This window comes from Rhizobium sp. BK176, assembly GCF_024808055.1.
In genome coordinates this window covers 1,107,810-1,165,480 of record NZ_JANUBV010000001.1, presented here as the reverse complement: position 1 = coordinate 1,165,480, position 57,671 = coordinate 1,107,810, and the positions used below count along the sequence as shown (strand labels likewise).

51 protein-coding genes and 5 tRNA genes (1 of these 56 only partly in view) are annotated in these 57,671 nt (G+C 59.9%); 21 read left to right on the top strand and 35 right to left on the bottom strand.

Annotated elements, in window-relative coordinates:
* The 8 genes from FHT76_RS06430 to FHT76_RS06395 all read right to left on the bottom strand — a co-directional run.
* Window positions 1-1,173, bottom strand: the 5' portion of a protein-coding gene (locus FHT76_RS06430) for an SbcC/MukB-like Walker B domain-containing protein (RefSeq protein WP_259184953.1). It extends 2,316 nt beyond the left edge of the window; 1,173 of the gene's 3,489 nt are visible here — the first part of the coding sequence; it begins with the start codon at window positions 1,171-1,173; its stop codon lies beyond the left edge, outside the window.
* Window position 1,174: 1 nt separating this feature from the next.
* Window positions 1,175-1,855, bottom strand: coding sequence for a DUF4194 domain-containing protein (locus FHT76_RS06425; RefSeq protein ID WP_259184952.1), 681 nt, complete (start codon window positions 1,853-1,855; stop codon window positions 1,175-1,177).
* Window positions 1,845-3,338 carry a Wadjet anti-phage system protein JetA family protein gene (locus FHT76_RS06420; RefSeq protein WP_259184951.1) on the bottom strand — a complete coding sequence of 498 codons (1,494 nt, stop codon included), beginning with the start codon at window positions 3,336-3,338 and terminating at the stop codon, window positions 1,845-1,847. Before FHT76_RS06420 ends, FHT76_RS06425 begins: the two co-directional genes overlap by 11 nt.
* Before the next feature lie 157 nt (window positions 3,339-3,495).
* Complete coding sequence (locus tag FHT76_RS06415) at window positions 3,496-4,170, bottom strand: hypothetical protein (protein WP_259184950.1); 675 nt, start codon at window positions 4,168-4,170, stop codon at window positions 3,496-3,498.
* A 64-nt stretch (window positions 4,171-4,234) separates the two neighbouring features.
* Window positions 4,235-5,227, bottom strand: coding sequence for a hypothetical protein (locus tag FHT76_RS06410; RefSeq protein WP_259184948.1), 993 nt, complete (start codon window positions 5,225-5,227; stop codon window positions 4,235-4,237).
* 93 nt (window positions 5,228-5,320) lie between these two features.
* A complete protein-coding gene (locus FHT76_RS06405) occupies window positions 5,321-6,553 on the bottom strand; it encodes a glyoxalase superfamily protein (protein ID WP_259184946.1) in 1,233 nt (410 codons plus the stop codon).
* 193 nt (window positions 6,554-6,746) lie between these two features.
* Window positions 6,747-7,040, bottom strand: coding sequence for a hypothetical protein (locus tag FHT76_RS06400; RefSeq protein ID WP_259184944.1), 294 nt, complete (start codon window positions 7,038-7,040; stop codon window positions 6,747-6,749).
* A gap of 126 nt (window positions 7,041-7,166) precedes the next feature.
* On the bottom strand, window positions 7,167-8,381 hold the full coding sequence (locus FHT76_RS06395; protein WP_259184943.1) for a transposase: 1,215 nt from the start codon (window positions 8,379-8,381) through the stop codon (window positions 7,167-7,169).
* Between the two features lie 925 nt (window positions 8,382-9,306).
* Here FHT76_RS06395 and FHT76_RS06390 point away from each other — a divergent pair.
* Window positions 9,307-9,738 (top strand): hypothetical protein, encoded by a 432-nt coding sequence (locus FHT76_RS06390; RefSeq protein ID WP_259184942.1) that lies wholly within the window; start codon window positions 9,307-9,309, stop codon window positions 9,736-9,738.
* Between the two features lie 192 nt (window positions 9,739-9,930).
* Window positions 9,931-10,428: a hypothetical protein gene (locus FHT76_RS06385; RefSeq protein ID WP_259184941.1), complete on the top strand. Its 498-nt coding sequence runs from the start codon at window positions 9,931-9,933 to the stop codon at window positions 10,426-10,428.
* Between the two features lie 10 nt (window positions 10,429-10,438).
* On the opposite strand, the gene FHT76_RS06380 is transcribed toward FHT76_RS06385, so the two are convergent.
* The 4 genes from FHT76_RS06380 to FHT76_RS06365 all read right to left on the bottom strand — a co-directional run bounded on the left by FHT76_RS06380 (window position 10,439) and on the right by FHT76_RS06365 (window position 14,585).
* On the bottom strand, window positions 10,439-11,971 hold the full coding sequence (locus FHT76_RS06380; RefSeq protein WP_259184940.1) for a PcfJ domain-containing protein: 1,533 nt from the start codon (window positions 11,969-11,971) through the stop codon (window positions 10,439-10,441).
* A 62-nt stretch (window positions 11,972-12,033) separates the two neighbouring features.
* Window positions 12,034-13,545: a PcfJ domain-containing protein gene (locus FHT76_RS06375; RefSeq protein WP_259184939.1), complete on the bottom strand. Its 1,512-nt coding sequence runs from the start codon at window positions 13,543-13,545 to the stop codon at window positions 12,034-12,036.
* 27 nt (window positions 13,546-13,572) lie between these two features.
* Window positions 13,573-14,166 (bottom strand): DUF4166 domain-containing protein, encoded by a 594-nt coding sequence (locus tag FHT76_RS06370; protein WP_259184938.1) that lies wholly within the window; start codon window positions 14,164-14,166, stop codon window positions 13,573-13,575.
* Between the two features lie 149 nt (window positions 14,167-14,315).
* Entirely contained in the window at window positions 14,316-14,585 is a 270-nt protein-coding gene (locus tag FHT76_RS06365) for a transcriptional regulator (protein WP_259184937.1), read from the bottom strand.
* A 131-nt stretch (window positions 14,586-14,716) separates the two neighbouring features.
* Here FHT76_RS06365 and FHT76_RS06360 point away from each other — a divergent pair, with 131 nt between their 5' ends.
* The gene (locus FHT76_RS06360) at window positions 14,717-15,673 is read left to right on the top strand and encodes a hypothetical protein (RefSeq protein ID WP_259184936.1); all 957 of its coding nucleotides are present in this window, start codon (window positions 14,717-14,719) and stop codon (window positions 15,671-15,673) included.
* Window positions 15,670-15,930, top strand: coding sequence for a hypothetical protein (locus FHT76_RS06355; RefSeq protein WP_259184934.1), 261 nt, complete (start codon window positions 15,670-15,672; stop codon window positions 15,928-15,930). The genes FHT76_RS06360 and FHT76_RS06355 overlap by 4 nt, the downstream gene beginning before the upstream one ends.
* Here FHT76_RS06355 and FHT76_RS06350 read toward each other — a convergent pair.
* The gene (locus FHT76_RS06350; RefSeq protein ID WP_259184933.1) at window positions 15,927-16,334 is read right to left on the bottom strand and encodes a hypothetical protein; all 408 of its coding nucleotides are present in this window, start codon (window positions 16,332-16,334) and stop codon (window positions 15,927-15,929) included. The two genes, FHT76_RS06355 and FHT76_RS06350, sit on opposite strands and share 4 nt — an antisense overlap.
* A 115-nt stretch (window positions 16,335-16,449) precedes the next feature.
* On the opposite strand from FHT76_RS06350, the gene FHT76_RS06345 reads away from it, so the two are divergent.
* Window positions 16,450-18,039: a PcfJ domain-containing protein gene (locus FHT76_RS06345; protein ID WP_259184932.1), complete on the top strand. Its 1,590-nt coding sequence runs from the start codon at window positions 16,450-16,452 to the stop codon at window positions 18,037-18,039.
* On the opposite strand, the gene FHT76_RS06340 is transcribed toward FHT76_RS06345, so the two are convergent.
* Both FHT76_RS06340 and FHT76_RS06335 read right to left on the bottom strand, forming a co-directional pair.
* Complete coding sequence (locus FHT76_RS06340; protein WP_259184931.1) at window positions 18,022-19,311, bottom strand: hypothetical protein; 1,290 nt, start codon at window positions 19,309-19,311, stop codon at window positions 18,022-18,024. The genes FHT76_RS06345 and FHT76_RS06340 overlap by 18 nt on opposite strands.
* A 2-nt stretch (window positions 19,312-19,313) precedes the next feature.
* On the bottom strand, window positions 19,314-20,621 hold the full coding sequence (locus tag FHT76_RS06335; protein WP_259184930.1) for a hypothetical protein: 1,308 nt from the start codon (window positions 20,619-20,621) through the stop codon (window positions 19,314-19,316).
* A gap of 122 nt (window positions 20,622-20,743) precedes the next feature.
* Here FHT76_RS06335 and FHT76_RS06330 point away from each other — a divergent pair, with 122 nt between their 5' ends.
* The gene (locus FHT76_RS06330; RefSeq protein ID WP_259184929.1) at window positions 20,744-22,879 is read left to right on the top strand and encodes a PcfJ domain-containing protein; all 2,136 of its coding nucleotides are present in this window, start codon (window positions 20,744-20,746) and stop codon (window positions 22,877-22,879) included.
* Window positions 22,880-22,895: 16 nt separating this feature from the next.
* Here the strand turns inward: FHT76_RS06330 and FHT76_RS06325 are convergent, their stop codons facing one another.
* On the bottom strand, window positions 22,896-24,017 hold the full coding sequence (locus tag FHT76_RS06325) for a hypothetical protein (protein ID WP_259184928.1): 1,122 nt from the start codon (window positions 24,015-24,017) through the stop codon (window positions 22,896-22,898).
* Between the two features lie 296 nt (window positions 24,018-24,313).
* Here FHT76_RS06325 and FHT76_RS06320 point away from each other — a divergent pair, with 296 nt between their 5' ends.
* From FHT76_RS06320 to FHT76_RS06305, 4 genes are all read left to right on the top strand, one after another.
* Window positions 24,314-24,853 (top strand): TadE/TadG family type IV pilus assembly protein, encoded by a 540-nt coding sequence (locus FHT76_RS06320; RefSeq protein WP_259184927.1) that lies wholly within the window; start codon window positions 24,314-24,316, stop codon window positions 24,851-24,853.
* Window position 24,854: 1 nt separating this feature from the next.
* On the top strand, window positions 24,855-25,445 hold the full coding sequence (locus tag FHT76_RS06315) for a TadE/TadG family type IV pilus assembly protein (protein WP_259184926.1): 591 nt from the start codon (window positions 24,855-24,857) through the stop codon (window positions 25,443-25,445).
* 21 nt (window positions 25,446-25,466) lie between these two features.
* A complete protein-coding gene (locus FHT76_RS06310; RefSeq protein WP_259184925.1) occupies window positions 25,467-26,846 on the top strand; it encodes a pilus assembly protein in 1,380 nt (459 codons plus the stop codon).
* A gap of 169 nt (window positions 26,847-27,015) precedes the next feature.
* Window positions 27,016-27,294, top strand: a complete 279-nt coding sequence (locus FHT76_RS06305; RefSeq protein WP_259184924.1) for a hypothetical protein — start codon at window positions 27,016-27,018, stop codon at window positions 27,292-27,294.
* A 329-nt stretch (window positions 27,295-27,623) separates the two neighbouring features.
* On the opposite strand, the gene FHT76_RS06300 is transcribed toward FHT76_RS06305, so the two are convergent.
* The 3 genes from FHT76_RS06300 to FHT76_RS06290 all read right to left on the bottom strand — a co-directional run bounded on the left by FHT76_RS06300 (window position 27,624) and on the right by FHT76_RS06290 (window position 30,416).
* Entirely contained in the window at window positions 27,624-28,538 is a 915-nt protein-coding gene (locus FHT76_RS06300) for an RNA polymerase sigma factor RpoD/SigA (protein ID WP_259184921.1), read from the bottom strand.
* A 37-nt stretch (window positions 28,539-28,575) separates the two neighbouring features.
* The gene (locus FHT76_RS06295) at window positions 28,576-29,532 is read right to left on the bottom strand and encodes a hypothetical protein (protein WP_259184919.1); all 957 of its coding nucleotides are present in this window, start codon (window positions 29,530-29,532) and stop codon (window positions 28,576-28,578) included.
* Window positions 29,533-29,660: 128 nt separating this feature from the next.
* Complete coding sequence (locus tag FHT76_RS06290; RefSeq protein ID WP_259184918.1) at window positions 29,661-30,416, bottom strand: SprT-like domain-containing protein; 756 nt, start codon at window positions 30,414-30,416, stop codon at window positions 29,661-29,663.
* Window positions 30,417-30,612: 196 nt separating this feature from the next.
* Here FHT76_RS06290 and FHT76_RS06285 point away from each other — a divergent pair, with 196 nt between their 5' ends.
* Window positions 30,613-31,590 (top strand): lytic transglycosylase domain-containing protein, encoded by a 978-nt coding sequence (locus FHT76_RS06285; protein WP_259184917.1) that lies wholly within the window; start codon window positions 30,613-30,615, stop codon window positions 31,588-31,590.
* A gap of 134 nt (window positions 31,591-31,724) precedes the next feature.
* Here the strand turns inward: FHT76_RS06285 and FHT76_RS06280 are convergent, their stop codons facing one another.
* Both FHT76_RS06280 and FHT76_RS06275 read right to left on the bottom strand, forming a co-directional pair.
* Window positions 31,725-32,750, bottom strand: coding sequence for a hypothetical protein (locus FHT76_RS06280; protein ID WP_259184916.1), 1,026 nt, complete (start codon window positions 32,748-32,750; stop codon window positions 31,725-31,727).
* Window positions 32,751-32,804: 54 nt separating this feature from the next.
* The gene (locus tag FHT76_RS06275) at window positions 32,805-33,434 is read right to left on the bottom strand and encodes a hypothetical protein (protein WP_259184914.1); all 630 of its coding nucleotides are present in this window, start codon (window positions 33,432-33,434) and stop codon (window positions 32,805-32,807) included.
* Between the two features lie 194 nt (window positions 33,435-33,628).
* Here FHT76_RS06275 and FHT76_RS06270 point away from each other — a divergent pair, with 194 nt between their 5' ends.
* The 3 genes from FHT76_RS06270 to FHT76_RS06260 are packed head-to-tail and all read left to right on the top strand — an operon-like array spanning window position 33,629 to window position 36,147.
* On the top strand, window positions 33,629-34,039 hold the full coding sequence (locus tag FHT76_RS06270) for a hypothetical protein (protein WP_259184913.1): 411 nt from the start codon (window positions 33,629-33,631) through the stop codon (window positions 34,037-34,039).
* Window positions 34,040-34,045: 6 nt separating this feature from the next.
* Window positions 34,046-35,557: an extensin family protein gene (locus FHT76_RS06265; RefSeq protein WP_259184912.1), complete on the top strand. Its 1,512-nt coding sequence runs from the start codon at window positions 34,046-34,048 to the stop codon at window positions 35,555-35,557.
* Complete coding sequence (locus FHT76_RS06260) at window positions 35,554-36,147, top strand: hypothetical protein (protein ID WP_259184911.1); 594 nt, start codon at window positions 35,554-35,556, stop codon at window positions 36,145-36,147. The genes FHT76_RS06265 and FHT76_RS06260 overlap by 4 nt, the downstream gene beginning before the upstream one ends.
* Before the next feature lie 61 nt (window positions 36,148-36,208).
* Here FHT76_RS06260 and FHT76_RS06255 read toward each other — a convergent pair whose 3' ends face one another.
* The 6 genes from FHT76_RS06255 to FHT76_RS06230 form a co-directional block, all read right to left on the bottom strand.
* On the bottom strand, window positions 36,209-37,279 hold the full coding sequence (locus FHT76_RS06255; protein WP_259184910.1) for a hypothetical protein: 1,071 nt from the start codon (window positions 37,277-37,279) through the stop codon (window positions 36,209-36,211).
* A gap of 143 nt (window positions 37,280-37,422) precedes the next feature.
* Window positions 37,423-39,003, bottom strand: coding sequence for a hypothetical protein (locus FHT76_RS06250; protein WP_259184908.1), 1,581 nt, complete (start codon window positions 39,001-39,003; stop codon window positions 37,423-37,425).
* Window positions 39,000-41,900 (bottom strand): DNA gyrase subunit A, encoded by a 2,901-nt coding sequence (gene gyrA / locus FHT76_RS06245; RefSeq protein ID WP_259184907.1) that lies wholly within the window; start codon window positions 41,898-41,900, stop codon window positions 39,000-39,002. Before gyrA ends, FHT76_RS06250 begins: the two co-directional genes overlap by 4 nt.
* A gap of 24 nt (window positions 41,901-41,924) precedes the next feature.
* On the bottom strand, window positions 41,925-42,584 hold the full coding sequence (locus FHT76_RS06240; protein WP_259184906.1) for a polymer-forming cytoskeletal protein: 660 nt from the start codon (window positions 42,582-42,584) through the stop codon (window positions 41,925-41,927).
* A gap of 79 nt (window positions 42,585-42,663) precedes the next feature.
* Entirely contained in the window at window positions 42,664-43,893 is a 1,230-nt protein-coding gene (locus tag FHT76_RS06235) for a DNA cytosine methyltransferase (protein WP_259185556.1), read from the bottom strand.
* On the bottom strand, window positions 43,893-44,198 hold the full coding sequence (locus tag FHT76_RS06230) for a hypothetical protein (protein WP_259184905.1): 306 nt from the start codon (window positions 44,196-44,198) through the stop codon (window positions 43,893-43,895). The genes FHT76_RS06235 and FHT76_RS06230 overlap by 1 nt, the downstream gene beginning before the upstream one ends.
* Window positions 44,199-44,440: 242 nt before the next feature.
* Between FHT76_RS06230 and FHT76_RS06225 the strand changes: the two genes are divergently transcribed.
* The gene (locus tag FHT76_RS06225) at window positions 44,441-44,869 is read left to right on the top strand and encodes a MucR family transcriptional regulator (RefSeq protein WP_310503282.1); all 429 of its coding nucleotides are present in this window, start codon (window positions 44,441-44,443) and stop codon (window positions 44,867-44,869) included.
* 78 nt (window positions 44,870-44,947) lie between these two features.
* Here the strand turns inward: FHT76_RS06225 and FHT76_RS06220 are convergent, their stop codons facing one another.
* Window positions 44,948-45,568, bottom strand: coding sequence for a hypothetical protein (locus tag FHT76_RS06220; RefSeq protein ID WP_259184904.1), 621 nt, complete (start codon window positions 45,566-45,568; stop codon window positions 44,948-44,950).
* On the bottom strand, window positions 45,565-48,018 hold the full coding sequence (gyrB, locus tag FHT76_RS06215) for a DNA topoisomerase (ATP-hydrolyzing) subunit B (RefSeq protein ID WP_259184903.1): 2,454 nt from the start codon (window positions 48,016-48,018) through the stop codon (window positions 45,565-45,567). Before gyrB ends, FHT76_RS06220 begins: the two co-directional genes overlap by 4 nt.
* Before the next feature lie 575 nt (window positions 48,019-48,593).
* On the opposite strand from gyrB, the gene FHT76_RS06210 reads away from it, so the two are divergent.
* The 6 genes from FHT76_RS06210 to FHT76_RS06185 all read left to right on the top strand — a co-directional run bounded on the left by FHT76_RS06210 (window position 48,594) and on the right by FHT76_RS06185 (window position 50,007).
* Window positions 48,594-48,669: transfer RNA gene (locus FHT76_RS06210), tRNA-Trp, on the top strand.
* 117 nt (window positions 48,670-48,786) lie between these two features.
* Window positions 48,787-48,862: transfer RNA gene (locus tag FHT76_RS06205), tRNA-Thr, on the top strand.
* A 24-nt stretch (window positions 48,863-48,886) separates the two neighbouring features.
* A tRNA-Thr gene (locus FHT76_RS06200) sits at window positions 48,887-48,962 on the top strand.
* Window positions 48,963-49,047: 85 nt separating this feature from the next.
* Window positions 49,048-49,121 (top strand) — tRNA-Cys (locus FHT76_RS06195).
* Window positions 49,122-49,146: 25 nt separating this feature from the next.
* A tRNA-Arg gene (locus FHT76_RS06190) sits at window positions 49,147-49,223 on the top strand.
* A gap of 250 nt (window positions 49,224-49,473) precedes the next feature.
* Window positions 49,474-50,007 (top strand): hypothetical protein, encoded by a 534-nt coding sequence (locus FHT76_RS06185; protein WP_259184902.1) that lies wholly within the window; start codon window positions 49,474-49,476, stop codon window positions 50,005-50,007.
* 232 nt (window positions 50,008-50,239) lie between these two features.
* Here FHT76_RS06185 and FHT76_RS06180 read toward each other — a convergent pair whose 3' ends face one another.
* The 6 genes from FHT76_RS06180 to FHT76_RS06155 form a co-directional block, all read right to left on the bottom strand.
* Window positions 50,240-51,259: a hypothetical protein gene (locus tag FHT76_RS06180; RefSeq protein ID WP_259184901.1), complete on the bottom strand. Its 1,020-nt coding sequence runs from the start codon at window positions 51,257-51,259 to the stop codon at window positions 50,240-50,242.
* Between the two features lie 86 nt (window positions 51,260-51,345).
* Window positions 51,346-52,755 (bottom strand): TniQ family protein, encoded by a 1,410-nt coding sequence (locus FHT76_RS06175; RefSeq protein WP_259184900.1) that lies wholly within the window; start codon window positions 52,753-52,755, stop codon window positions 51,346-51,348.
* A gap of 4 nt (window positions 52,756-52,759) precedes the next feature.
* On the bottom strand, window positions 52,760-53,692 hold the full coding sequence (locus FHT76_RS06170; RefSeq protein ID WP_259184899.1) for a TniB family NTP-binding protein: 933 nt from the start codon (window positions 53,690-53,692) through the stop codon (window positions 52,760-52,762).
* 2 nt (window positions 53,693-53,694) lie between these two features.
* Entirely contained in the window at window positions 53,695-55,980 is a 2,286-nt protein-coding gene (locus tag FHT76_RS06165; RefSeq protein ID WP_259184898.1) for a hypothetical protein, read from the bottom strand.
* A complete protein-coding gene (locus FHT76_RS06160; RefSeq protein WP_259184896.1) occupies window positions 55,977-56,735 on the bottom strand; it encodes a hypothetical protein in 759 nt (252 codons plus the stop codon). The genes FHT76_RS06165 and FHT76_RS06160 overlap by 4 nt, the downstream gene beginning before the upstream one ends.
* A complete protein-coding gene (locus FHT76_RS06155; RefSeq protein ID WP_259184895.1) occupies window positions 56,728-56,919 on the bottom strand; it encodes a hypothetical protein in 192 nt (63 codons plus the stop codon). Before FHT76_RS06155 ends, FHT76_RS06160 begins: the two co-directional genes overlap by 8 nt.
* Between the last annotated feature and the right edge of the window lie 752 nt (window positions 56,920-57,671).

Below are 57,671 nucleotides of genomic sequence, written 5' to 3'. Positions count from 1 at the left end.
ATCGAGCTTGTAGCGTGCGGTATGAGCCATGCGGCCGAGGCCGTTGGGGCCAATGACCTCCGCAAGACGCTGGTCGTGCTGCTTCTGGAGGGAAACGAGCAGGTCCTTCTTCATCTTGAGTTCTCGGACGTTGCCGATGGCGGCCCGCCGTTCAAGGAGAACTGCCTTTTTTGATTCCAGGCGCTTGATTTCGGCTTCGACCGAGGCGCTTTCGGCCGACTTCTTGTCGAAGTCGCGGGCGAGAACCCGGTGATCACGCACAAGACCGCGCCGCGTCCGGCGAGCGCCATGGGCAGACGCGAAGGCGGCGACGGCTTTCTCGCGGTCGGCCTCGATCTCCTGATCGCGACGTCGCTCAAGCGTGGTCGCTAGGGCGTTCAGCGTGTCGATCTGCTTCTCGACCTCGGTGACGCGCTCCAGCAGCGTGTTGAACAGGGCTGCCGACGACCGAAGGGACTGGATGTCGATCGGGTCTTCCGGCAGGACGTATTTCTGCACGAACTCGGTGGCAGAATCGACGTTCGTGAACGCGATGCTGTTTTCCATGTTCTTGAGGTATTGCTTGCGCACCGAGAACTGGCCACGGTACATCAGCGCGAGCATGTAGTCTTCCTGGAATTCCTTGGCCGTCGACGGATAGAGCGTCATTGAGCCGCCAGCAGTCGTGATCTTGACGTCGAGACGCTTCTTCGTGTCGTCCCAGTCCTCGATCACGATCTGGCCATCGAAAGTGCGGTTGACGATGTCGGCCGTCTTGACGATCGCACCCTTGATGATCGCGCGGGCCTCGAGATGGGCCTTGGTGTTCTCGCTGGTCGCGGAGAAGCATAGGAGCAGCGAGACGGGAGCCTTCACGCCAGCCGGGTCCTCGAAGGCGAGGGCGACATAGGTGTAGCACTCGGTTCGCAGCGTCGTCTTGGGGTCGAGGCGGCCGAGGCAATAGCTGTGGATGCTGCGTTTTTCCTCGGGGGCGTCCTTGGCGGCGGCACCGGCCGCACGCTTGTTCAGCTTCACGCCTTCGATACCGCCCGTCAGAACGACTTGGCAGGCGTCGAGGACGGTACTCTTTCCATGGCCGTTGTCACCGATCAGGCCGATGATCTGGCCTTCGATTGCGATATCGGTGATTCCGTAGGTGTGCCAATTGACCACGGCGACGTTCGTAAGCCACATATCAGTTCTCCAGAGGCAGGCCGATTTCCTCGGCGTCTTCGTTGGTTTCTGCGGTTGCCGGTGCGATGGTCTCTGCACCGGCTTCAGAGTTCTTGCGGTTGATGAAGTTCTCGAGGCGGACAGAGACGTCGGTGGTCAGGATGCGGCCGATGAACGGCCTGATCTTCATCGGGATGTCGCCGGACGCCTCGACCTTCTGGCCGAGGTCGACGAGGCTCATGAATTCGAGGTCCCGCAGCGAGTTCCTGATCTGGGCAGGCGCGATGCTCATCTCGGCCGGAACGGCGAACGACTGAACCGTGTCACAGAAGTCGTTGAACGACGTCTCGACGTTGCCGCGACCGTCCACCCATCCGTCCGCGAACCCGACATTGTAAGCCCGGGCCGCGACGAGAAGGATCAATGTGTCGACCATCGTCATGGAACGGCTGACGGCGATGTCTTCGCCGGGAAGGACGCCGAACCAGCCCTGCACTTCGTCGTAGATGAAGTGGTAGCCGAGCAGCGAGAAAGACTGGTCGATGAACCGCCGCGATTTTCCGCTCGTCAGGGCGCGGCGGATCGCCGTGTTGCCGGGCGTTTCGGCGTGGAAGAACTGGTTGCGGTTGAGGTAGGCGATCGCCTTCTTGATGCCCGTCTGTTCGTCGGCGCTGAAGGTGTCGTTCATTTCGTCAAGCAGCATTGCGGGCAAGTCCTGTGCGGTAGACGGTGAAGCCTGGGCATTTCATGTAACGGGTGTTTACGAGGCTGGTCGGATGGGCCTCGAACGAGAACCGCTTGTCGACGGCAGGCGGGACCTCTCCGGAGATCACGATGCGCAGGAGCGCCGAGGCGACCACGAAGTCGTCGATATCGGCCAGCGCGTCTTCATCGAAGCTGACCTCACCGACATGCCCGACGAGACGGTCGAGAAACGCGATAAGCCGCTCGTCGTCGGGGTTGATGCGTCGGGCGTAGGCGTCGTTCAGTTCGATGCGGAAATCCATCACCGGATCGGGAATCTCACGGGCCTGAACCTTGCGCTCGGGCTTGCGCCTCGGCATCGGCGGGTCAAATAGCGCGTTCTCGTGCAGGACGACGCGACGGTCCAGCACGATCTGCGGCAGCCCGATGTCCTTGTCGTCGATCTCCGCCGGACGGGCAGCCATTGCACCGACTAGCCCCTCGATCATCGTTTCGACCTTGGCGTTGTCGGTTCCGCGCTGCGTCAGACGGATGGTGCCGTAGACGTCGAGCTGTGCCTCGATCTTCTGTTTGACCTGCATGATCGAGCGCGAGGTTTCCTCGATCATCTCCAAGGACTCTCTGATGTCGTCGAAACGCCGGAAGGCGAGGTTCAATCCTTCGCGCTGCGCGTTGAGAACGGCTTCGTCGTCGGTGCCGTCCATGGCATCGGGAAAGGCGTCGCGGGCGAAGTCGTTGCCGATGACCTGCATACGGCCGCGGTCGGCCATCAGCGTGTTGATGACACCGAGGATCGAGCGCTTGAAGCGATAGGGATGGCTCTCGGACATGAGCTTGCTGATGTCGTACTGAAGGACCTGCGCGACATAGGTGTCCATGAGGATACGGAAGCGTTCCTCGTGATTGCGCCCCTTGAAGACCTCCTGACGGATGCCGTTCATCTTCGTGCGGGTCGCCCGCATCGAAATGTGGACGTCCCTGAGATAGCGGATGCAGTCCGTCAGCGCCGCCGTGTAGCGTTCCTGACCGTTCAGCATTTTTTCGAAGACGGCCTGGAGAAGCTGCATGACGCCTTCGAGTCCCTTGGACGTCGCGTATTCGATTTCCGCCAGCGCCTTGATCAGAGGCAAGGCGACGGGAGAGAACTCCATGTGGACGGCGTACCCGGACTTGCTGACTTCCAGCCAGCCGCAGTCCTCGAGATACTTCGCAGCGCGGCGCGCACGGCTCCAGCCTACCGACTTGCCGGCATCACCTTTTCCGATCGCTTCGTTCTTGGGCGTGAACTCGTCTTCGACCACAAGGATATGATCGCCGATGATCTCCTCGATCACAGCGATGACTTCCTCGCGCGACGGCGCGTTGCGGTTGACTTCGTAGAACCTGGCGTAGATCGCAAGCAGGACCTGCTCGAACAAGTGCTTGTTCGGGCCTGCGAGAGGCGCGAAAATGCGATCATGGAGGACTTTGAAAAGCGACACGCCAGAACCCGTTAATTGAAGACCTCAAATGATCGCGTCAACTGGGTGGCGTGTCAACTAATTATAGAACTGGATTTCGCTTTGGTGGGTGTATTCGAAGACGTCGCAGACCACCAACGCCAAAAATGTGACTTCGGTGGGAGGGGCCGCGCCAGAACTATCTGAACGGCTTCGGTGATTGCGCGGTCGGCTGAACCTCGCGATCCAGTTCGTCGTCACGTCTGATTTCGATGTGGATGAAGTCCCTGGCTTCCCGGAGACGCCTCGCGACTGTTTCGTATCCATCCCGATGCTTGGGCTGCTGGTGCTTGGCATGGGCCTCCAGCCTGTCGATCAGGTAGGCGATGTCGACGAGGGCCTCGCCGATGGTCGGCGAGGCCGGATCGAGCTTGATCAGGTTCAGGCGTTCGCGCATGTCCCTCGAAATCGGATCGCCGTGCGAACGGACGAGGGACATCGCGTTTTCTGCCCATATCTGCGAAGTCACTCTCTGGTACTTCGCGAACTGCGCTTCATGGAGTTCCTCGATCTCGGATTGGAATTCCTTGAACGCGACCTCTGGAATCGAGCGGCGGATCGCGCTCGCTAGCGTTCCACGGGGTGCAGGTTGATCGGCAAGCCCCGGAAACTGGTAGAAATAGTCACCAATCTTGCTGACATCGAAGGTGAAGGCATTGCCCATGGCTTCGATAGCCTTGCGTCGGATGTCTTCCCAGAGCGCACGGTCGGCAGTTATGCCCTCATCGACTGAACGCTTGCGGCTTGTCGCCTCCTGGATTTCCAGTGTTGCCGCGGCGAGCGCGACTTCCCGCATTCTTTCCATGTCGATCATCGGTTATCCTCTCGTGGCGGCTGCTTAGCTTCTAAACTGCGATCAGCCCCCGCATCAATCAACCTTACGGGCGAATTTGTCGCCGTCCGAACGCGACATCAACGACATCGTGGTCCGCCCAGACCTGAAGCATCGCCGAGAGAGACTTGCGCTGCGGGCCGTTCCTGACCAAGGGTATCAGCGCCTCGACGACGGGAACGACGTCATGCTCCCATCCTGACGAGTTCTTTTCAGCCATCAGCCGCCGCAAAAGTTGCCACTCTTCGATGCGGTTGTCGGGGACATGGCGAATGTTGGCGCAGAGAGCCTCGAAGAGTTCCGAGGCGGCCCACTCCAGGGAATACCTGCCGATTTCGAACGTGAACGCGGCGGGGATCGCGATATCCAGACTGGTCGGATCGAAGTGGACTTCCAACGGCGCGTTTCCATACCGGGCCTGCGCGAACCGTATGGCGTCGGCCGCTTGGGTGATATGGAACGGAGGAGATGACAGCGGATGGCCGCGCAAGTTTTTCTTTCCGATATCGAAGGAGGCCACGGACACCTGTGTCGATTGGCCGGGGGTGACGCGAATGGTCGGCTCGCTGGTCTCGAAGACCAGAACGCCATCAAGGGAAACCATCCCGTCGAAAAAGGACTTGGCTGTGTCCAGCGCCTCTTCCCGATCGGAACGTATCCAGTCGGTAACCTTCGAAGGGTCCCGTCCGGCTCGTCCGTCTTTGTACCATGCGGCGATCACGTTGAGCTGTTTGCTGCTGTAGTCGTACAGGTGTTGCTGGACAAGGTTGAATTTGTTCATCCCCGGGTGCGGGTGCAGTTGGTCGACGGAGATCGTCGCGTGACTACGCCCGCTCGTGAGGAACTGATCGTTCAGCAGATACACAGGATTCCCGGGGTTTCCGCCTCGCCAGCGATAGGTCATGGCGACCGGGATGTCTCCAGATCGATATTCCGGGACGTCGATCTCGAGGGTTTCGACGAACACCTCGTCCTTGGGCGCGTCGGATCGCGGGAACATCACCTGGGCCGTATAAGCGAAGGGAATGGTGGCTTTCATCAAAAATTCCTCTTTTCCCGATTTTATAGGCGATGTCGGCAATGAACCAAGCGCAGAAATTTGACAGGTACGTCACCCAGGCTCGGGGTGTGATCAATCGTCGACAGGAAGCGGATGGCCGGCAAGTACCGCATCCCAGGCCCGCACTCGCACGTCTCCATGGAAACGCTGTTCGTCCTGATCCCATTTCTTGACGGCGACAAGGTCAGCCATACCGGCTCCCGCAATCTGGCCGACGGCCCATTGCGCGTCGACTTCGTTTCGGAACAAGAGGAATGCGGGTGCTGGTTTGTGGTAATTGACAACCGCGGGAACGTAGGAACTCCAAGCCTGCTTCAGTCCGGCGAACACGCCAGAAAGCACAAGGTTTTCGACGAACCTGCTTTGCGCCTCCCACTCCAACTTGGGCAGGGACACCGCATGGCGGTAGCCATGGCCGAGTATGTCCGCTGTGCAGTGGCGTCCATTCCACCGGAGGTCATCGAATGCCTCGGGATTCACGTAGCGCGCCTCGTTCGGCGTTAGTACGCGGGCATGATCGCCGCCGAAATACGCATCGATCTCGTCTACGACAAGACTGCGCATGTTGTACATCCCACTCACCAGGGCCAGTCCCAGCATGCAGTCGAGCAGGAGGTCCGCAAGCTCCACCTCATGAGGCGTCGAAAACTTCGCTACTGCGATCCGTGCAACGTGGTATTTGTCTACGAGGCCAAGGACGCGGTTCACGCTGATGTTTCGCTGTGCCACAGCCGCTGCGAAGCCTTTGACAGTGGTGCGGTCGCCGTGGATTTTTTCGAGAAACTCGGGATTCGACAGGATCAACTCTATGGCGCGCCCGGATAAGCGCGGCCATGCCATCTCGAAGATGACCTGATTCAAGATGCGCTTTAGGTGTTGGCCCGCCGCTCGGTGCATGGTGTCGCCGACATTGCTGACCCAACCTCCTCCGGATGTCTGGGCTTTGGGATACATCAGGAAATAGCGCGCCGGGTTGTCGAGGCTGCCAACGGCCTTCGTTGCGAGAATATCGCGAAGGCCTAGAGCGGTTGTGAAAAAATCCCTGTCGGACAGAGGCGTCAATGTTTCGATCAGGTCTGCCTTTACCGAGGAAAGGAGATCAAGCTTTGCTTTCGGTTCCGCCCTCGGTGCCTGCTTGTCAATTGCCGCGCGGAACGTCGCCCAGTCGGAAAACCGGAAGGCAGCGGCCGTCGCCTCGAGCGCGTGGCTGTGGCTTACTTCGTACCCGAGTGCCTTCATGCGGGCGCGGAACTGTTTCGCGCCGGCCTTTGCCTCGGCGAGCGTTGGAATAGTCTGGTGGTTCATTCGTCACCCCTTGGGGCAATTGACACTTCGCTGCTTCCCCGTTGCCGCCCGTCGATTGCCCATGTGATTGGAGATCGGAATCGATGTGGGACGTCGTATGCATTCGAGATGCCATTTCACCGCGCCTCGAAGAGGCCGGGGATGGTCGGCATGGCGGGCCGTAGCTAAAGCGTGGTCCGGAACAGGGAGGCCGTCAACGCGGCCCGCCCAGGAATTTCCGCTTGAAGGCCCAAGACCACTTGGCGATCAGGCGGCCGATCAACGTGGAGGCGCTCTGCGGTAGATCGCTGGGTTCCCACCCACTGACCCATCCGCCCCTGAGATCGAAGACATTCTTCGCGACCAGTCGCGCATCCCAGATCATCTCCTCGGTGATTTTGGTACGGGTGAAGTTGGCGCTGCGACCGATCACGATGTCCTCGCCAAGGCTTTCCAGCTTCGAACCACCAGCACGCAGGTCGTCCGCGATCCGCAAACCGGCCGGCAAATGGCGTATCGACGTGTTTTCGATCCAGAGGCTTCCCTGGATGGTCAGACCGTCTGGCAGTGCTTCAACCTGACTTCCGTTAAGGTGACTTCTCTCGGCCCTGAAGGACCGAGCTTCAGGTCTTGATCAGGCCGCTTGCGCGATCTGACTGCTACCTTCTTCTTCCTGCTTCCGACCGGCACCCCGGTTCGATCCACAGGCCAGCACCGGAAGTCCTCCGGCTCGAGCCTTGCGGCCCAGATAGAGAATGTTCTGCGACGCGTTGTCGTCGGCGCAGGCGGCGTGGCCGCAGGAAAGGCACAGGAACGTGTCTCTGTCAGGACGGTTGTCCGCCTCGGTGTGACCGCATACCGAACACCTCTGCGAGGTGTAGGCCGGGTTCACGTAGTAAACGCCGCCGCCCGAGCGGCGCATCTTGTATTCAATCTGCATGCGGGTCTCGCCTGGCGAGACGTCCAGCATGTTGCGGTTCGAACCAGCCTTCTGCGCGACGTTCACGCCTGGATCATCGACGGTTCCGCGCGCTGACGCCGTCAGGTTCGCGACCTTGAGGTCTTCGAGGTAAATCACGTCGCAACGTCGCGAGACATCCGTCGTCATCTTGTGCTTGGCGTCCTTGCGACGACGAACGATCTTCGCCTTGAAGGCCCGCAACGCACGTAAGGCCCTTGCACGATTGCGCGACCCCTTCTTGCGACGGGAAATGATCCGCTGAAGGTTTTCCTCCTTGCGCTTTTCCTTCTCGGTCATGCGGGGAAGGTCGTAGACCGTGCCGTCCGACAGGACGAGGCCATGGACGACGCCAAGATCGCCGCCGACGTCGATCGTGTCTCTAACCGCCGGCTCGTCGATCTCCCGTTCAACCTGGATGGAGGCGTACCAGTGATTGCCGCTGAGGGAGACGGTCACGTTCTTCACCATCCCGACGATCTCGCGATGGGCGACGATTTTCACCCACCGCGCCTTCGGCAGGAAAATTTCACCGTCGCGGATCATGATGTGTTTGGGGTCTGGATATCGGAAACTTTCGTTCTGATATTTGCGCCGTGGCTTTGGAAAGGCGGCACGACCTTCGAAGAAATTGGTGAACGCCTTGTGGAGGTCGATGACAGCCTGCTGGAGGCAATGGTGAGGTGCCTCCTTCATCCAAGGAAGTGCTTCCTTGAGGTCGCCGAGCTGCTTGTTCTGATCTACAGCCGTGAGGCGACGAGGTTCGGAGCGGTGACGCTCTAGTCTCTTCTGCTCGAGGCAGGTATTATAGACGACGCGGCAACATCCGATCGTACGACGGAACAGTCGGGCTTGCGCCTCGTCCGGGTAGATGCGGAATTTATATGCCATGCGTTCTTTCATCGTGGATGACCGTACCGGGTTCCCGTTATGTTCGCAAGAGGTCGCCTATCCTGGACCTGAAGGACCGGGTTTGCGGCGACAAGGGATGATCAATGATCCCTGAGACTCCCGAAAGATCGTGTATGCGCCGAAGGCTGGAACCGACGACGCTGAGCCACTTTCTCACCGTCAAGTTTTGAGGCAATTCATCGATCTTCGCGCCATCGAGCTGGAGTTCGGAACATGACAGTGTCTCAGGCAGGCCAGCCAATGTGGCCCCCTGGAGGTAGAGACCAGCCTGTAGAACGAGTTGTCTCGGGAACGCGGTGATGGATGTTCCATTGGCGTGGATTTCGTTTCCTCCGACGATCCGCCGGCCCAACCGAAGGTAAAGAAATCAGGACCCGAATTCAGGTCGTCGAAGCTGCTTGAATTGAGGCAGCTCAAACCGTTGACAAATAGCCGTCGGGACTGGCCTTCATATGAAACGATGAACCAAACACCTCTTAACTACAAAACCAAGGCATGCCGAATGACCCGCCATGTCCCGTCTGGAGGCTCGCTACACCCCGGTGACGCGCAGAAAAACGCCCTCCAGGCCTCGATTCCGCGAATTGTCCCTCGGACCCCTCTGGGTTCCGATAAGGAAGCTTATCGGCAGTCAGGATTGGGGGTACTGCGGTGCGTCAAAGGGTCGGTAACGACGAATGCCATGCCGCAGGTTTCACAAGACAATTGAAGTCATCAGTGTCTTATGAACCTACGAGGTCATAAGTTCAACAACTAGCTGTCGAGGTCATCAATTATGATGACAAAACGCCTATGGCAGGGAGTATTAACGATTTGTAGACGCCGTTGCTGCTGCTGGGAGCATCTGGCTTGAAATCGGGCTGTGACCGGGATAGGTATCCAGAAGGCAGATTTGGAGACATCAGTGACGGCAGCCTCGAAAAACCCCGACGACACCAGGATGACGTTCCTGAAGGTCCTGTTTGCAGCCCAAAGAAAATTTTACGAGGGCATGGAAGAAGGATGGAACCCGTTCAGCGTCATGCAGGCCATGGCCTTCGAGACGGTCAATGAGTTGAGTGACGCGGACCTGACGGCGGTTCTTCTACATCGGCCCCAGGCGTTCGCACTGTTGATCGACGCCGAAACCTTGGATAGCGGGCCAGGCTCGAAGTTCAAGATGCGGGATGCCGTGGTCGATGCCCTCGTGACGGAGGTTGTCGGCAATTTCGATATCAGCGGTCTCGACCGTGATACGGTCTCGAAGTGGGCTGACAGCACGCCGGATTTCCTCCGGCATAAGGTGGACCGCTTCCTCGCCGGGCCGCGCCTCACCGTTGTCGGCGGAAACTTTTGATGTTTCATCGGCCACGGGTGACCATTGTCGGTGGCTCCAAGCGGAAACGGATTTTTCGGTTGTTCGGGACATAGGCGGACAGCTGGATTATCGTCTAACCTTGGGTTCCGATAAGTCGTTTCAGCCGAAGAACACCACCGACGGCCGTAGTTCGGCCCAGTCAATCAAATTTGCAGTAGGGGAAGGCGATACATGGGGCGGTGGATTGATTGGCGGATAACCGAAGATTTGACCTCGGCCGAAATCGGGGCGCTCTCGCAGGCGGTCGATGGGCCGCTTCGCCAAGCGTTGCCGTCGGTGGTCAAGCAGATTACCGACAGTCGGCCGGCGGCACCGAACTTGGCAGCTCGTCTCGCATTCCACTACAAGGACAAGGGAACTGCGGAGTATGCCGCCGATCCCAGGACGGTCAGCGTATCCGCCACCGAGATCAGGGTAGAGGGATCGGATGACCCGCGCGGTCTCGACTTCTCTTATGGAGAGGGCGAGCATTCAGGTCACACGGTAGGCTTTCAGGATTACGTGTCATTCGGTGTTCTCGCCGCAGCTTCGCAGGTCTCGGGAAAGGTGGAGTTGACGCGCGGGGACGATATGGACGCCGATTACGTGAAGCACATTCTTCGCAGGTTCGAAGACGCAGGCAAGCCAATCCGGCCGCAGCCGAATTTCATCGCTAATCTTGCGGTGTAGTGATTACCGCCTAATAGGCGAACGTCTTCGGCACCCACGTCGGTCTTTCGATCGACGTTGCGTCATTGCTGACCGTGACGTTATTTTCCAGCGTGTCGTGGTCCACGATCATCTTTTCAGGCCACCTATCGATTATGCAGTCGTCCACAGTCAGGTTCCACCTGACATGTAATTGGGACGGCATATGCCTGACAGATGTCGCTTCCAATTCGAGGCTTTGGTGGGAGAGAAACCAATCCCCGAAAGAAATAATCGAATTGTAGACGGACAAGCCACTTGCCGAAAACCCAGACCTGAACTCCACCGGTTTTTCAGGTTGATCCATGATGGGCCTGCATCCCGTCACGGTCAACATGCGGGCTATCCCCGTTGAGCGGTGGAAAACAACTCCAGGACATGAACGCAGGTAGAAATCACCGGACACCGACGCTTTGGCCAAGGCCTGCTCATCGAAATGGGAATTCGAAAACTCTGCATCCAAACAATCGAGGCGGGAAATAGATCGGATCGTCGAGTTTCTGACCGTAATCTTCCTCGCCTTGGCCGCAAAGCTTTCAAGCGTCACATGGTCCATTTTAAGGATGCCGTCGATGGTAACGCCGGCTCGAACGGAGACGGACGGATACTGCATCGACCTATATGAGTCTAAACGGGCAATCAGTTCGCCCGCTTTCAGTCCCATGATTGCAACATCGCCCTTTACTGTAACGCCGGGCTGCAAGGGAATAACGTAGTTGTCCTGGCCCTTGACGAGCTCGACCACGATGTTGCCTTCAAATACCTCACCGGAATTCAGAGATGCCAACTCTATGATTCCTCGTGTTCTGTCGACAGCGAAACCGGGCGGCAGTTCTGTGTCTTGCACGGAGAGGTCCTTGAGATCGGGCCATCCCAGCAGTCGCCGCATATATTCGGCCTTTGGCGGCTTGTTCTGTTTGCCCTTGATCTGCCGGAGCTCGGCCATCGAGTGCTTGATCTCGAGCGTGACATGGCTTTTGCCATACGGGTCGCGCAGCGAGTAGATTCCAACGGTGTTTTTCGAAAGACCGTAGTCGTAGGCCCCTTGGCCGACGCAGTGGCCCATCTCGTGGCCTTCGATGTCTAGTGCCTCGGGCGTCAGAAGACGCACGATCGACCACCCGTCACCAGCGTCGTAGACGGATTCCGTTCCTCCGGCGTGGCTCTTCCGGGTCGCTCCGTCGCCACGCCGTTTCGCCATGGCTTTGTTTGCTTCGTCTACGATCTGTTCGACCGTCCCGAATTTCGCGAGCTTGAAGGGGATGCCGTTCTCATTGAGGCGCGAGAGCCATGGTTCGTTTCGTTGATGGGCCACAGTGAGCCAATCGCAGATATGGCGAATCTGGGTTTCCGTGACGCTGCCAATAGCAATGATGCTACTGCCCTCACGCAAAGCGACACCGAGGAGAACGCGCCCGAGGCTGAGTTCAAGGGTTTGTCCGAGGAAAACGCCCGTACGGCGCTGGCTGTCGTTGGCTCTCGCAACCACCCAGTCGGAAATCGATTTTCTGATTTTCTCGTCCATGCCTTGGTCGCTTGCTTCGATGAACAAGCGTAGGCGGTGTCACCGCATCGATCAATCGTGCATCAGGCCGACATCGGGGAAGGATTTGCCGAGAGCTGGCGACCTACATGAATGACGCGGGCAGAATGTTCCACGGTCAGTCCTCGGACGTTCATAGTCTCCGGCCAATGATCGATCTCGGATTGCTCGATCAAGAGGTTCCCGTACACGTCGAGGCGGTAAGGCATGCGGACGGCAGAATCGCCGCAGACCGTGAAATCCCCCTCGACCGCCAGCGAATGGCCGAAGCCGACAAATGAACCGTCGACGTGGAGCGCTCCCCTGCCTTTTGCGCGGAAGCCATCCTCGAACCAGACTACCGGCGAGGGAGAAAGACCGGCCTTGCAGTCGACGATCGAGACGGAACCGACAACAGTCGTCGAATCCCGGAATGCAACGCCGCGGCAGGACTTCACATAAAGATCGCCTTTTACCGTCGATCTTTCCAGTGCGTCGTCGTCGAAGACGCAGTCGGTGATCTCGATGCGACGCGCCACCAATTTACCCAGATTCTTCACGTGGCTGTTCTCGATGACTATCTGGTCGGCGACGACGTTGAAGCCGTCGAGCCTCATCCCTTCGATGCCCAGCTTACCATTGATCGTCAGATCGTTCGGTAGTGGAGTAGCCTTCTGGTCCTTCCTGTATGCGGAATGCCGCCAGAGCCGCCGAAAATCGACGTCACCGATGACGGTTATACCGGATGGAAGCACCAGCGGGTTTTCCAGCTTGTCGTTCCACTCGATCCAGAGGTCGCCTTCGAAGACGTCGCCAGACTTGAGTTCGCCCAGTTCCACAAGCCCCAGCCGTTTGTCGAGACCGAAACCTGAAGGACATTCCTGCCCGTCGATAGTCAGGCCGACAAGACCTTTCCATCCCACGAGCCTGCGTGTGTATTCGATCTTCGGGGCGGCGTTCTGCTTTCCCTTGAGCTGCGCGATTCGCTTCGAATAGGCATCGACCTCGATCGTAATGTGGCTGCGCCCCATCGGGTCGCGCAGTGAATAAATCGGGTCCTCCTCGATAAGATGATCGTAGCCCCCCTGTCCGACGCAGTGCCCCATCTGCGCTCCCTCGTAGTCGAGCGCTTCGGGGGTCATCAACCTGACGATGGTCCAGCCGTCGCCGCACTCGTGTACGACTTCGGTTCCGGAGGTCGGAGGCACTCTGAACCCGTCGCCACGGCGTTTCGCCATCGCCTTGTTGGCTTCGGCTGTGATCTGCGGAATGGTGCTGAACTTCATCAGCTTAAGCGGCCGCCCCTGAGGGTCGCACCTTGAGAGCCAGGGTTCGCCGCGGATTTGCGATGCCAACAGCCAGTCGTAGATGTGCCTTGTTTCAGGGAGGGCGCACTCCATGATGGCTTTGACCTCGCTGTCCAGCTTCACGCCGATGTTGGTCAGTACCCGGCCGACGGACATTCGCAGCAACGGAAAGACGTCGGGAGCGTCGGTTCCTCGCCGCCCGCGCTCGATCAAGTCGACGTGCTTCCTGAGGTAATCGTCGATGCGGTTCTGGAGATACTGGCGATCCAAAGCAAGCCCTCTAGGTGATCCGCCTATTCAGCGGGCGATGGCCGCATGAAACAACGGCGCTTGGGCCGTGGTGTCGAGAAGCCATCCCTCGTAGGTCACGAGGTGGCCGATGAACGGGATTTCGACCTTCACCGAGAAGTAGAAGCGGTCGTCCGTGGTCAGGTGTTCTACAGTATCGCTTCGCGGGGTCATGAACGAGGGAAGCGGAATCCGGCCGATACGCGCTCGACCGACAGGATAGTAGAGGCGGCCGAGACGTGCATCGAGGTCTATGTCGAAGGATATCACGCCAAGCTTTTCGGTGATGCGTCCGGTCTTACCGTCGGTGGGCAACGACAAACGAGAGCGCAAGACCTGGTCGCCGAACAGCCGTTCCCACGTCTCGCCGACGTCGGTCCTCTTGATAGTCACGGAGGTCGGGACATCGTCACCCGTATGGGGGAGATCGAATGCCCAGCCGATCAAGTGTCCGAACAAACCGTAGCTACGGCGGATGGTGGCAACCCCGGTAAACCTCTTATCGGTGCGGCGATCATGCAGTGCGCGGATCGCCGCCGGAAGGGCGTCGAACGAAGCTTTGCCAAGTTCCTGCTCGAAAAGGGAAGGTTCCTGGTTGCTCAAGAATGCCTCGCTATATCATGGACTGATCCCATCCTTTCCTTTGCGGCGACAGGTAAGTCAAGGATGGGATCGCCAAGCGGTTTACCGTCCGACTTTCCGATGGTCGCACCGCTGTATTCCGGCGTCGAGAGGTTCCTCAATTTTTAGAGTCACCCTATCAGGTCTGAGTTTCTTCCCTGCTGCTTGCTGAGGGAGGCCCCGATGCCGAGCGCGGGGTCTTCGATGAGCGAGACCCCGGTCAACTGAAACACCTTGATGATGGCTTCCTGCTCTGGAGCGGTCATGTTCACCGGCCCGTCGAGAAGCTCGGCCCGCTTTAGGATTTCGATGGAAACGCGGGATTTGCGTGCGAGGTCCTGCACGCGCCACCTTAGAAGGGCGCGCGCGGAGCGAAGGTGCAATCCAGTCAGCGTCGGCATCGTTCCGCCCGATTCGTCATCGCCGCACTTTCGGACCGATGCCAGGCGGGGTCAACCCTTGCCTTGAGCCGGCGGTTGTTCGTCGTATGTTTCGGTGGAAGACTTTATGGATATAGCTCCAGAAGTCGCCAATGTCCTACTACGAAGACGAACTCGATTCCCTGTCCGATATCCGCCATATGGTCGCGGCCTCCGCCGCCCTCGCGAGGCTGGACGAGGCTCTACGCAGGACCGCAGCCGCCGATCCGCTCTATCATGCGGGGACGCTACGGCGCGAAGCCATCAACATCGCCGCGCTCGAGGGATCGCTGGTCAGGATGGAGGGCCTTTGCCGACTCCTTGGAAACCGGGAAGTCACCAACCTGGAACGATCCGTCAGGCTGGCGGCGGACATCCATGACGCCCTGCTTGTGGTCGAGGGGTGGGCTGAGCAGCCGCCGTCATCCGAAGATGTCAGGAGGCTATTCGACGTCGCCGATGCCTCCTCGGGCCGTCGGCTCAAACAGGACCTTGTCTGGAGCCTCGAGGAAGACTGCTTCTGGCTGCACAACGAGCTGCTCTCGTTCATGGAGAAGCCCAACCCGTGGGATGCCATCGAGAACCTCCGGTCTTTCTGGAGTTCCAACCGCTTCCTCGGGACCGCCAAACGAATGGCGCTGCTTGTCGCCGGATGGATGCTCGCCAAGGGATTCGAGTGCGCCACGCCCATGATCGGCCTTGCCACCTATATCATCCGAGACACCGACGGTTTCCGCGATGCCTCGCAGGCCAAGATCACCTGGATCGCCAAGGTCGGCCACGCTCTGGTCGAGCTCGGTCGCGACGGCTTGCAGCGCATCGATGACGGTGCTGCGACCAAGATGTCGATGTTGGCTCTCTGTCCGCCCGAGAAGAACTCGTCGAGCGTCGATCGTGCGATCGAGTTCATGATGACGTCGCCAGTGTTCTCGGCGAAATCCTTCGCGAAGGCGCTGGACCTGACGGCGCGCGGAGCCAAGGTCGTTCTCGACAAGCTCGAGGAGGCCGATGTCGTCGAAGTGGACGGCGGCCTCAGGAACCGCAACTTCGTCTGCAGGAGAGCGATGTGATCGCGATCGTCGAAAGCAAACTGAATCGCGTCTTCGAAGCCCTTGGCTCGCCGATCCGGGCGACGACTGAGGATGGCGATCTCTTCGTTAGGGACATCATCGTCACGGCGGGTCCTGACGGGATGTACGACGTGTTCGAAGCGGGATCGCCGGATGCGCCGATACATACGGTCCCTGCCGACGATCCGTCGACGGTTGCGGGCGTTGTCGCCATGCACATCGCCCGCAAGATCATATCGGCCGCCGTGGAGGCTTAGGCCGGACGCGCGACGGCATCCTTGAGGGCGAAGACGAGGCCTTGGCAGTATGGGTCGTTGCCTTCCTTGATCTTGAAGGTGGCGTGCGGCATATCGGTCGTCATGGAGAACGTGTATTTGCCGTCTCCGAACTTGACGTTCACCGTTGCAGCGAGCTTCTTCAGCTTTCTGAAGTACGGGCATCCATCGTGGTCGCAGTCGTTCGTGAGTAGGCCGTCCGGTGTGAAGTACAGGGTTTCGTCGTAGACCTGGTCGTGTTCCGCGCCGTTCAGGATGATGCTGTCGTCGCTGTAGCCGTAAAGGGCAAGCAACCCCGCGTCTTTCATGGCCTTGAAGAGTTCTGGCGATCCTTCTTCTCCGTACTCGTTGCCGTCCAACGCCTGCGCCGCTTCGTGAATGTCCATGGGGTCTCCTTTGTCCTGAACCCATCGTGGCCCGGGTTTGAAGACATGGGAAGTCCCGTCCGGACAGTTGCGAAGCTGGCGTAGATGATGCAGGAAAGTGCAGGTAGGGCTGACGATGACATACACGAAGGAAGAAAACGAACGCTGGGTCAGGCAGGTGGCGGCCTATACGCTCGGGCGCACCGGCGTGGATATCACCGACCTCGTTCGCGACGGTCCGGGACGCATCATCTTCAATCTTTGTACCCAGACAGGTCGATTGCCCGGCGCTTTCGCCGACCAAGCGACCGTCAGGCACATCATGGACTGGCTTGTCGCGTCGAAGGTGCGCAACGAGGAGTGGCTATCGCGGCTCGACGTCGCTGGTCGTCCCCTGAAACTGATGAAATGCGGCACGATCGAGCGCCTCACCCATGAAGCCGACAAGGCGATGAAGCGGTGGAACTCGAAGAAGACCGTCGATGCATCTGTCGGCACGGAAGTCGTTTTCGAATGTTCCAGAGGCTACAAGGTGTGCAAGCTGGTCACGGCAGAGGCGCTCGACGGCGAAAGCGGAGCGATGGCGCATTGTGTCGGAAACGGCGCATACGACGAAGCGCTGGAAAAAGGCGAGCTGGAAATCTACTCGCTGCGCGACAGTGCGGGAAAAAGCCGCGTTACGATCGAGGTCGACACCAGGAAGCGCCGCATTGTGGAAATGATGGGCAAGGCGAACACCGTCGTTAAGCCGGAGTACATGCGGCTCCTCATCGAATGGTTCAACCACGACCGGAAGCTGGACCTATGGGAGACAGAATTGCCTCCCGGTTTCGAGATCGACCGGCACAGAAAGATCGTGGAATTGGCGGCCTTGCGGCCTGGCGACACTTTCGACGGAGACATGCACCTGCGTGTCTTCGAAGATACCGACGAATTTGCCGTTCCGCTTCCCGACAATTTTACCGTTCTTGGCGATCTCACCATCAGCGCGCACAGGCGCATGGACTACAATGTCGGCCAAGAGCAGCCGTACGATTTCCACGCCCCGATCAGCGGGCGAGACTGGATCAGGGAAAGTCATGGGCCAATTCTCAAGGTGCCGGCCGGCTTGAAAGCCGAAGGTGTGTTGGCGATTCACGGCTTCAGGGCCGGAATCGAAGCTAAGGCCTATTCGTACCGTCTTGTCGCTTGTCGAATCGACTATCTGCCTCCTTCGATAGACCGAAGCGTCGTCATGACAGAGTGTCATGTGCCTACGGCGTTGCCTGGTGTCCGATTCGGAAAAAATCTGGTCATCGACAACTGCGGAGACGTCGAATTCGCAGATGCGGTTTCCATCAACGGCGAGATGACGTTGAGTTTCACGTCAGGTGGGCATGCCAGAAACGTGTCGATGGCGATGAACGGGGGATGTCGGGTGGAGGGCAATCTGACCGCGACCTATGCCTCTTTCGAAGCCGGGTCGGACGTGGCCGTAGCGGGGGGCGTAAGGTTCCAAGGCGGCGTCATCGCAGCGGAACGCCTGGTCGTCGATGGCGATTTCGTCACGAACGACACCGAGTTCCGTCGCATGCCGAGCGATTTGAAGGTGGGCGGAGACGCCAGGTTCGACTGGGCGAGGATCGATCGCTGGCCGGAGACGATGGACGTCGGCGGCCAGATCAAGGACGGAGGCGTGACATTCCTTCGCGCTCCAGCGTCGTCGCAGTCACAGCCCAGGCCGTGAGGAGAATGTCGGCGACAGCGAGATGCGCCTCGCGTCTTCCAGAGCGGCTACACGCCTGAATGCCAGAGTGCTGAAGCACTCCTCCTCAAAAGAGTAGGTCGACTGTCGACGCCCCAAAAGGAGCCAGATGTCGATGTTGGTCCGCAGGTCGTCGGTCGGATCGCCGAATTGATCAAAGACGTAATCGGTCTTTCGAACTTCTTCAAAAGCCCGCCAGACCGCAGAAAGCCGTTCGGGTGCGAGGCGGTCGGCATGTTTCGGGTTGCGGACCAGAAAACGCCGGTTTTCCGCAGCTACGGCGCAGGACAGGCGGAAGAGTTCGTCTTCACCGGACTCGAACTTTGGCACCATATCGTCCATGTCATATGGGACCGTGAAATCGCTGACCGGTTTTTGATATCGTCCGTCGGAGCTGTAGGTCGAGCGAAGCTCCTGGATCAACTGTTCCGCGCACTCGAAAGCCGCGTCCCTGTCGTTCAGATCGAAGTACCTGACGTTCATGCGCGTGTCATGCCAGTCCGGCGCATGTGTCATCGACACCGTGACGGCGTAGGTCGCTCGGTCGATCTGCACCCTGTAGACGGGTCCGCGGCTACGTTGCCAAAGGCCGCCATCCGCTATGACGAAACGTTCCATATGCTTGCGCGCTGCTGTGGGGCAGTACGCGAGCTGCGCCTCGTCGATCTGTTGCAGGTCTCGGCGCACGTCATCCATGCCTATCATGTTCCGCGCCTGCGTGCCGTTGGTAAGTCCCTGCGGCAGGTTCGGGATGTTGTTCCTGGCGTAGTCGATCGTCGGCCAGAAGTCGTTCAGGCGTCTTTTGTCGATTTGATCGCAGGAAAGACGCCACATGAGCTGTTCGTAGAGCGGTCGCGAAAGAGGCGAGACCGCCGCCCTCCAATGTTCCGTCGCATCGGAAGAAAGGGATATGTCGGCATCGTAGCCAGGGGCGGCCGTGTTCGTAGCGTGCATGGGGAATGCCCGTTCGAAAAGCATCTTGGCGGCAGCGGTGTCAAACCTCTCGCAGACAGGACGATAGAGAGCGCCGTCGAGCATTCGCACCTCGTGGCGACGGTTGACGATCTTCTTCTGTCTGACAAAGCCTCTTTCGACGGCGTACGCCTGACGGCTTTCGAACACGACGGGCATTTCGGAAAGCGTCAGTTCGGGGATATCGAAGGAACCCTTTGCCGAAACGAAGACGTCCTTGTCCCTAGTCGTCCTTGTCGGCCGCGCCTTGAAAAGGAGTGGATAGCTGGCGTCGATCTTCATTGTCAGTTTCTCCCTGGTGCGCTACCGGAGAGCTGCACTGCGTTGACAGAAATAGGTTTGTTCTCGTCGTAGCCGATCGCGCGCTCGATCAGCAGGTCGCCCAGCGCGACGCTTCCGAAGCCGTATGTCGAGTTGCCGCGGCGCGTTTTACGCCAGATGGTCGCGTTGCTCTCGATCCAGTCCGACGGGTCGCCGTACTCGCCGAGCACGTAATTGGTCGCGCGCACCTGTTCGTAGGCACGGAAAACCCCGTTAACCGCATCCTCGCCGAACCGTTCCTGCCAACTCTCGTTCCTGACCAAATACCGACGCGCTTCGACGGCCAGGCCGCTCGCGACGCGCCGCAGTTCCTCGGGTTCATGGGAGTAAGCGTGGATTTCGGGGTCGTGGACAATGTGGTCGTTGCACGTCGCATCGACGACTTCGCCAGCTTCCGCCCCGGATTTCCGGTCGGCCAGTGCGTCGCACATGCGCCGCGCGTAGTCGAACGCTTCGTCGGCAGCGGAAAGCCCGAAATAGGCGTTGGCGAGACGCGTGTCTTGCCAGTCCGGGGCAAAATCGACGGAGACGCACGCCGCAGGTTTATGCGCGGACCCATACCGACGCCCAACCTTGAACACAGGAGGGCGTGTCTTCATCCAAAGTTGGCCATCTACCAGGAGGAACTTCTCCATATGGCCGACGTTGGTCCGTCGGCAGTCTTCGAGCTGTTTGTCGTCATAGGACACGAGTTTCGCCAGCACGTCCTCGAAGGAAACGGAATTGCGGCGTCCGTACTGCCCCAAATCCGCCGCATCTCTCACAGCCGGGAAGGACTGAGGCCATGTCTCATGGTTTAAAAACGTCGTGTCGAGAACCGAATTGCATTTCAATTGCCATAGATGCTGTTTGAAAACGGGCAGCGAGAACGGCCGATGCCGTCGCTCCTCGTCTCCACCGAACGAAAACGTCGGCAGGGAAATATCGGTCCCGACGCCGTCTTCCCAACTATGGTCGTGGCCAGCCGGGTAGGCCATGTCGAACCGAATGGCTTCTCCGGGTTTGGAAACGCGCCTATAGAGATCGCCATTGTGCTTGAGCGCCACGACATGCGAATCCACTGCGTCGAGCGTGCTACGGCGTTGCAGCGGGTCGCTCTCGTCTAGCACGGCGACGAAGGCGTTGAAGCTTTCAAACGCGACATCCGCCTCCGACATCGAAATCTCGGGGATATCCCACTCGAGATCGGTCGAAACGAGAATATCTCTCGGTCCGTTGTTCCTGACGGGTTGGCCCCTCACATAGACAGGCAGGCGCGCGGTGATCTTCATGGGCTTTCCAATTTCGTCTGTCTTTGTTGTAGTGCCGCGGCGGGCAACGGACAATCTGGTCCAGCTTCCGACTTGCTCCGAGAAATGCTATCCAGAGAGCATCAACATCTGAGACCATCGTAATGATGAAAGCCGAAAAAGACCGCCTGGAAGCCATCGTGGGCAGATGGCTGGGGAGCGTCGCTGACGAAGCGCAGGCGACGGCCGGCGTGTCCGTGCGGGACCTCCTGATGATGTCGGTGGGCCGCGTCGTCATCGCGGAAGTACAGTCGTCGGGCGACATGGTCAGCGACGGGGACATCATCCATCAGTACGAGAGAGACACCAAACATATCCGTGACTGGCTGGTTGGCGCGGTCATTCGCAACGATCCGTGGCTCGCTCGGGTCAACCAGGATGGCGTCCCGCTGAAGCTCGCGAAATCAGGCCGCTTCGAGCAGATCGTCGACGAGGCCAACAAGGCGATGCGAAAGCTCAACACCAGAGGTGTCGCGGCTCCCACCGACAGCGAGGTCGTGCACGAGTTCGGCAATGGCTACAAGATGGTTCGGCTCGATACGTCGGCCGAACTCGAGGCTGAATCGTCGATGATGCAGCATTGCGTGGGCCAGGGTGCGTATCACGGAGCGGTGGAAGCGGGCGCGACAGGAATCCTCTCGCTGCGCGACGCTGCCAACAAGGCGCACGTGACGATTGAGATCGATCTCGGTTCGGGCAAGGTCGTCCAGGTCAAAGGCAAGCAGAACGACATTCCGCGAGCCGACTATTTCGAGATGGTGGCGGAATGGTTGAATACACAGACTTTCGAATTCGACTGCGACGACCACCCCGTTGGCTATGCGGTCGACCGCGCCGGCAAACTCGTCAATATCTCCAAACTCGAAGACGGTGACGAATTCGACGGGAGTCTGAAAATCGATTTGTACGCTGACGCATCGCCTTCGCTTCCGGAGAATCTCGTCGTGACGGGTTCGTTCAGTGTGCTAGTGCCGGGAATCACTCCAGGCGTCGGGAAATTCGACCTTCCCAAGGGTCTGGTCGTGTTGGGCGATATCGCCCTCTCAGGGCTGAACATCTCGCAGGACGAGGCGTTCCCGGGGCGAGCGGTATATCTGGACAACTGCGTCATCGAACGTCTGCCGTCGCGCATCGAGCAGACAACGACCATCAGGGGCGGCAAGGTCATCGGTGATTTTGCGAAAGGCGTGGTCTTCGAACGCCCGGTGGCCATCTCGGCTGTTTCAAAGACAGGCAGACTGCTCGAACGTTCGACATTCCTCAACGCCCTGAACCTTGACGGTGAATCCGGATGTTCTATACCAGACGGCTTCAAGGTCGCAGGCGACTTCAAGATCACAAGATCGACCGCCGTGTTTTTTGACGGTTCGGTGGACGTCGGCCGATCCCTCGTGATCAACGATTCAAGGATCGAGGGAGACCCAAGCCGCCTCCGCGTCGGGGGAACCCTTCACGTGCACCGGTCAAAAATGCGGATGCTTCCCGACGACACTGTCATTGGCACCGATCTCGTCTTGTCCAGCGTCGAGGACCTGCGCACGCTTCCAAGGTCGGTAAAGGTCGGCGGCTCGATCAGAATAGACGACACGAGGGTAAGCTCGCTCGAGGGACGCAACGAATTCACCGACCTTGTCCTGCACAGGACGGATATCGAGGAGCTCGCAGCCGGGACCGTGGTGACGGGATCGCTCAGGATCACCAACAGCACGATTTCACGGCTGCCGAGGGACCTCGTCATCGGAGGCGCGCTTGTGGTGTCCGGTTGCCCACTGAAGCGAATCCCACACGATGCGAAGATCGGAGGAGACATCATCCTCAAGGGATCGTACGTGGTGGCCATCCCGGAAGGGTTTCACGTCAAGGGGAATCTCGACATTTCGGGGATCGGTTCTTTCCTGATACCGAAGGGTGTCACCATCGACGGAGCGTTGATGGCAGGCGGTTCCGGTTTGGAGCAGTTGCCCGCCGACCTGTCCGTGCAATCGATACTCGCTCCCTCGAGCAGCCTTTCGTCCTTGCCTAAGAACCTGACCATCGAAGGCGACCTCGACGTACGGAAAACACGGTTGATGTCGGTTCCTGAAGGAATTTCCGTCGGCGGCTTTGCCGATTTCCGATACACCAAGATCGACTTGGTCCCTGCTTCGGCTTTCGTCGGCGGCGAATTGCGGGTCGAAGACCACGTTGTCATCGACATCCCGGTCGCCGAGCAGAGAGGAAGCTACCCGCGCTTCGGATAGCTGGTTTCGTCTAGGTCTAGGAAAACGATAGGTCGACCGCACGGTTTCTGGTGCGCGCGATGCACGTCGTCAGGAGTAGCCTGAGAGGCGCGGGGACATCGGAAGACGATTGCGAAAGGTGGGCGAGGCAGGCTTCGACCGCATCGGCGAGTTCGTCAGTATCGATGTCTTCCGCCTTTTTGTCGAACGCAACTTCCTGAATGCAGGCGACCCCGCGAAGGGCGTGCGCGTCGAATTGCCTGATCGGTTTGCCATGACCATTTTTGTACGAAACGGCGGACATGAAGGACGAAAAGGCCTCGGCCATAGCTGCGACCGCAAGTGCCGGCGGAACCACACACTGAGGCATGATGGTTTCTATTTCGGTGGTCTGAATGCGGACGGGTTTGTGTGAAATGCCGTTATCATCCTCGTTATCCCAATCATCCTCGACGTCTCGATAGCCTGCCTTGAAAGCACCGGACCGGGCGATGGCAACCGCGTGCTCGAGTTCATCGACACCGAAATGCAGGCTGAGCGCGTTGGCATCTCCCCGATGATCGAACGGACGACGGGAACGACTGACATCCCCCAGTTTGTCGTCGTTGCATTCGTAGAGCCCGGTGCCTGTGAGTTTGGGAAACGCCACGGTGACGGGTATCACGCGCTCACCGTCGACGGAGTAGGAAGGGCAGGGGCAGGCGATCCAGAATTGGTCGCCGATCAGAACCACGTCGGAGTGCCATGTGTCTATGCCGATCTGCTCGAGCGGCTTGTCGGTCCATTCGAAATACTTGTAATGGGACGCGGGGTGCTTATCCAGTCGGCTCTTGTCAATGTTGATGTAGGAATCGGTCATGAACCGGAAGCCCTCGTTGCGCTTGAGGGCGTCGAGGATGACGTCCTTCGACAGCAGACCGTCCACCGACGCGGAGAAGCGCTGGGAGTATGCCTCTCTCCTGGCAAAGACACGTCTCCACAGCCGATCCTCCATCGTCCTGATTTCGGTGTCGGCCCATTTGAACGCGACAGGAGCCTCGGTGGCTGAAAACTCCTTGAACTCGAACTCCCTGTCGATGCGGAAATAGCTTTCGTGAGGGTAGCTGTTCGATCTGGTCTTGGTGCTGGCCTGACGAAGCCAAGGCAGGGTGACTTTCAAGGGGCGATCTCTCATGAATGTATGACTAAGGATAGGGTCGAGCGATCGTCGAGAACTGTCAATAAAAGACGCCGAATGGCTCAGTAAATGAAGACGCCGATAAAATTAGAGCTTGGAATTGCGGATTTTGAATCCGATCGCCGTCCGGGTGCGATTTTCCCGCAATAAAGCACGAGGTGCGTAAGATTTTAACTACCTACTTAGAGTCTTATGAATACTCCGGCCCTAAAGGAACATGCAGGATTAACTGGGTTGTCGACGGGGTTGACGTGGGGCGTTTGAAAGCAAAGGGCTTTATGACCTCGGAAGAGGGCGCGACGGCGGTCGAATTCGCCATGGTCGCGCCCGTCCTGATATTCCTGACTTTCGCGATCATCGAGATGGGCCTGGCGTTCGGCGCGGACATCGTGCTGAAGGAAGCGACCTACGACGCCGCCCGCCTCGGCCGCACGGGTTTCGTGGCCGAGAAGTCCACGCAGGACGCGATGGTCAAGGAACGCGTCAAGTCGATGGCGGGTGTCATCATGGATACCGACAAGATCGTCATCAGCAGCCTATCGTACAAGAGCTTCGACACCCTCAAGAAGCCGGAGCCGTTTGTCGACAAGAACGGCAACGGTGTCCGCGACGACGGCGAGAACTTCACGGACGTCAACGGCAACGGAAAATGGGACGCCGATCAGGGTGCCAGCGGCTACGGCGGCACGGCACAGGTCGTCCGCTACACGGTGACTTATCCTTGGACGTTCCACACGCCCGTCATCAAGAACATCGTCGGCAATGACGGAACCATCGAACTGTCGGCGACGGCGGTTGTTCAGAACGAGCCATACTGAGATGAAGAAGATGGTCGACAAATTCCAGGCTGCCAAAAGCCGTCTCCGTAGCCTCCTGCGCGACAAGGCGGGCGTCGCCGGCATCGAAATGGCGCTCGTCACGCCCATGCTGCTCGTACTCCTGTGCGGAGGCGGCGAGATGGCTCTGCTGCTGCGCTCGCACTTCCAGGCGTCGCAGATGGCTTCCACCGTGGCTGACGCGATCTCCCGTTATGAAACGATCACCGCAGCGGACATCAGCGGCATCTTCTCCGTGTCTTCGGAAGTCATGGGAAGCGGCGATTTCGCCCAGAAGGGATACGTCATCCTGTCGTCCGTGTCGCGCACCTCGGGTGCAACGCCGGTTGTTGCCTGGCAGTGCAAGGGCGGTGCCGTCGCGACCGCAAGCCGTGTCGGTGCGGTGACGAAGGCCGCGACGCTGCCGCAGAACCTGGTTCTCGACGCCACAGACAACGTCGTCATCGCCGAGGTCTTCTACCAATACACGCCGATGTTCTCGGGCATCGTACCAGCGTCCATGAACCAGCAGCTCTACAAGACCGCCGTCTTCCGCCCCCGCCTCGGCAGCCTGACGACCTCGCCCGGTTGTTAATCCAGAAGGAAGTATAACATCATGACATTCCGTTCCATGATTGCTCGCTTCCGCAAGGACGAAGGCGGTGCCGTTGCGATCTACGTCGCTCTGGTCTTCATCGCGCTTGCCGGTGCCGTCGGCTTCTCGGTCGACGGCGCGCGCCTTATGATCCTGCGCGCGAGCCTCCAGCGTTCCATCGACGCCGGCGCGCTTTCGACGGTCGCGCGTCTGGATGTCAAGACGATCCAGGACCAGCTCACCAAGTTCACCAAGGCGAACTTCAACAACGGCGATATCGGCGTCGGGACCATCGACAGCCTCAACTACACGCTGAGCAGCGACAACACCACGCTGACCGTGACCGCGACGGCGAGCGCTCCAGCGACGCTGATGCAAATCCTCGGCACGAAGACGATCAACGTCGCCGCTACCTCGGTCATCGAACGGTCGACGAGCGGTCTCGAACTGGCGCTCGTCCTCGACAATACCGGCTCGATGTCCGGAACCGGACTGACCGCTTTGAAATCGGCCGCAAACACCCTTGTGTCGACCCTCTACGGCGACAAGGCCGTGGCCGAGAACCTGTATGTCGGTGTCGTCCCTTTTTCGCAGACGGTCAACGTCGGCAAGTCGCACACCGACTGGCTGAAGTCGGGCGCGCTCTCGGCCCTCGACTGGGGTCCCACGTCGTGGGCCGGCTGTGTCGAAGCCCAGGACGTCAAGGAAGACGACATCTCCGACGCCGTGCCGTCCGCCAAGCCGATCACCCCATACTACTGGGCGGACGATTCCTACAACGACTGGATCACGGTCTCCAAGAACGGCAAGAAGACCTATGACTCGAACCTGGGGGACACCAACGGCCCCAACGCCTACTGCCCGGCGGAAGTCACCCGTCTGACCCCGGAAAAGGCGAAGGTGGTGTCCGCTATCTCCGCCATGAAAGCTGTCGGAAATACTCATATTAACTTCGGAGCGGTCTGGGGCTGGCGCATGCTGTCTCCCAAGTGGCGCGGTCTGTGGGGCGGCGACATGGCGACATACAAGCTTCCGCTCGACTACAACACGCCGAAGATGAACAAGGCGGCCGTGATCATGACCGACGGTGAGAACACCATGTCGTCCTCTGTCTATACGGCATACGGAAACCTGTCGGACAAGAAGCTCGGAACCAGCAACGCCTCTTCGGCGGTGACGGAGCTGAACAACCGTCTGGCCAAGGTCTGCACGGACATGAAGAACGCCGGGATCATCATCTACACCATCGCGTTCAACGGTCCGGACACGGCCACGCAGAACCTGATGCGCGGCTGCGCAAGCCAGAACGCCTACTACTTCAACTCGCCGACCAGCGCCGCCCTCCAGTCCGCGTTCAAGGAAATCGGCAACTCGCTGTCCAACCTGCGCGTCAGCCGGTAACAGCAGGAAACCGCTCCCGCTTGTTCCGGAGGGAGCGGTTTCGGCATAAGCAAAACTCAATCAGCGTCGCTCTGGTTTGGTCGTCGCGCGGGTTATTCCGGTCATGGCGTATTGACGAGCGGCTTGAACGCTCCCAGCATCGAAAATGCTGACATCAGGAGTATTCCAAATGACCGCCGTGCGTCCCGCAATGAACGACCTCAAAGCGCTGCTTTATTTCGTAATAGCTGCTGCCCTTGTGGTCTCGCCGAATTACAGTCCTCTATCGCCGATCATGAGTATGGGCCCAAGGTGTGTCCTCTTCGCGGCGTCGGGGATTATCGCGGGAATCTGCGTGACGAATGGCCTGGCCCATCTGAGGGTCATCCAGCAACCGTCATGGGCCTGGGATCAGATTTTTCTGCCGCTTTCGGGCGTGCTTGCCCTTAGCTTGTTGCTACCGCTTTGACCGAACCTGAAAAGCCGCACGCCTCACGGCAGGGAGGGCGGCTTTTCTTTCCACTGACTGCCACGGTTTGAACGGCTCACCATTGCCACTCGGGGTCGGCTTCTTCTGTCGCCAGCGATGTGAATGCGGTGGCCACGACAGGGTCGACCAAACGATCCAAGTCAGCCACGACAAAGCGGATGTCGATGGAGGTGAACTTGCTCGCGCAACCGGAGATGTCGGGTAGTCCCTATCGCCCCGAGAAGTGGCCAGGAGCGATGTAGCAATTTCTGTCTTGCAACGTGTCAATTTCGATTGAAGACCTGAGCGTCCGCCAAGCCGGCGCGGCATCACGCTGCCAAAAGCGCTTGGCGTACCTGGCCCATCGCCTTGACCTCGATCTGACGAATGCGTTCCTTGCTCACCGAATAGCGGGCAGCGAGTGCCTCGAGCGTCATCGGGTCATCGACGAGATGGCGAGAGCGGAGGATGTCGCTTTCGCGCTCGTTCATCTGTGCGAGAATGGCGTTGAGACGTCGCACATTGTTGTCCTGCTCGTCGGTCTTGATGACGATCTCTTCAGGCGACGGACCTTCATCGGGGATCATTTCTCCGAAGGTGCCGCCATCGCCGTCCTCACCGGATAGCGGGGCCGACATGGATGCTGCCGTGACACGCGCGGCGAGGATCGCCGTCAACTCGTCTTTGTCCACGTTGAAACGATGGGCCATGATTTCGAGTACGGTGTCTCCGTCCATTCCCTGGGCCTCGAGCTCGCGACGAAGCTTGGGGGCCTTGAAGAAGGCGCTCTTCGTTTCCTTCCGGTCTGGAATCTTGACGATTGAAGCGTTGCGCCGCACGAAATCCTTGAGTTCGGCGTCGATCCACCATCTGGCGTAGGTCGCGAACCGATAGCCTTTCGAGATGTCGAACTTCTTGGCAGCTTCGACGAGCCCGACATTGCCGACCGAGGTCAGGGTGTCGAGCGTGTGGCCGTAGTTACGGAAGTTCGATGCGAGCTTGATGACCTGACGCAGATGAGCCTCGATAAGGGCCTGTTCAGCTCGGATGTCTCCAGCAGCTGCCCGTGTCGCCAGTTCGGTTTCCCTTTCGACTGAAAGGTATTCTCTGGCGGATGCCGCGGCCGCGTAGTGCTTGAAACCACGGCCTTCCGGGGCGAACTTCGTAGAAACCATCTGTTGTTCCTTGTCGATGACCTCGATGGAGGCTATCAACCACAGAACGCGAAGTCCGTCAATTGTCATGTCAACATTTTAACTGAAAACAAGACCCTGGCGTCATTTAATAGGGACGTGGTCCGGACGGGGAATGGCTGGCCTCGTTGTCGATCGTCGGCGCGAAATCGCCATCACCGGAATCAGCGCTTGCGACCAAAGATTGCGAGACTTCGGCCGATGCGAAGGGGCTTCTCGCGCCAATCCTGCGAAGACCCCAGAACGCCATACGCTGGACGATGCCGCCCGGCTCGAAGCGGCGGGCGAGCGTGTCGATGGCGGCCGCCGGTTCGGAGGCGTATACCGTTCCGAGAATGTCTCCGCGAGCCCGCTCGCTCCTGTGGCGGGCTTCGAGGTATATCACCCCGTCGCCGCCTTGGGCGATCAGGACGTCATAGAGGCGGCGGTCGGGATCGAATGCCGAGGTCGTAGCCTTGGCGAAGTCCATCGCCTCTTTGCGGGTCTGCGCCTGGGCTGCGGTGCGGCGCGTCTCGCCACCGGACTGGGCGACGACATTGACGGACCAGAGGTCGCGGTTGCGGCCGTCGTTGACGGCGTCGAACGCGATGTTCAGCGAGCGCGGCGAGCCGTCGGCGTCCTCAAGCACCAGCCTGACGCCGTACCCGCCGTTCTCGCCAACGTAAAAACCGATATGCGGCGTCTGCGGACGACCGTCCTGCGGAGCTTTGACGGGAAGGGCGGGAAACCGCTCTGCTATCCTCTCGGCCACTTCTGTGACGGCGTACCAGTAGTCCGAAACGCTCTTCGAGTGGCGCACCGGAAGTCCTCGTGTCAGGACTTCCTCGTAAAGTTCCGCCACCTCGTAGTCGCGAACCGAATTGCCGTCCCTGTCGATGCCGCGCTCGTTGTAACCGAAGCGGTCATAGCCTTCGTGGTCGAACTGATAGTAGACATCGGACATCTGCGAGCCGTCGTGAAGAAGGCCATAGCCGCCCCCGTTGCGCGCCCACCAAAGGGGATCGGCATTGCACTCTTCAATGGTCGGGCTGTATTTTGCACGCATTTTCTGTTCCCGGTTTACGATCGGACCATTTCATAATCGGGCGACGGGGAGCATGGAACAAAAGCGGAAACGTAACTTTAGGTATATCTAATTCATTGCGAACGGAAGTAGAACTTGCGCCTCTTGGATTACGCGGCAAGATTGCGGCTGGGGATCGCCAGGAGGCCATCGAGCAGGGGGTAGTTGATAGGTACTGAATACTTGGACGCCAGCCGCTGGGCTTCGGGTGCCGCGCCCGTATTCATCAACATGTGCAGGACGACGAGGACGGCTGTGAATGCGGGGCCATGGGCAGGTTCCACGATGCCCATCCGCCACACCAGATAGTGGGCAACTTCATGTATCAACGAGGTTCGGTCGAGCATTGAAGCCGCAAGGACGATGCCCCTGGAGGGTATGAAGTAGCTACCGGAAGCGAGACGGGAGTTACCGAGCGCTACGGGGACAGGTGAAACGCCGAAATGGGAGGATATCACGGCCGCGTCGGCAACGGCCTCCTTGATCGAGGAGTAAAGATGTTTTGGACCCGTGAACTCGCGTTCCCATAGATATACGGCGGACCGGGCAGCGTCTCGCGTCCTGTTGCGCTTGCGGCCGGCCGATGGGACATAGCCGCAGGAAAGGGAAAGGGCGTTGGAGATAGCGGACTGGCGGTCGTCGTAGGCGGACAGTCGGAGGATGGAGCGGCTACAGCGCCTGTCGCGCCGCCAACCGACGACATATTCGTGCGGCAGCGAAGGCTCTTCGATGACGACGATCTCTCCGTGTCCACTCGGACTAACGCAGGAAAACGACGCCTTGAGGCGGGGCTTCCGTTGGTTGGTAGCCGCTTGCCGCGGCTGAATGGTGGGCGGAGGACACCCTCCGGCAGCGTGCGATGACATGGCCGAGCAATCCAATACGAAAAAGTGGAAATATTGTAGACTGTTAGCGTGAATTGTAAACCGATTGAAGCATTTCTCAATAATTAACGAAGACTTCGAAGCATAGCGACGGGACTGGCGCAATCTCGGATCACAAAGACTCGAAAAGCGGATCGGTAGCCTTGAAAGGAAAATGCTCTGAAGACATCATTGGCGCATGGCCCTTTCAAAGACCCCGTTCTTCAGAGCGGCGGCGGCGTTCATAGTCACGCTGTTCGTCATGCTCATGTCTTGCAATCCGGCAGCGGCCGCCGGGTGGGAGAACACGCGCGAGCTGTCAATGCGGCTCAAGGAGGCGGGACGGACGGTAGAGGCCTACCAGACGGCGGCCGGTTTCACGTCCGGAAACGACACCGACATGTTCGACCGGGAGTTCGTTTGCGGGTGGATAGCGCTCAGGAGCCTGAACAGGCCGGACATCGCGCTCGATCACTTCAAGAAGATGACCGCCCATATCGCGGGCATCAAAAGCGACCGTCAGGGCGTTTCGAAGGCCAAGGCAGGTTATTGGCTCGGTAGGGCGCTGAAGGCATCTGGACGGCAGTCGGACGCCGATCGGCTGTTCAATGCGTCGATGGTGTTCTCTACCACGTTCTATGGGCAGCTTTCGGCATCGGAGCTCAAGAAGTCCATCGACCGCAGCCGCATTCCGAGGTCCATGGTGGACAGCTATCCGCTCAAGTCGTTCTACTGGCACGACAACCGGGTGGCCAAGGAGCTGCTGCATGCCGTCATCCGCGAGGAGAGCCGCTTCAACCAGAACGCCAACAGCAACAAGGCCGCGCGCGGGATGATGCAGGTTATGGACGGAACGGCGATGCATGTCGGCCGCACGGTCGGAGTCAATGTCGACGTGAACATGATGCGCAAGAGTTCGGACTACAATGTGGTCATCGGCTCGCGCTACCTCGGCGATCTTCTGGCTCAGTACCGCGGCGACACGATGCTCGCGCTTGCGGGGTACAATGCGGGTCCCCAAAGGGCGGACGAATGGCTCGCCAGGTTCGGTGATCCGCGCACCGGTCGTATCGATTCCATAGACTTCGCCGAAAGCATTCCCTTCAGAGAAACCCGCGAATACGTCCAGAAAGTTATCGGTTCCTACGTGGTCTACAGGGCGTTGACCCAGAACTGACCGTTACAGCATCGGTCTCTCTGCTGTCCCATGGCAATTGCAGGCACTCGGCGTGACGGTCTAGCTTGTGAACGTTCTAGGAGGTTCGGCAGAACCGAGATTGTCTTGCCGAGCGACGGCTCGTGCCAACAGAGCTATTCAGCTCTTCTGCCATCCACGAAACCCAGGCGGTCGAGGAGTTCACGGATGCGGGCGGTGACGACTGCCTCGATGTCTTCTCGATCGTAGGAGAACGTTCCCGACGTGTTTAGCGCCGGGAACAGTCCGTCCACGGCGAAATGAACCTCGCGAAGGCCCTCCTCGATCCTGAAGGTGATCTTTCCGCGGTTGCGAACGGAACTCTTCTCGAAGGCAGCTTCCATGGTATTCGGGCCCGTCACCCGGAATTCGACCAGGTCGGGGGCCTGCGAAAGATATCCAACGAGGTTGCTGTGAAGGCGATGTTCCAGGTTCCTGACAAGATCGGTGTCGGTGAACTTCTGCCCGGAGATGTATCCGGCCGACTTGAGCGCGTACGCGATCCATTTGGCCTGATGTAACATCAGTTCCCACTCGCGAACGGCAGAGGTCAGTTCCCTGGGATCGGAGGCCAGTTCCTCCTTGGTCAGGCCCGCCGCTATTTCGGCCCTTGCGCAGCACTGGAGGATTTCGTGGAAGCGCATATCCTGGAGGTCGGCGAAATTGGCCGGTTCGGGGTTGTATACGCTGGCTTTCATCGCGCCGATCGCATCCAGGCCGATGACGATATCCGCCTCTATGTTATGGGATGCCAGCAGAGCGTCGACTTCCGTCATCTGGTCATAGGATGCCTCGTTGGCCTCCCGAGACGGCAGAGCCCGGTCAAGCGCGAGCCTGATCCATGCCGCCTGCCGCAATCCGATTTCTCCGAACATGCGCGCGTCATCGGCAAGGTCTTCTGGCGTCAGTCCTGCGTCCAAGTCCTCTTGTAGCCAAGGGTCGTCTAGCCACAGGGGCGCGTAAAGTTTATAGATTTTCTCCAAGCGTGCGGATTGCAGCGTGTCCTGATTGGGGCCCGCCATTCGCACATGCAGATCGGCGGAGACGGCCGCGATCACTTCCAGCGCCCGCTTCAGGTCAGGCTTGAACGTCGATACCAGCATCAATTCGTCGACAAGCGTCTTCTTTTCCAGGGTGTCCATGGTCATTCCTCGTGCGGATTCGTGGTGTCGACTTAAAATGGAGACGTCGCAGGCTTAGAAGCGCTTCACGGTCGGCTGCTTGTAGGACGAGTTGTCCGCCGCCTCCGTGACGACGCGGCGTGTTTTGGACGCCGGCCGCTGCGCCGGCTTCGCCTTCACGTCGGGAACCTGCGCGATTTCCGGCGCTGGCATGATCGGAACCAGCTCGCCCGGCTTGCCGATCGGCTCGAACGTCGTCGTCTGCGTGGTCGTGACGATCTGTGTCTGTGTTTCCGCCTTGGTCAGCTTTGGCTGTTCGGCGAGAGCGAGTGCCTGCGTCTTTACGGGCTGGGGCGCTGCGGAGGGGACCGAGGTCGGCTTCGGAGCCGTGGCCGCGGCCGCGTTACCCGCCTCGAGTTGCGCGACCAGGGTCTGTAGATCGGTCGCGGTGGAACTCAGGACCTTCGGGGTGTCATCGGACTTGGCCGCGACGGGGGTGTTGGCGGGATTGTTGGCGTCGAGACCGCCTTGGGCGAGGATGTTCTTGATGTCGTTGCCGATCTTGGCGTCGCCCGTTTGTTCGAAGTTGCCGGTCTTGATGCTGACGCTCGCCTTCTTGGAATCGCTGGACGTCGTCGTGCAGCCGGAAATCACCGGAATGATACCAATGATCAATGCCAATGAAATGTTACCGAACCTCATCATGCGGGCAGTCTCTCGTCTAGCTGGATATAAAAACGATAGGCGGGATACAGGATCGGCTCAAGGCCCGGATTCACCATTTTTTGAGCTCGGCGGCCGCCCAAAAGAATCCCCATGGCAAGGTCCGTTTCTTGACTTAGGCTGGGCTCGGCCAATAGATTGAATGGTCTTGTCTTTCTCGTAAGGGGACCGCCAAAATGAAATTCGCAGCCAAGCTCGCCCTCTACTCCGCGGCAGCATCGCTCCTCGTGGCGTCCAGCCCGATCCTGCACGCAACGAACGTCAACCTGGTCTACAAGGACTACGCCTTCGACACGGATGTCGCAAAGCGCACCTGGGGTGACCAGCTCGCCGACTCGTCGAGCACCGGATCGGACCCAGCCGTATCGGTCGCCACGGTGGACAGCAACGGACACAAGCTGGAATTCGCGGTGCTCTTCGCGGAGAACCGCTGCTCCAACACCGAATGCCCTATCCGGGTCTACGAAGACGGCGACCTGATCATGGACAGCCTGACCTGCCGTGACATCGCCACCCACGCGATCTCGGAAAGCGGCATGGCCATGGTGTCTTGCGGCGAGGTCACGCTGCTCGACAGGAAGAAGTGAGGTTTCATGAGAAAGATCAGACAGTTCGCGCTTGCGGCGCTGGTGTCGGTGGCGCATCTGGTGCCTGCGACCTACTCCTATGCAGCGCAGGGTTCGGATGCCGCGGCAGCGGTGGGCGACGGCCAGAGCGTCACCGAAAGCCAGAACAAGAGCATGGGCAACTCGTCGGCGGCCGAGTGTATCGTCCAGGGTGAATCCGGCGGAAACCAGTTCGCGGTCAACAACAGTTCGCACGCCTACGGTCTGTTCCAGATTACCGAAGGTAAGCTCGTCGACCTCGGATACGCCGTCAACACCGGAACGAAGTCTTCAAATAACGACGGAAACGTTGTCTGGTCCGACAAGGCGAAGGCATCCGGCGTCAACAGCTGGCAGGATTTTCTCGCCAACGCCGACTTCCAGCGCAAGGTCAAAGGCGAGATCGACAGTCTCGTCGACGGCCGCATAAATTCGACCGCGAAGTCCATGATTGGCTCGACGATCGACTGTGGAGGAACACCGACCACCCTGACGGCCGCGATGTTGACCCAGGGCGCTCAGTTCGGCGAGGGCAAGGTCAACCAATGGGCCGCGAATGGCGGCAATTGCGTCAACGGCGAGAACTCCGCGACGAACGATGGCAACAACAAATGCGTGACTTGGCAGATGTGCCATGCGGCTAACTGCTCGAACGTCACGAAAGACATGAGCAAGCAGACATGCAGCGTCGTCATGCCGATGATCAAAGCCATCAGCTGCTCGAACTACACGGGTGCGAACCTCGCCCTCTGCAACGCCGCCAAGCCGTATCTGATGACAGACGGTGAATGTGCGGCAGCGGAGGCCATGGCCAAGGAAGCGCCGAAAGGCCCCAACAAGGAAAAATGCGAGAACCTGACCTTTGGCCCGGGAACGGGGTCTTGGTCTTTCGCTCTCGCCTGCTCCTATGCGTCCGAAGCCGTAGCCGACCAGGACGGATCGGCGAATAGCACGACTCCGACGACGCCGGACGATCCGCAGTGCATCGCAAAGCTTCAGTCGATGGGCATCCAGTTCACCGGCAACGGCAGCCCGCGCCAAAACGGCTCCAACGGCGGCGATACCTGCGTCGTCCAGAGTTCGGTGCAGAGCCGCGGCACGGCCGTGCCGTTCGGCGTGAACCTCGAAATGGACTGCAACATGCTTCTAGCCTTCGAGACCTTCGGTCAAAAGCTCAAGGCGATCGGCGTCACCGGCTACTACGGCATGGGATCGACCTCGGAATGCCGCCGTATCCGCAATAACAAGACGTCGGCCGGGAAGAACATGTCCTGGCACGCTTACGGAAAGGCGGTCGACTTCTCGGGAGTGCTCGTCGGTGGCAAGAAGATTTCGATGGGCCTCGTCAACGAGCCGGGAACGGCCGCTGGCCAGTTCGCGCTCCAGATCAAGTCGATCGCATGCTCGACATTCTCCGGCGTCTTGACACCGACCTGGGAAAACTACAAGGGTGACTACTTCCACAATCACGTCGACATCGGAGGCAAGTACTGCAAATGAAGACGTCACTGCGAATGGTCACAGCGGCGGCGGCTTTCGCCGTCGCCCTATCGGGGTCTTCGTTTAACGTTGCAGCCCAGGTGAAGCCAGAAGAGGGAATGGGTTCCATCTTCGTCAAGCCCGACAATCAACCGGCCGCCGAAGAAGACGACGCGCCTGAAATGTCTTCAGACATCGAGTTCTTCTCGGACGCGGGCTACAAGGTCCCGGACTTCAACGTCTACTACAACCTCCGTGGCGACATCGCGAAGGAAGTGGTCGTCCCCGACTTCGTCGCCAGAACCGGCCAGATACCGCCTGACGACACGAGACTCGAGGTCGCGGCGGCCTACCTGACCGGCGGCGACTTCAACGATCTTGTCGTCTACTCGTTCATGCCAGGTGACTGCGGCGACGGTTGCCTCGCGCAGGTCTATCGCACCACGGACGGCCTGAAATGGAAGAAGGTCCTCGAATTCACGTCGCTGGCGTTCGCCTACAAGTCCCCAGAGGGGCAGAAGCCCGGAGAAGTGGTGGCTGTCGGCAACGAAGACATACCAAGCCATATCTACGAGTGGAACGGCATCACCTTCGTAGAGAAGAAGAAGTAGGCCACCACGATTGCGAACCTTCCAAGGCCCCCACTGTTGTCGGGGCCTTTTTTGTTGCCGACTATGCGGCAAGCGCGCGGACCGAGCCTCGCAAAAGGCGGAACACGGCGACACCCGCCTCGAAGATGAGGAAGGCGGCTCCGACTGCCCAGGAGGCCAGCCAGATCAGCCACCACGCGGTCTTTAGCAGGAATTCGCCAATGTGCATGGTGATCGATCCAGCCTTGCTGGCAAACCGGATCGTCGCCCTGTAGCCGTCCCCGAAACGCGACGACAGCTTTTCCATCCGCCGGATGTCGTCGGTGCTGTTGGCTATCTTGAGCGTGTCGATAGAGGCCCTGTAGCCTTGTCTCCGCGCGACGGTGCCGAAGCTGGTTCCCGCGTCGACCAGTTTCTCTAGGACCTGCGGGCGCACCGCGCGGCGGGCCTGGGCGACGGCCTCGGCGGCATCCAGCTTGGCTGCGCTGCTGGCCGCCTGCTTGATGACGTCGACGTCGACCGAGCCGCTTGCAAGCTCCCTCATCTCCCGCAACAGCGGCGCTGGAATCTTGTCGGCCTTCTTGGCGTTCTTGAGAAGCGTGACGCCTGCCTTGGCGGGCAGTGCCGACAGCATCGACGCGTAGGACGCGCCCGCGGCGACGATGCCGGCGCTTGAAAGCGCTACAGTGAGCTCGTCCCAATCCGGATATCGTTGGTATTCGCCGTAGAGGTCCTTCACATCGCCGACCACGGTCATGTCGGCAGCAAGCGCGGCGGCGAAGGCGGTCGGACTGTCGGTGTTGCCGGTCGTCAGGCCGGACCACGCTTCCTTGGCCGTCTCTGTAATACTGAACTTCTCGGCCTCGGCGATCTGTCTTAGGAGGTCGGGGGAAACGGAGTAGCCTCGCTCAGCCGCGACCGCGACCATGCTGCGCGCGAGTTCGGGGTCTTTCTCCGCCAGTGCCGCACCTACCTCGTTCTCGAAATCCGGCAGGTCGAGCGAAGCCATGCGAACCTCGGCGGCGGCGACTGGGTCGTCCGGCGTGGCGACATAGCGAAATCCGAGACGGGCGGCTGGATAGAGGTAGGAGGCGGACGACACGAGCGCCACGACAAGCGACAGTCTCCAGGCGTATCGAAGCATGCGGAACAAACGGCCCCCCGAAAAGCGCGGAGAAAAACGCGCGGCGGGATTTGATACCACGTGAACGGCCGGTCCACAACCTGCAAAAAAAAGAAGACCCGGCAACGGGAGACCGGGTCTTCATTAGTGTTTAGGGAGCGTGGGGGCTACGCCTACTTGGCCAGCCAGGAGGGCCTGGTCACCTTTGGCGGGACGGAAGCTGGCTTTTCTACGACCGGGGCCGGCTCCGGCTCGACAGCGGCGAGTTCTGGAGCTTCGTCTTCTTCGGCAGCGGTGAAGAGCTGCATGTCCTCGATCGTCTCTGAGGCCTCTGCCGCCTCGACGGTCGCGTCGATGATCTCGTCGAGAGCCTCGGTGGTTTCCGGGGCAGCGTCCACGATTTCAACAGCGGGCGCTTCCGCGATGGTTTCCTCGGCCTTCGGGGCCGGGGCGGCTTCAGCAGGTTCCTGCTTGCGGACGCGGGGCGTCTTCGCGGCTTCGGTGAAGCGGAAGTCTTCGACAGGCTTCGCGTCCGCAAGCAGGTCGAGGGACTTGTTGAACCAGGAGATCGCAGCCGCGAGCTTCTCGCCGCCGAACGACAGGGCGACGTTGTAGGCGTCCTTGATGTCCTTGGGGGCGTAGGCGGAGTCTTCGACGACGAGAACGCCTGCGAGCGTCAACGGCGAGGAGTGTGTACGAAGGACGGCCTTGGCGACGTTGGTGGTGTGCCAGGACACGACCTTGACGGCTGCCGAAAGGACCTTCTTCACGTCGTCGTCGGAAGTGCCGATTTCGTCGACGAAATCGAGCAGTTCCTGCTCGGCCATGCTGTTGTCCAGCTCGTCGTCTTCGGGGTCTTCCTGCTCTGCTTCGTGCGCGGTCTCTTCAATTTGGATGCCTGCGTCTTCGACAACGGATTCGATCTCGGCGATTTCGGCGACGGCGGCGATGACTTCCGGATCGGTGGTTTCGCCGACGATCACCTCGCGCTCGGCGCGCAGGATGTTGTGCTGGGCTACATCGAAAATGGCGACGACGGAAGCGATCTGCTCCTCGACGGCCGTCTGGACAGCCTCGGCACGGGTCAGTTCAGGCGCTTCAACCGGGGCGGCCTCGATTGCAGGCTCGTCGGCGGCAACGACGTCGTTCCATTCCACGTGTCCCTCGGCAGCGGCCTTTTCAGCGGCGGCGATGGAGACCGGATCGGTCAGCTCGGCGATGACGATCTCCTCATTGGCAATCGATACGCCGAGAGCCTCGGTAAAGGCGGTGGCGTTGATGTCCTCGACTCCGGTTGTCTCGCCCGCCTCGGTGTCGGCGGTCGACTCGATGGCCTGCTCGGCATCGACCTGTGGTGCCTGCTCGGCGGCCTGTTCGGCTGGAGCGGTTTCGGCTGCTGCCTCGCCCTTGCGCTTGCGCGGGGTCTTCGGCTTCTGCTCGGCGGCTTCGGTGGGTTCTGCAGCGGCGGTGACTTCGATAGCGCCGATATCGGCCAGAACCGACTTCATGCGCTCGACGACGTCCTTGAACTTGGAACGGGTCAGGCCGTACTGCTCGGCGCGCTCGGCGAAGCTCTCGAATACTTCCTTGGCGGCGGCGACGCCCTGTTTGGCTGTGTCGACCGCGACCCTGCTGGCCTCGAGAGCCGCGCGCGCCGCTTCGACGCCTTCCTTGGCGAGGTCTACCTGACGGTTCGCCGCATCGATGCCCAACGCTGCTTCGGTTGCCTCGTCGATGAATGCCTTAACGCTCATGTGTGTCTCCGGATATCTGTGGTCCCGCTTCGGGGATGGTGTTCTGCAATTGGCGATGGGCGCGCCGGGGCGGCGCGCCCTGAGGTGTTATTCCTGCGTTTCGAGGCTTCCCCCGACGCGTCGTCCGGGGTTTCCGGTACGTCGTCGCCGCCGACCAGGACCACGCCGACGATCTTCTGGCCGCCGGCCAGACGGAAGGTGCGGACGCCCTTGGTCATACGAGACAGGGTGCGAAGCTCGCTGACGCGGGTGCGGATCGTCTGGCCGCCGTCCGTGGTCAGGATCAGGCCGTCATCGAGCTTGGCGGGCAGGCAGGCGACGAGGTTGCCGGTCTGCGAGCTGACGTTGGCCGCCATGACACCCTTGCCGCCACGGTTGGTGACGCGGTACTCGTGAGCCGATGTCAGCTTGCCGAAGCCCAGCGAGGTGATGGTGAGCAGCATCTCTTCGCTGTCCTTCATCTCCTGCATGCGCTGCTGCGTCAGGACCGTGACAATCTCGTTGCCGAGGTCGTCCTTGGTCGTGAGCGTTCCGCCGGCCTGGTAGGCATCGCGGTCCTGCGGCGAGAAGTCGACGTGGTTCAGGTCGGAGGCGCTGATGACGCGATTGCCGAGGCCGAGGTTGATGCCCTTGACACCGACCGACTTGCGGCTGTTGAAGACGCGCAGGTCGGAGATCGGCGAACGCAGGCAGAAGCCCTGCTCGGTGGCCAGAAGGATGTCGCGGTCGTCGGAGGTCAGGATAACCGAGACGAGATCGCCGCGGCTCACGCCATGTTCGTCCTTGAGGTCGATCGCGATCTTGCCGTTGGAGTTGATCTTGGCGAAATCCTTGGCCTCGTTGCGGCGCATGTAGCCGAAGCTGGTGACGAACACGAGGCTCTTGCCGGCCAGTTCTTCAGGCGTTTCCGGCATCGAGATGATGGCTGAAACGGACTCGCCCTTGTCGAGGTCGACGAAGTTCACCAGCGGACGGCCCTTGGAAGCCGGACCGCCTTCGGGGAACTTGTAGGCCATGATCGAGTGCGCCTTGCCGTTCGTCGTGAAGACGGTCAGCGGAGTCTTGGTGGTGCACTTGAGCGTGGTGTGGACGTAATCGTCGTCCTTCGTCTCCATCCCGTTGCGACCCTTGCCGCCGCGCTTTTGCTCGCGGAAGGCGTCGATGTCGGTACGCTTGACGTAGCCGGTCTTCGAGACGGTGATGATGATGTCCTTGCGCTCGACGAGATCGGCTTCGTCAAGTTCGTCGTAGTCGACGGCGTCGATCGTCGTCAGGCGCTTCTTGCCGAACTTGGCCTTCACTTCTTCCCACTCGCGCAGGACCACTTCGTTGAGGACGACGATGTCGTTCAGGATGGCGATGAAGCCACGGACGTTGGCCGAAATCTCGCGGACTTCCTCGGCGATGCTGTCGAGACCGAAGCTGGTGAGCTTCGACAGGCGCATTTCGAGGATCGTCGATGCCTGGGTGTCCGAGAGACGGAAGACGTCGCCGTATTCTTCGTCCGGGTCGGCTTCGTTGAGCAGGACGCGGAATTCCGGGCTGATCGGAAGCTCGAGCGCCAGAAGCTTGTTGTGGGCTTCTTCGGTGGTCGCCGACGAGCGGATCAGGCGGATGACTTCGTCGACGATCGATACCGCAGCATAGAGGCCGACCAGCTTGTAGAGGCTGTCGCGGGCCTTGTTGAGGTCGAAGATCGTGCGGCGGCGGACGACCTGCTGGCGGAACTTCACGAATTCGCGAAGAACCTGCATGACGCCCATGCGCTCCGGCTGGCCCTGCGAGTTCAGGACGACCATGTTGGTGCTGAAATTGCAGACGATGTTCGTCTTCTTGCGCAGGTAGTTGAGCGTGATGTTCGGATCGACGTCCTTCTTCAGCTCGATGACCACGCGCATCGGAATGCCCTTGCCGGATTCGTCGCGGACGTCTGCGAGGCCTTCGAGATCGCGCTTGCCCGTGCCGTCCTTCTTTTCGGCCAGCTCGGCGACCTTGACGATGATCTGCTTGGCGCTGACGCCGTACGGCAGTTCCGTGACGACGATCTGGCTCTTGTTGCCCTTCAGTTCCTCGATTTCGAACTTGCCGGTCATCCGGATCGAGCCGCGGCCGGTCTCGAAGGACTGGCGGATGCCGCCGAGGCCCATGATGGTGCCGCCGGTCGGGAAGTCGGGACCGGGCATGACGGCCAGAACGTCGTCAAGCGTGGCGTCGGGGTTTTGGAGGACCACGGCGCAGGCGTCGAGGACTTCGGCCAGGTTGTGGGTCGGAATATTGGTCGCCATGCCGACCGCGATGCCGAGGCCGCCGTTGACCAGCAGGTTCGGGAACTTGGCCGGAAGGACCTTGGGTTCCTGGAGCTTGCCGTCGTAGTTGTCGCGCCAGTCGACGGTTTCCTTCTCCAGATCGTGGAGGAGGTATTCGGTAATCTTCGCGAGACGGGCTTCGGTGTAACGTTCGGCGGCCGCGCCGTCGCCGTCACGGGAACCCCAGTTGCCCTGGCTGTCGATCAGCGGGTGGATCAGCTGCCAAGGCTGCGCCATGCGGACCATGGCTTCGTAGATCGCCGAGTTGCCGTGCGGGTGGTACTTACCCATGGTCTCGCCGGTGAAACGTGCGGACTTGAAATAGCTGGTGCCGCTGCCGCGGAAATTGGCCTGGTCGCCTGCGTAGATGATGCGGCGGTGAACCGGCTTCATGCCGTCGCGGACGTCCGGCAGGGCGCGCGAGACGATGACGCTCATCGCGTAGTCGATGAACTTCTGCGAGATCGTATCGGTCAGCTCGCTGCGCTTGACGCCGCCTTCGACGATCTGGTCCAGCTGCGCTTCGTCCAGTTCGAGTTCGGCTTCCTGGCCGTCGAACTCGTCATGGATGTCGTTGTTGTTGTCGTCCACGGGGACTTCCTTCCTTGAAATGCTTTACTTGGTCGCGAAGAGCGGGGGCAGGGCGCGCGGCTGGCGCGACTGGACGTGAACGGCTCGGCCGATCCCCGGCGGTGCCCATGACAGGTCCACGAATTCCGGCGGATTCGGCACGGGCGACGCCTTGGCGGCGGGTGTGCCGAAATGGGTCCGCGGGGCGACTTCGACCGCAACGGTGTCAATCGGTGCGGCGGTCGCAGCTTCCGCGACCGCTTCGACAGCCCGGGGGCGGGCGAAGGTGGTGTCGGGAGAGACGTTGAAGCCCTGGTCGTCGGAGGTCATGCCGCGCTTGGCAAGCTCGCGCCGGATGCCTTCCTGAACGGCGGTCTCGATGACCGACGTGGAAACGGGAGACATCTGGTCGACGTCGAAGCGGCGGGAGTTGGAACCGTTGGCCTCGAACACAGAATTCGGGTGGATGCCGAGATGCGGAGCGAACACGCTGCCGCGGAACTTCGCCGCTTCGGCGTTGATGAAGACGTCGGATGCGTTGACCACGCCGTGGATGCGGCCGTGATTGCGGACGTCATGGGCTTCGACGTTGCCGACGATCGACCCGGTCTGCGTTACCACCAGTTTGCGGCAACGGATGTCGCCCCGATAGGGCGACGAGATTTCCACGTCCCCTTCGGGATCGCTGTAGGCGCGGTTCACCATTCGGATTTCCTCTGATGCGAGTTCTTTAATTAAGGTAGCCGAGCCCACTCGATAGTGTCAACAGAATGGAAGACTTCGATTACGCCTTTTCGAAGTATTTCGTGGCGCTGCGGTCGTCCATGTAAAGGAGGGTCTCGTCACCCGGAGAGACAATGGTTTCAGGCCTCGTCGGCACGTGTCCCATGGCCTTGATCACGCTCGACGCGACCACGCGGGCGAGCATCGGAGGAACGGAATTTCCGACCTCGCGCGCGCCGCTCCACTTGGTCCAGTTGAAGCGGAACCAGTCGGGGTAAGAGTGGAGCCGCGCCATTTCGCGAACCGTGATGCAGCGGGCGTGGACGGGATGGATAGGGCGCGCCGCAGTGAAGGAGCCGGTTCCGGCACGCAGCGTGTTGCAGACGCCGTCCGGGTTGAGGCGGAGAAACCGGCTGACGGGTTCGACGGTGCCAGGTGTCGTGGCGGCGAACCGGGAGCGCGACAGATCGTTATGGTCCGAGCGCATCGACGACGTCATGACACCGTTCGGGAACTCGCGCGGATGAGCGAAATCGGTCGGGTCGTCTACCAATCCGCGCAGAACGGCGGAGTAGGCGGAAGGTTCGCCGAGGGTCGCCTCCACCTTGTCGGTAGAATTGAGGGCTTCGAACTCTTCTGCGTCCGGCAAGTCGAACAGAGCGTCGGCAACGGTCGGACCGACGGGCAGTCCCGCCAGAGGCTTGCGCGCCAACGCTGGCGAGGTCACCGGCACCGGGTACGATGGAACCTTGAGGCCACGCCGAGCGCCGACGAGGAACAACCTCCAGCGGTCCTGCGGCACGCCGAACCAGTTGGCGTTCAAGACCTGATAGGGGGAGATCAAGTCGTAACCGCATTCGGAGAAACACTCGATGACTTCCTCGAGGAAGGCCTTGTACTTGCCGATCGTCAACCCACGGACGTTCTCGAACACGAAGTAATCCGCGTCGAGTTCGACGACGAGGCGTATGAAATGGCGCACCAGTTCGTTGCGGGGATCGTCTATCGCCCGCTTGCCGATCATGGAGAAGCCCTGGCACGGCGAGCCGCCGAAGACGACGGAGACCCGTCTATCTCCGATGCGGGAACTCGCGCGGATCGCAGCGCCCGTCACTTCCCTCACGTCACCGCAAATGACGGCTGTGTCAGGGAAGTTGTACTTGTGGGCTGCGGCGTGGACGGGAATGTGTTCGACCGCGCACGCGATGTCGAAACCAGCCTGCTCGAAGCCGAGCGACATGCCCCCGACCCCGGCGAAGAGGTCTACGGCGAGCGGTCGAATTGCTTCCATCACGCTACGCGTTCCGCCTTGTCCGCATCCTGGACTTCGCCCTTCAGCGATTCAGGAAACTCAACGATGGCGTCGATGGAAAGAGAGCCTGCCTTCTGCTGGCGGATGACCAGCGTCGGACGCTTGCCTTCGGCGTCGCGGACGTCCTTGAGGTAGGCGTGCTTCTTGCGGAGCTTCTTCGTCTGGGCAACGAGAAAGCGACGGACCAGCCGGTTTACCTGCTCGACTTCGATGACCTGGCCAGCGACTTCGTAGCGGACCGGAATTTCGGAATCGTCAACGTGGGACGTCGTTTCGGTGTTCATGTAGATGCCTCTTTTCGGGATTATTTCATTCCACCTTCCATGGTTGGAGAAGACGGATATGAATGCAAGACTTCGAATGGCGGCGGCGGACAATTCTTCAAGAATTCACTTCGCGATATGAAGAACTCGAAGTCTGTCAATATTTGTGTTTGACAGCGCGAGTTCTTTTTAATACACCCCGATCATCCCCGCGGAAGCAGTCGGCGGGTCACTCACAAGGTTAGCACCACGAGGTCTTGAATATGGATATGATCCAGACGGCACCGCAGAACGACACGCTGATCCAGCTGACGAGCAACATCGTCAGTTCGTACCTTTCCAACCACAACGTCCCGGCAGGAGACATTCCAAGTCTCATCCAGACCACATACGAGGCGCTTCAGAGGCCGGTCGCGCAGACCGAAACACCTGCCCGCCGGGAGCCGGCCGTTCCGGTGAACAAGTCGATCGACAAGAAGGGCGAGTTCATCATCTGCCTGGAAGACGGAAAGCCGTTCAAATCGATGAAGCGGCATCTCGCCAACGTCTACAACCTCACGCCGGAGCAGTACCGCGAAAAATGGAACCTCCCGAGCGACTATCCGATGGTCGCACCTGAATATGCCCAGCGCCGATCCAATCTGGCGAAGGAAATGGGTCTCGGCAGGGGCAACGGCTCGCAGGCGGCTTGATCGCTACAAACCTCACCAAAACGGGAAAAGGGGCGCATGTCGATTGCGCCCCTTTTCCCGTTTGCGATTGAGGACGTGTCAGAGAATCGGTCGCTTCCAGCCGCGGAAGGCTTCGATTCTGGCTGCCGCCGCCTCGTCGAACAGGGCCACCTCAAGGGCGATATCCGAGACCAGATCGCGGACGTCGAGCAGGAAGGACGGAGTGTCCCCGGGAATGACGGCGGCCTCGTAGGCCTGGCGGTAGGCATCGATGTCGTCATTGGTCGGCCATATTCCCTTGCCGTGCATCTCCAAGGTGACGCCCCATGCGAAAGAGGCGAACCGACGCATATGCGCCTGCCGTTGCAGGTCGTCGTAGGCCGGTCCTTTGCGCACGCTGCTCGATGCGGTAGGCATCCGCATACGGACGACGGACGCCGCGCGCGCGTGGCCCGCCCATTCGAGCGAGGAGACGATATCGGTCAGCATGCGGGTGTGATCGCAATGACGGCGCTCGAACTTCTCGACCGTGCCGGCATCGCGGACCGCATCGAGCAGATATCCGAAAATCCAGATGTTGCCGTCGTCGGCCTGACGAAAGTCGCGGACGATCCGACCGGCCGCCTCGAGGCGGGAGAAGGCTTGCGTGAAAAGGGAAAGGGTGGCGGCCAGCTGGCCACCACCCGTTTCGATCGCCATCGCGGCGGCTTGCCTGATCACAGGTCGAGTTCCGCGTTGAGGGCGTTCTTCTCGATGAACTCGCGGCGCTCGGGAACGTCGTCGCCCATGAGGGTCACGATACGGTCGCTGGCGGCGGCCTCGTCGTCCATGGTGACCTGCGTCAGAGTGCGGACGGCCGGATCGAGGGTCGTGTCGTGCAACTGGTCAGCGTTCATTTCGCCGAGACCCTTGTAGCGCTGCACTTCGATGCCCTTCTTGCCGAGCTCGAAGGCATGGTCGTAGAGCTGGAGCGGCGAGTAGACCTTGGCTTCGGAAGCCCCGCTGACGAAGGTCGCGCCGCCACCGAATACCCGGCCGAGTTCCTCGGCGCGGGAGGCCAGCTTCCGGGCTTCCGGCGTGTGGGTGACCTTGGCGTCGACGTCGATGTTGGTGATGACGCCGCGCTGCTTCATGGTCAGGCGGATGCCTGCTTCGGTGGCTTGCGCAGTCCACTTGGTCTTCTCGGTGCGCATCGTCAGCACTTCAGGCAACCAGCTGCACATTTCCTCGCGGTTCTCGACGGTGTCCATCGCGCCTGGAACGAGGCAACCCGTCACGACGAGCGTGGTCAGCACGTCCTTGTTCGGGATGAAGTTCTCGAGGTCGATGATCGTCTGCTTGTCGCGGCCGCTCTGGAGGGCGAGACGCATGACGTCGTCGTGTTCGATCCGGCTGTCGTCGGCGAGCTGGATGTGCGTGTCCTTGAGGCCGAGGCCCAGGATGTACTTGTCGAGCGCGTCCTGGTCCTTGAGGTAGGTGATCTTGTTGTTCTTGCCGCTCTTGCGGCTCGCGCCGTAAAGCGGCGGGTTGGCGAGATAGACGTAGCCGCGACGGATCAGTTCCGGCATTTCGCGGAAGAAGAAAGTCAGCAGCAGCGTGTCGATGTGGGAACCGTCGACATCGGCGTCGGTCATGATGATGATCTTGTGGTAGCGAACCTTGTCCGCATCGAATTCGTCCCTGATGCCGCAGCCGAGCGCGGTGATCAGCGTGCCGATCTGTTCGGACTGGAGCATCTTGTCGACCTGGGCGCGCTCGACGTTGAGGACCTTGCCTCGCAGCGGCAGGACGGCCTGGTTCTGCTTGTTGCGGCCCTGCTTCGCGGAGCCGCCAGCCGAGTCACCTTCCACGATCAGGAGTTCGGACTTCGCCGGGTCCTTCTCAGTGCAGTCGGAAAGCTTGCCCGGCAGGTTGGCGACGTTGGTGGCGCTCTTGCGCGAGACTTCGCGGGCGCGGCGTGCGGCTTCGCGGGCCGCGGCGGCGTTGGTCGCCTTGGCGAGGATGCGCATGGCTTCCGACGGGTTCTCGTCGAGCCATTGGGTCAGGACTTCGGCGACGACGGTCTGAACGGCACCGGCGACTTCCGACGAAACCAGCTTTTCCTTGGTCTGCGAGGAGAACTTCGGGTCGGGAACCTTGACCGAGACGACGGCGGTCATGCCTTCGCGCAGGTCGTCGCCCGTGACGGTGACCTTCTTGTCCTTCTTCGACTGGTTGGCTTCGGCATAGGCGAGCAGGACGCGGGTCAGCGCCGTACGGAAGCCCTGAACGTGGGTGCCGTGGTCCTTCTGGCGGATGTTGTTGGTGAAGGCGTGGATGTCTTCGGAGTATTCGCTGTTCCACTGGAAGGAAACGTCGACGCCGATGTTGACCGGGTTGCCGCCCTGGTTCACTTCGCGGTCGCCGCGGCAGACGATCGGACGGTCGATCATCGCGGTACGATTGCGGTCGATGTAGCTGACGAACTCGCTGGTGCCGCCTTCTGCGAGATAGACGATCTCCTGCGGATCGGCGTCGCGGAAGTCGTTGAAGATGATCTTGACGCCGGAGTTCAGGAACGACAGCTCGCGCAGCTTGCGCTTGACGGTGTCGGCCTTGAATTCGATGAAGTCGAAGGTCTGGTCGGACGGCAGGAAGGTGACGTGCGTTCCCGAACGGTCGAGCTTGGAATCGCCGACCACGCGGAAGGGTTCCTTCACCTCGCCGTGGGCGAAGCCGATGTAGTGTTCCTTGCCGTTGCGGTGAACGGTGACCTTCAGGTAGGTGGAGAGCGCGTTGACGACGGACACGCCGACGCCGTGCAGACCGCCGGAGACCTTGTAGGAGTTCTGGTCGAACTTGCCGCCTGCGTGCAGTTCGGTCATGACGACTTCGACCGTCGGGCGGCCTTCGGTCGGGTGCATGTCGACCGGGATGCCGCGGCCGTTGTCGGTGACCGTGACCGAGCCGTCTGCGTTGAGGTAGACGCCGACGGTATCGCAGTAACCGGCGAGCGCTTCGTCGATCGCGTTGTCGACGACTTCGTTGATCATGTGATGCAGGCCGGAGCCGTCTCCAGTGTCGCCGATGTACATGCCGGGGCGCTTGCGCACCGCTTCGAGGCCCTTGAGGACCTTGATCTGATCGCCGTCATAGGCTTGGGCGACAACAGCCGCTTCGGTGTCCGACATCGGTATTCCCTTTTGATGAGTTCTTGAATTACAAAGTTGGAGGCTCCAGACCCCACTGTCAACATCTTGAGCGTTCGAGTTCTTCGATTTGCAGAATAAATGGAAGACGTCGACTGAATCCCGCGACCATGGCAAGGGAATCCGCCGAACGGCTAGTTGATTTGCCGTGCGTAGAAGCGAGTGACCGGACCATTGATCGAACGTTGAGCCTACATGCCTATATAAGAGTGCGAGGTGCACCTCATGCCGACATTCGTGCTGGCAGACGGGTTTCCTGACTGACCCGAACGACCGAAACCCAAAAAAGACGACATCGACGAAAAAAGTGCTTGACGATTTAATCCGGCCGTGGGAATTTGAGGACGTTGAAGGCGAAACGGTTTCGCCCGCCGATGAAGGAAGTTCGACGTGACCAACAGAACATGCACATGGACGTGGTGCAGAAACGCAGGGGTGGCCCCCGGCGGTGTTGGTAGCGCTTGTTGATTTGAGCGCGACGAACTAACCATCGAGGCCCATCCAACCGGATCGGGCCTTTTTTAATGTCCGATTTCAAGAGGTTAGGTCCTCCATGTAGGGGTATAGCTCAGCTGGTAGAGCGTTGGTCTCCAAAACCAAAGGTCGTCGGTTCGATCCCGACTGCCCCTGCCAAATTTAAGACGGCGAACCGCCGTCCTCCGCACCCGGGAGGGGCGTGCAGGACAAGCAGGAGCGCCAGGGGTCGAAAGACTCCGAACACGAGAACTGTTTCGGCCTTGGGGCCGGGACGCCGCTTTAGCTCAGGTGGTAGAGCGCGTCATTCGTAATGACGAAGTCAGGTGTTCGAGTCACCTAAGCGGCACCAGAATATAAGACCTTACGGTCTTGCGCCCTTATAGCTCAGTTGGTAGAGCGCCTGATTTGTAATCAGGATGTCGCTGGTTCAAATCCGGCTGGGGGCTCCATCGTTACCTGTCGGCGTGCGGTCGAAGACTTCAAGGTCTTTCCCGCCGACGACCGCCCGGTGAAACTCCGGGCGGTTCAAGGATTGGCCTGATGGCGGAGTGGTTACGCACCGGTCTGCAAAACCGGTTACCCGGGTTCAATTCCCGGTCAGGCCTCCACTCAATTTGAAGACGTCACGTCTTCGGCCGCTTAGCTCATCTGGATAGAGCAAGTGCCTTCTAAGCACTAGGTGGCAGGTTCGAGTCCTGCAGCGGTCGCCAAGATTTTTTGTGCTTCACATCCATCCGGAATAACCTCAATCGATCCGGAATGGGCGCGAACCTCACCAGCTCCCCGTTCGTTGGTCAATCTTCGAGATTTCTGGACTCCGGGCCTTATTCGTCTCGACCCAATTGCAGTCTCGCCTTGGTGTCAAAGCCATCGTCGGTTGAATTGTCCACCCCAAGGACGATAGTTGATCTCCCGTTTACCGATGAAGGTTAGGTTCCGGCATCCCAATAGGTGCCAAGCATGAACCTTCACGAGATTTTGCAGCTGGATTCTGAGTTCAGAGACGATTTGGAGACCGTGGGAGAAAGGCTTTTTCGCTTGAATCCTCCTCGGTTGATCGCCGGGAATTGCCTGCTGGTATCAGTCAACCTTGCTGAGCTGGTCCAACTTGCTATCCAGGTTGAGTTCGATCAGTACGCCGAGACCGAAATCTATGTGGAGGTCGGCAATCTGGGCATTCCCACAACGGATGGTGGGACGACAAAGTGGCTCTGGGACGATGAAGATATCCTAGACTTGTCGGCCGACCTGATCGCGCTCTCTCATCAACAAGACCAAGGGTATCATGTTTGGCTGAGCTTTGCGGGATCGTTGATTGATCCAACCGTGCTGTTCACTCTTACGTTAGGAGAGGACGACGAACATAGCGCGAGGCCGCTATACATCGACAACAACGGAGTTACGTACCCTCCGGGGCGCGACCTGCGTTACAATGGGCTGAGGCGCTTCTCGGTATCTGACTTACAGCAGTTCCCGAGTTTGTTCCTGCTCTGAGAAAGGCGCGGCGCTTTTCAATTGTATCCAGCAGCGGATGCTCGGTCAGGTCCACAGGGTGGGCATCGACTAGAGCCAATGGGCGGTTCCGGAGATACTCCCGCCGCTTAAAGTAAGCATTTCTGCGCTCGTCGCTCACACGTCAAACCCCTCTGATGAAGCATCATGATTGAATCGCTAGACGGTCGGCGCAAGGGTCCTTTTGATCGCTTCTTCCACAAAGAGCGCCTGGCTACCACTTTCCGGGCGCAGCTGCCCTTGCTCGCTCATATTCCTGCCGACCGCGCTCCATCTGCCTTTCGGTCACGGCCTCGAGGTCTGGTTCCTCGAATGGAGGCAGCGGTTTAACCCTGCGACCGAGACAGAAGATCGGATAGACATCCTCTTGCATGAGCGCCCATAGCGCCTCGTTTTTACCGTCGGCGAGATCACGGACCAGCTCATCATGGTCACGCGAGTGGAAGTCGACATCGAAGTCCTGCCCATACTCATTCAGGTAAAGTACCGTCTTGATCGCGATGTCGTAGGCATTGAAGCAGGCCTTCATATTGCTGATCAGGATTGGATCGCATTGGAATCGGGAGTTGGAAGTTACGCCCTGAAAGCCTTCGCAAACTGTCATGTTGTCGCCAACAGTAATCCTGACAGCGTTCGCCATCCGCTTCAGTGTTTCCCAGTAGGACCTGTTTTCCCAATCGCTGAATTCAGGGTCGTTCGTGACAAGATGGACCGTAACTTCGGTGGTTTCGGTCTGCTCGTTCTCGGTGAGCGTTACGTATGCGCCTTCGAAGTACAGGTCCTGGGCGGCGTTGATCGCGAGATGATCGGACTTCGTGCCGAATTCGACGAACAGTCGGCCATCGACGGCGAGGTCAGGCGGAAGTACGACATCACCCAGCCTGAAGTCTGACACGCTTTGATCGGGAAATTTGTCGATGAGCGCCGCGGCGTTGTAGAGGCGCGGAGCGTCGGCAAGCGTCATCTCGAACTGGTCATCCGGGCGAAGAAGCGCATCTGCCAGTTCGGATATGTGTCTCATCCGAAATTTGTGCCATTCCCGTTCCTCTTCTGGAAGCACGGCGTTTTCCGCCTTCTCGGACCAGTCAGCAATGGCCTTCTGCTCCTTCCAGGTTTTCATCTGGCCTCCCGCCTCGATGGCAGTGGCAATCTGGGCCTCGCGGATTTCCGATCGTACTGCGCTGATCATCGGCTCGTGGGAAACCCGGATCGGGTGAGGCAGGTGGTGGCTCATGTTCGGATGGTTCCAGTGTTTGGAACATCGTGAGGCTGGTACCTGCAAGAAGCGAGAGAGATAGGGATTACTGACCTTGGAGACTGTTATTCAAAATAAAGTCCTCTGAACCCTAGCCGGTCTTGGTCGACCAAGGACGGCGTAATCTCACCGCGCATGACCATGCTAACGAGCTGACCTTGGGTGGTGTTCAGCTGCTTCGCTTTTGAGATGAGGGTTTTCAATTCTCCCGAGGGCTTAGCCGACGTCGACGAGCGGCAACGCTCAACAATCTCTGTGACCTCCTTCCGAGAGTATCGCGGTCCAAAGGTGCCGCCCGTCGGCATATGGGGGTACTCGGCAACCAATCCCGCCTTGGCGACCTGCCGGAATTCGTGACCCGGAATACCGGTGATCTCGATGGTCTGCGGCAGCGTGATGAGATCGTCGACGACAGCCTTCAGCGCCTCGAACGCCTCAGTGTCGAGAGAGATGGCGTCGCCGTTCCATTTGGCGTGAGGCAGAAGTCCGATCCTCTGGATGAACTTGCTCAGCCCCTTTGGCGGCAGACCGAGAGCGGCAGCAGCCTCCTTCAGAGTTTTGTCACTACGGATTGCGTCGCGCCGGACGAACTTACGGCCGAGCGTGCCGACCTTTGCAAACCCCTCGTACTGAGCCTGCTCGACGGCATCCCACAAGGCGTCGCCACCGACGTCGAAGCCGGCTCGAAGCGGACCACCAGAAGCGTCGAAGCCACGCTTCCTGACAGCCGCCGGAACGAGAGCCTCGTACCGTTCCTTGAACCATTCAACTCGTTCGCCGTGCGAGAGCGTCAGGACCTGGTAGCCAGCGTCGATGTCGCATGACTTGTCCTTGGACGACCGCTTGCCGATCACGGCGAACTGACCAACGGCCTGAGCCACGGTGATGATATCGCTCAGTTCTGTTGTCGCCAGCGGACCGTCCCCGCGCTCTCCAAGTTCGAGCCTCGTGCGCAGCATCTCGTGGAAGGGCAGCGGGCGGGCTGGGACGGCTTCGGTTGGATCGATCAGCCGGACGCCTTGGGGCGAGACATCGAAGTGCGGCCACCACCAACCAAAGCGCGGCTTGTCGACAAGCTCCACGCCATGGATCGAACAATATCGAGCCGAGACGACATCCCACTGAATGCGATGGTAACGGGCTGTGGCGAGGCAATGCGGGCAAACACGCCGATGCCGAAACGAGAGCTGCTTTTGTTTGAGGCGTTCGTTCCCGACCTGGTAGACGCTGTCTCTCAGGATCGGGGTGGCCGCCCGCAAACGCTCCATCTCATCTGGAAGCAACGGCAGCTTACGAAGGGCATCCAGCATTTCCTCCGGCACGATATTGCGGCCGTTGACCCCGATCTCCGTCGCGTAGATTTTGACGCTGTTGTGGCCCTCATCTGCGACGAGACGGGCGAAGTAGCTATACGAAGGCTCTCCCTGGTGGGGACGCAGACGCCAACGGGTGAATGGGCGGCGGATCGGGGTCATGGCTCTACACTCCACGGAAGTAGCGATAGGAATCGTTCGACAGGACCAGGGTATCGGCCGCCGACTGAAGATGCTCGATCATGATGCTGTTGGTTCCGTCGTTGATCGCCTCGAAGGCCGCGAACTGGACGAGCTCCATGACGCGACCGATCAGCCCGCCGGAATGGCGATGGATGTCGCGGGCGATGCGCTCGTTCGCAAGGCGCGACTTCGTGACGAAGGGCAGGCGATTGTCGATGCCGTCGAGCAGCATGCAGAACTGCTCGAACTCGCTCTTGGTGTCGCCGAGAGGATCGAGCGTCTTGTTCGGGAAGCCGCCGCGGCCACGGAGGTAATCGACACTCGAGATGACGTCCCTGATCGAGGTCTCGCCGACCAGCAGGATGTTGAAGGCATTGCGGTCGGCGCAGAGCTTGAGGAAGCTCTTGAAGTGCCTGACCTGGTCGACGCGCCGGTCCGTGAACATGAACTGGGCATCGTCGATGATGAGCAGCTCGGTGCGCGCCCACACGAGACGGTCGATCGTGTTGTCGATCAGCGCAGGGATTTTCATCTGGGCAAGCGACTGCGCACCCATGGAGCGGCAGATGCGCTCGGACATGCTTTTCGGCACCATGTCGTCCGAGGCCTGGATGTAGACGACCGGATGAACCTCGCCGTTGGCATCCTCCGAACTGGGATGGCGGCTGCGGAAGTATTTGCAGATCGAGGACTTGCCGACACGGGACGGTCCGAGAAGTCCTCCGATCTTGCCGCGGCCATGGGTCCCGCCGACAACGGGTCGGTGGAACTTGCCGATGAACGCATCGCCCTCTTTGAAGAGCGGATACGGGTAGATCAGCGTCTCGATCATCCGCTGCCGGACGTCCGGTGCCTGCGCGGCCGCGACGAGACGGGCTTCGTCCGAGAGCTTTTCCATGTTGATGCTGTCAGTCATGCTCATTCCTCCCAGTCGGAGTAGCGGGATCGGATGTCCTCGATGCTTGCAGGGGTAGCCACGTCGGCCGAGACGGCCTCAGGGGTTGGCGGTGTTTCAGGTTCGACCGCGTTCACCTCGTCCTCGGCCAGATGCTCGAGAAGCGCCGGAGGCTGTGCCTTCCGTGGCGTCTGACGCACGGGATCGGCGTAGTCGAGATGACCGGTCACCTCCGGATTAGCGGTGAGCTCGATGATCTCCGAGTTGCGGATTTTCGTCGCCTGGCCCGACAGGAACCGCGCGAGCTTGATCGCCGTGCCGTGTTTCTTGCGCTTGGCATGGATAGCCGCGAGGGATCGTTCGAGGTCGCCCTTTGCCTCGATCAGCTCCTCAAGCGTCGGGGGCTTCTTGGAACGCTCCTTGTGGAACTCCACGATCTTGCGATGCTGATAGAGCGTCAGCCCGTCGGTGTACTTGCGGGCGACGCTCATGATCGGCACCTCGATCGGCACGTTGCGATAGGGGTCGAGCACGGTCACGCGACCGAGATCGTTCGGGTTGCGGATCGCCGTGTACTTCGTCGACCGGTGCTTGCGCGTTCCGCGCAGGTGCTTCGGATGCGAGCGCAGCGCGATCAACTCGGCGGACTGGTAGTTGAGATAGTCGACACGGACGCCTTCAGGCTGGATCGTCACCTCCTCGGTGTAGCCGACGAGGCTGTCGAAGGCCGAGGGCGGCACGAAGGTTCGGGCAGGCGCGCGATTGGCGCTGGCATACCACAGCGTGTCGGGGCACTGGTCCAGCGTCACGAGGGGGCCGATCCCGACGTGGTTGCCGCGGTTGTGGTACTTGGCGAAGTAGTACATCAGGAAGCCGTAGAGCTCGCGTAACGAAAGCACGGGCTTCGCCATCGCGGCATCTTCCTCGTACTTCTTGCGCTCCTCCGGCGTCTGGGCGGTGCTTCCGGGCAGACGGTACAGCAGCTTGGAGCCAAGGATCGAGAAGAGCTTCTCGAGCGCTCCCTTTTCCCACGGGTGGCCCGCCTGATACTCGACGACCTGGAAGCCGAGCTGACGTGCCGCATGTTCCATGTCGCCACCTACGAAGTGGGTGGCCTGATCGACGCCGATGCGGACGGGCATGCCGTACCATGGCCAGCTCTCGCCGCCGGCGAAGGTACGGGGGTCTTTCGGATACGCGGCATGCTTGAGGCCGGCGATGAAGCCCGCGAAGGACGGAGCCTCGAAGCCGATGTGGAAGCCGATCACGCAGCCCGAATGGCGGTCGCGGAACACGATGATATCCGGGCGGCCGAAGCTGACGGGGACCTCGTCGTCGAACACGACGATGTTCATCGTGGTGTGGTCGATGTCAACGACGTCGAGCGGAAAGTCGGGTCGGGCCAAACGCACGAACTGCGAGTTGTTGCGTGCCGCCCATTCTTCGCCGAAACGCAGGAAGTCCTTCGTGTACTGGTCGACATTGGCGAAGCGACGCTCGAGCGTGCTTTTCGACAGTTTCGCGGCTGCCTCGAGCTGGTCATGGTACTCAGCTTCTGGCGCACAGAGACCAGCAAGCGCCTGTTTAACGTTGAACCACGTTCCTTTGGGCTGCACCCAAGCGATGCGGACGGCTTCCTTGATCGCCTCTTCGAGACGCGGGTGGTTACGGGCGGTCGCGTTGCCAAGGTTGGGCAGCGGAGCGACGGCGCAGGCGCGGTCGATGTTGCGATACTTCTTGAGCTTGGCGATCGCGTTATACAGCGCGGTCTTGCCAGGTGGCTTGGTGCCACGCTTTTCGGCGATGTCCTGGCGGGCGCGCAGCAGCAGCTCCGTCGAGGCGCGGCCGTCGTTCAGGTCACCGCAGAGGCGGGTGTAGTGGTCGATCACCTCGAGCAAGCGATCAGCCTGCTTCTTCTGCGCCTCGGTCAGGCTCAACGAATTCGTCGGAAGCTGCTTGGTATCTTTCTTCGGGCGTGGTGCTTGATGGACCGCGCGAATGCGGCCGCGCTCGTTCAGCCAGTCGATCTGATACGGTGACAGGAAGATGGTCGGCCCCCATTTGGGATCGACCAGCTGGATGAGTTTGGGCGTGTTCGGCGCGTCGGCGATCCACTGGGTGGCCAGGAAGTGACCGAACCCGCGCTTCTCGTCGTCGACATAGATCACGAACTGGTCGCCGGGAACGATGTTCTGTGCGGACACCTTGATCTGGTCGGCGGGCGTCTTGGGAGCGCCGATATCCTCCTGCGAGACGAGGCGTGCCGAGTTTTCGATCAGGAACTCGAAGTGTTTCGACTTGAAGCTCATTGGGCGGTCTCCTGCACGGTGGAATCGAAGGTCAGCGGTTTTCCGAGATCGAGGCGCACTTCGCCGCGCATCGCCAGCTGCATGACGGCGGTGAAGACGAGGTCGGTCTCGGGCAGGGGCGTTGGATGTTCGTCTCCCTCCCATTTGATGGCCTGGTGTGTGCGGCCGGCATTTTCGGAAATCGTCCGGATCGTCGCCGGCAGCGAGGCGAGGCGAACAAAATGACGGGCATTGGCCTGGGCTGCCGTCTCGAAGCCGAGCTGGCGGTGAGCCCACATGAGGCGCAGGTTCGAGAGGAGCGGCTGGATGCGAACCGACCGCTCGTCGTGGACCGCGTAGGCGCAGCCGAACTCGTTGCGGAAATGACGCGTGCGCTCGGCGACCCGGCGGGCGAAGTGGGGCGTTGCCGCCTGTTCCGCCAAGGGCACATAGTCGATGAAGACGATGCGGTCGTCGCGCAGCATGATCGCGATATCGGGGATGTGGTCGCGTTTGGCGGGCGTTTCTTCGTCGAGCGTCGACCAGTATGCCGTCTCCAGGGGATATGGAGACAAGCGCACGACCTTGGGATCGGTGTCGAGGTGGATCAGCCCGTCGGCCATGAGGGGCGAGCGGGCGCGGATCGACCCAGTCGGCACCTTTTTGGTCGGGAAGACCACGGCGCGGCCAGGATGATACATGCCACGGCCGATCTTTCGGGCGGGTTTGTGATCATCATCGAAGATGGCGGTGAGGATGGCGTCCGCTTCAGTCACGGATACCTCCTTCCACGCGATCGGCGCAGTTAGAATCCGGCGCGTCTGTCTCCGTTTCGAAGACGATCGCGCTGAACAGCAACTGCGCTGCGTCAACGACAGCTGTCGGGACGCCAAGACAGACGAGGAAGTCCAGCGGAACAGGGGTCACCTGTCCCGTGAACGGATAAAAATGCGCCTTCACGACACACCTCCATCATGCCGTGCGCCGCCAGAGCGACGTCACGAGCGAACCCACGGAAATCAGCCTCCGGATTGAGGCAGTCAGAACCCGCGTATTCGACGCATGAGGAGTTGGATGTAGCGATTGGCGACGGTCTCCGATGGGAGACGCACTGCGGCTGTGATTTGCTTTTTAGGCTGAGGGAAAGACGACATAGGCACCACCTCGATTACACAAACAGAATTCACTGGTACTCGGGGTGGTCAAAAAGGCCCGGCGTATGCGCCAGTAAGACAGAACCCGTCGTCAGCCTGCGGATCGCGATGCGGGTAATCCGCATATCAGCGCCATGGTGGCTATCGACATCATCAAGGTATTCCCTTGGTTGGGTCAGTCCTGTGCCCGGTTATACGCCGCATCCGTAAATCAAAGGTTAACGGAGGACGCGGTCCGAGCGATCGATTTTATCTATCATCGGTCCCCTCAGGTGCCAATTCGCCCAATCGGTTGACAGCACTGCAATCGGTTTGACCAATTCATCGCATGGCCGCATCATCGGTATACCCATCCAATGGCTTGCCCTTGGACCCAAGGGCCACCGCCCGAGAAAGGCGGTGGCCTTTTGCCTCGCGTCGGCGCAAACCGTTGGCGGCTTGATTGCAGGGCGGCTACTTCAGGTGTCCATGAATGCTTCGTGACGCTTAACCTGGGTCAATGCACCAGCCCGACCTTTGGAAGGCGAGGGCGGGGAACTACTGGGACCGTTTTCGGGG

Coding starts and splice junctions, on each gene's coding strand:
- FHT76_RS06185 (WP_259184902.1), top strand. CDS start 49,474: ATGAACCTTCACGAGATTTTGCAGCTGGATTCTGAGTTCAGAGACGAT.
- FHT76_RS06240 (WP_259184906.1), bottom strand. CDS start 42,584: ATGGTGAACCGCGCCTACAGCGATCCCGAAGGGGACGTGGAAATCTCG.
- FHT76_RS06175 (WP_259184900.1), bottom strand. CDS start 52,755: ATGACCCCGATCCGCCGCCCATTCACCCGTTGGCGTCTGCGTCCCCAC.
- FHT76_RS06290 (WP_259184918.1), bottom strand. CDS start 30,416: ATGTCATCGCACGCTGCCGGAGGGTGTCCTCCGCCCACCATTCAGCCG.
- FHT76_RS06230 (WP_259184905.1), bottom strand. CDS start 44,198: ATGAACACCGAAACGACGTCCCACGTTGACGATTCCGAAATTCCGGTC.
- FHT76_RS06165 (WP_259184898.1), bottom strand. CDS start 55,980: ATGAGCTTCAAGTCGAAACACTTCGAGTTCCTGATCGAAAACTCGGCA.
- FHT76_RS06385 (WP_259184941.1), top strand. CDS start 9,931: ATGGGGCGGTGGATTGATTGGCGGATAACCGAAGATTTGACCTCGGCC.
- FHT76_RS06360 (WP_259184936.1), top strand. CDS start 14,717: ATGTCCTACTACGAAGACGAACTCGATTCCCTGTCCGATATCCGCCAT.
- FHT76_RS06275 (WP_259184914.1), bottom strand. CDS start 33,434: ATGATGAGGTTCGGTAACATTTCATTGGCATTGATCATTGGTATCATT.
- FHT76_RS06180 (WP_259184901.1), bottom strand. CDS start 51,259: ATGAGCCACCACCTGCCTCACCCGATCCGGGTTTCCCACGAGCCGATG.
- FHT76_RS06225 (WP_310503282.1), top strand. CDS start 44,441: ATGGATATGATCCAGACGGCACCGCAGAACGACACGCTGATCCAGCTG.
- FHT76_RS06310 (WP_259184925.1), top strand. CDS start 25,467: ATGACATTCCGTTCCATGATTGCTCGCTTCCGCAAGGACGAAGGCGGT.
- FHT76_RS06345 (WP_259184932.1), top strand. CDS start 16,450: ATGACATACACGAAGGAAGAAAACGAACGCTGGGTCAGGCAGGTGGCG.
- FHT76_RS06305 (WP_259184924.1), top strand. CDS start 27,016: ATGACCGCCGTGCGTCCCGCAATGAACGACCTCAAAGCGCTGCTTTAT.
- FHT76_RS06170 (WP_259184899.1), bottom strand. CDS start 53,692: ATGACTGACAGCATCAACATGGAAAAGCTCTCGGACGAAGCCCGTCTC.
- FHT76_RS06285 (WP_259184917.1), top strand. CDS start 30,613: ATGGCCCTTTCAAAGACCCCGTTCTTCAGAGCGGCGGCGGCGTTCATA.
- FHT76_RS06295 (WP_259184919.1), bottom strand. CDS start 29,532: ATGCGTGCAAAATACAGCCCGACCATTGAAGAGTGCAATGCCGATCCC.
- FHT76_RS06410 (WP_259184948.1), bottom strand. CDS start 5,227: ATGAAAGCCACCATTCCCTTCGCTTATACGGCCCAGGTGATGTTCCCG.
- FHT76_RS06265 (WP_259184912.1), top strand. CDS start 34,046: ATGAGAAAGATCAGACAGTTCGCGCTTGCGGCGCTGGTGTCGGTGGCG.
- FHT76_RS06405 (WP_259184946.1), bottom strand. CDS start 6,553: ATGAACCACCAGACTATTCCAACGCTCGCCGAGGCAAAGGCCGGCGCG.
- FHT76_RS06330 (WP_259184929.1), top strand. CDS start 20,744: ATGATGAAAGCCGAAAAAGACCGCCTGGAAGCCATCGTGGGCAGATGG.
- FHT76_RS06365 (WP_259184937.1), bottom strand. CDS start 14,585: ATGCCGACGCTGACTGGATTGCACCTTCGCTCCGCGCGCGCCCTTCTA.
- FHT76_RS06380 (WP_259184940.1), bottom strand. CDS start 11,971: ATGGACGAGAAAATCAGAAAATCGATTTCCGACTGGGTGGTTGCGAGA.
- FHT76_RS06260 (WP_259184911.1), top strand. CDS start 35,554: ATGAAGACGTCACTGCGAATGGTCACAGCGGCGGCGGCTTTCGCCGTC.
- FHT76_RS06280 (WP_259184916.1), bottom strand. CDS start 32,750: ATGGACACCCTGGAAAAGAAGACGCTTGTCGACGAATTGATGCTGGTA.
- FHT76_RS06320 (WP_259184927.1), top strand. CDS start 24,314: ATGACCTCGGAAGAGGGCGCGACGGCGGTCGAATTCGCCATGGTCGCG.
- FHT76_RS06340 (WP_259184931.1), bottom strand. CDS start 19,311: ATGAAGATCGACGCCAGCTATCCACTCCTTTTCAAGGCGCGGCCGACA.
- FHT76_RS06350 (WP_259184933.1), bottom strand. CDS start 16,334: ATGGACATTCACGAAGCGGCGCAGGCGTTGGACGGCAACGAGTACGGA.
- FHT76_RS06300 (WP_259184921.1), bottom strand. CDS start 28,538: ATGACAATTGACGGACTTCGCGTTCTGTGGTTGATAGCCTCCATCGAG.
- FHT76_RS06425 (WP_259184952.1), bottom strand. CDS start 1,855: ATGCTGCTTGACGAAATGAACGACACCTTCAGCGCCGACGAACAGACG.
- FHT76_RS06335 (WP_259184930.1), bottom strand. CDS start 20,621: ATGAAGATCACCGCGCGCCTGCCTGTCTATGTGAGGGGCCAACCCGTC.
- FHT76_RS06250 (WP_259184908.1), bottom strand. CDS start 39,003: ATGAGCGTTAAGGCATTCATCGACGAGGCAACCGAAGCAGCGTTGGGC.
- FHT76_RS06270 (WP_259184913.1), top strand. CDS start 33,629: ATGAAATTCGCAGCCAAGCTCGCCCTCTACTCCGCGGCAGCATCGCTC.
- FHT76_RS06395 (WP_259184943.1), bottom strand. CDS start 8,381: ATGGCATATAAATTCCGCATCTACCCGGACGAGGCGCAAGCCCGACTG.
- FHT76_RS06415 (WP_259184950.1), bottom strand. CDS start 4,170: ATGATCGACATGGAAAGAATGCGGGAAGTCGCGCTCGCCGCGGCAACA.
- FHT76_RS06315 (WP_259184926.1), top strand. CDS start 24,855: ATGAAGAAGATGGTCGACAAATTCCAGGCTGCCAAAAGCCGTCTCCGT.
- FHT76_RS06235 (WP_259185556.1), bottom strand. CDS start 43,893: ATGGAAGCAATTCGACCGCTCGCCGTAGACCTCTTCGCCGGGGTCGGG.
- gyrB (WP_259184903.1), bottom strand. CDS start 48,018: ATGTCGGACACCGAAGCGGCTGTTGTCGCCCAAGCCTATGACGGCGAT.